At 41.2% G+C, this 47,072-nt stretch carries 44 protein-coding genes and 2 pseudogenes; 28 read left to right on the top strand and 18 right to left on the bottom strand.

Features of this window, described 5'->3' with window-relative positions:
* Positions 1 to 90 precede the first annotated feature (90 nt).
* From V7L07_RS33500 to V7L07_RS16970, 3 genes and pseudogenes are all read left to right on the top strand, one after another.
* A pseudogene (locus V7L07_RS33500) lies at positions 91 to 1,037 on the top strand (J domain-containing protein); the annotation flags it as partial.
* A 54-nt stretch (positions 1,038 to 1,091) separates the two neighbouring features.
* The gene (locus V7L07_RS16965; protein WP_335059704.1) at positions 1,092 to 3,308 is read left to right on the top strand and encodes an AAA family ATPase; all 2,217 of its coding nucleotides are present in this window, start codon (positions 1,092 to 1,094) and stop codon (positions 3,306 to 3,308) included.
* Between the two features lie 342 nt (positions 3,309 to 3,650).
* Entirely contained in the window at positions 3,651 to 4,082 is a 432-nt protein-coding gene (locus V7L07_RS16970; protein WP_335059706.1) for a hypothetical protein, read from the top strand.
* Positions 4,083 to 4,281: 199 nt separating this feature from the next.
* On the opposite strand, the gene V7L07_RS16975 is transcribed toward V7L07_RS16970, so the two are convergent.
* Complete coding sequence (locus V7L07_RS16975; protein WP_335059708.1) at positions 4,282 to 4,461, bottom strand: hypothetical protein; 180 nt, start codon at positions 4,459 to 4,461, stop codon at positions 4,282 to 4,284.
* 119 nt (positions 4,462 to 4,580) lie between these two features.
* On the opposite strand from V7L07_RS16975, the gene V7L07_RS16980 reads away from it, so the two are divergent.
* The 9 genes and pseudogenes from V7L07_RS16980 to V7L07_RS17020 all read left to right on the top strand — a co-directional run bounded on the left by V7L07_RS16980 (position 4,581) and on the right by V7L07_RS17020 (position 12,806).
* The gene (locus V7L07_RS16980) at positions 4,581 to 4,907 is read left to right on the top strand and encodes a hypothetical protein (protein ID WP_179069656.1); all 327 of its coding nucleotides are present in this window, start codon (positions 4,581 to 4,583) and stop codon (positions 4,905 to 4,907) included.
* Positions 4,908 to 5,387: 480 nt separating this feature from the next.
* Complete coding sequence (locus V7L07_RS16985; protein WP_335059710.1) at positions 5,388 to 6,011, top strand: (2Fe-2S)-binding protein; 624 nt, start codon at positions 5,388 to 5,390, stop codon at positions 6,009 to 6,011.
* On the top strand, positions 5,998 to 6,981 hold the full coding sequence (locus tag V7L07_RS16990; protein WP_335059712.1) for an FAD binding domain-containing protein: 984 nt from the start codon (positions 5,998 to 6,000) through the stop codon (positions 6,979 to 6,981). Before V7L07_RS16985 ends, V7L07_RS16990 begins: the two co-directional genes overlap by 14 nt.
* Positions 6,978 to 9,191: a xanthine dehydrogenase family protein molybdopterin-binding subunit gene (locus tag V7L07_RS16995; RefSeq protein ID WP_335059713.1), complete on the top strand. Its 2,214-nt coding sequence runs from the start codon at positions 6,978 to 6,980 to the stop codon at positions 9,189 to 9,191. The genes V7L07_RS16990 and V7L07_RS16995 overlap by 4 nt, the downstream gene beginning before the upstream one ends.
* Before the next feature lie 12 nt (positions 9,192 to 9,203).
* A complete protein-coding gene (locus V7L07_RS17000; protein WP_335059715.1) occupies positions 9,204 to 9,449 on the top strand; it encodes an MFS transporter in 246 nt (81 codons plus the stop codon).
* An 89-nt stretch (positions 9,450 to 9,538) separates the two neighbouring features.
* Entirely contained in the window at positions 9,539 to 10,696 is a 1,158-nt protein-coding gene (locus V7L07_RS17005) for an XdhC family protein (protein WP_335059717.1), read from the top strand.
* 5 nt (positions 10,697 to 10,701) lie between these two features.
* Positions 10,702 to 11,397: a nucleotidyltransferase family protein gene (locus V7L07_RS17010; RefSeq protein WP_179069662.1), complete on the top strand. Its 696-nt coding sequence runs from the start codon at positions 10,702 to 10,704 to the stop codon at positions 11,395 to 11,397.
* A 330-nt stretch (positions 11,398 to 11,727) separates the two neighbouring features.
* A pseudogene (locus V7L07_RS17015) lies at positions 11,728 to 12,507 on the top strand (transketolase family protein); the annotation flags it as partial.
* A gap of 74 nt (positions 12,508 to 12,581) precedes the next feature.
* Positions 12,582 to 12,806 (top strand): hypothetical protein, encoded by a 225-nt coding sequence (locus V7L07_RS17020; RefSeq protein WP_335059719.1) that lies wholly within the window; start codon positions 12,582 to 12,584, stop codon positions 12,804 to 12,806.
* 5 nt (positions 12,807 to 12,811) lie between these two features.
* Here V7L07_RS17020 and V7L07_RS17025 read toward each other — a convergent pair whose 3' ends face one another.
* On the bottom strand, positions 12,812 to 13,489 hold the full coding sequence (locus V7L07_RS17025; protein ID WP_335059721.1) for a PRC-barrel domain-containing protein: 678 nt from the start codon (positions 13,487 to 13,489) through the stop codon (positions 12,812 to 12,814).
* Positions 13,490 to 13,836: 347 nt separating this feature from the next.
* Here V7L07_RS17025 and V7L07_RS17030 point away from each other — a divergent pair, with 347 nt between their 5' ends.
* Positions 13,837 to 14,037, top strand: coding sequence for a hypothetical protein (locus V7L07_RS17030; protein WP_335059723.1), 201 nt, complete (start codon positions 13,837 to 13,839; stop codon positions 14,035 to 14,037).
* A 202-nt stretch (positions 14,038 to 14,239) separates the two neighbouring features.
* On the opposite strand, the gene V7L07_RS17035 is transcribed toward V7L07_RS17030, so the two are convergent.
* A complete protein-coding gene (locus tag V7L07_RS17035; RefSeq protein ID WP_335059725.1) occupies positions 14,240 to 14,632 on the bottom strand; it encodes a nuclear transport factor 2 family protein in 393 nt (130 codons plus the stop codon).
* Between the two features lie 87 nt (positions 14,633 to 14,719).
* Here V7L07_RS17035 and V7L07_RS17040 point away from each other — a divergent pair, with 87 nt between their 5' ends.
* Entirely contained in the window at positions 14,720 to 15,226 is a 507-nt protein-coding gene (locus V7L07_RS17040; protein ID WP_335059727.1) for a DUF1993 domain-containing protein, read from the top strand.
* Between the two features lie 181 nt (positions 15,227 to 15,407).
* On the top strand, positions 15,408 to 15,674 hold the full coding sequence (locus V7L07_RS17045) for a hypothetical protein (RefSeq protein ID WP_335059729.1): 267 nt from the start codon (positions 15,408 to 15,410) through the stop codon (positions 15,672 to 15,674).
* A 32-nt stretch (positions 15,675 to 15,706) separates the two neighbouring features.
* Here V7L07_RS17045 and V7L07_RS17050 read toward each other — a convergent pair whose 3' ends face one another.
* From V7L07_RS17050 to V7L07_RS17070, 5 genes are all read right to left on the bottom strand, one after another.
* Positions 15,707 to 16,189: a cupin domain-containing protein gene (locus V7L07_RS17050; protein WP_335059731.1), complete on the bottom strand. Its 483-nt coding sequence runs from the start codon at positions 16,187 to 16,189 to the stop codon at positions 15,707 to 15,709.
* Between the two features lie 188 nt (positions 16,190 to 16,377).
* A complete protein-coding gene (locus V7L07_RS17055) occupies positions 16,378 to 16,806 on the bottom strand; it encodes an AI-2E family transporter (protein WP_335059733.1) in 429 nt (142 codons plus the stop codon).
* Positions 16,807 to 16,874: 68 nt separating this feature from the next.
* Positions 16,875 to 17,711 carry an LssY C-terminal domain-containing protein gene (locus V7L07_RS17060; protein ID WP_335059735.1) on the bottom strand — a complete coding sequence of 279 codons (837 nt, stop codon included), beginning with the start codon at positions 17,709 to 17,711 and terminating at the stop codon, positions 16,875 to 16,877.
* A 36-nt stretch (positions 17,712 to 17,747) separates the two neighbouring features.
* Positions 17,748 to 19,130 carry a glucose-6-phosphate dehydrogenase gene (zwf, locus tag V7L07_RS17065; protein WP_335059737.1) on the bottom strand — a complete coding sequence of 461 codons (1,383 nt, stop codon included), beginning with the start codon at positions 19,128 to 19,130 and terminating at the stop codon, positions 17,748 to 17,750.
* A gap of 11 nt (positions 19,131 to 19,141) precedes the next feature.
* Positions 19,142 to 19,417, bottom strand: coding sequence for a hypothetical protein (locus tag V7L07_RS17070; protein WP_335059739.1), 276 nt, complete (start codon positions 19,415 to 19,417; stop codon positions 19,142 to 19,144).
* 504 nt (positions 19,418 to 19,921) lie between these two features.
* Here V7L07_RS17070 and V7L07_RS17075 point away from each other — a divergent pair.
* Positions 19,922 to 20,968: a J domain-containing protein gene (locus tag V7L07_RS17075; protein WP_335059741.1), complete on the top strand. Its 1,047-nt coding sequence runs from the start codon at positions 19,922 to 19,924 to the stop codon at positions 20,966 to 20,968.
* 101 nt (positions 20,969 to 21,069) lie between these two features.
* Here the strand turns inward: V7L07_RS17075 and V7L07_RS17080 are convergent, their stop codons facing one another.
* Positions 21,070 to 21,396, bottom strand: coding sequence for a hypothetical protein (locus V7L07_RS17080; RefSeq protein ID WP_335059743.1), 327 nt, complete (start codon positions 21,394 to 21,396; stop codon positions 21,070 to 21,072).
* A 167-nt stretch (positions 21,397 to 21,563) separates the two neighbouring features.
* Here V7L07_RS17080 and V7L07_RS17085 point away from each other — a divergent pair, with 167 nt between their 5' ends.
* Positions 21,564 to 22,415 (top strand): Rpn family recombination-promoting nuclease/putative transposase, encoded by an 852-nt coding sequence (locus V7L07_RS17085; RefSeq protein WP_335059745.1) that lies wholly within the window; start codon positions 21,564 to 21,566, stop codon positions 22,413 to 22,415.
* 25 nt (positions 22,416 to 22,440) lie between these two features.
* Entirely contained in the window at positions 22,441 to 23,043 is a 603-nt protein-coding gene (locus V7L07_RS17090; RefSeq protein ID WP_335059747.1) for a hypothetical protein, read from the top strand.
* A 10-nt stretch (positions 23,044 to 23,053) separates the two neighbouring features.
* On the opposite strand, the gene V7L07_RS17095 is transcribed toward V7L07_RS17090, so the two are convergent.
* Positions 23,054 to 23,695 (bottom strand): DUF938 domain-containing protein, encoded by a 642-nt coding sequence (locus V7L07_RS17095; RefSeq protein ID WP_335059749.1) that lies wholly within the window; start codon positions 23,693 to 23,695, stop codon positions 23,054 to 23,056.
* A 216-nt stretch (positions 23,696 to 23,911) separates the two neighbouring features.
* On the opposite strand from V7L07_RS17095, the gene V7L07_RS17100 reads away from it, so the two are divergent.
* From V7L07_RS17100 to V7L07_RS17120, 5 genes are all read left to right on the top strand, one after another.
* Complete coding sequence (locus V7L07_RS17100; RefSeq protein ID WP_335059751.1) at positions 23,912 to 24,970, top strand: BMP family protein; 1,059 nt, start codon at positions 23,912 to 23,914, stop codon at positions 24,968 to 24,970.
* A 219-nt stretch (positions 24,971 to 25,189) separates the two neighbouring features.
* Complete coding sequence (locus V7L07_RS17105; RefSeq protein WP_335059753.1) at positions 25,190 to 26,659, top strand: ABC transporter ATP-binding protein; 1,470 nt, start codon at positions 25,190 to 25,192, stop codon at positions 26,657 to 26,659.
* Complete coding sequence (locus V7L07_RS17110) at positions 26,656 to 27,714, top strand: ABC transporter permease (RefSeq protein WP_335059755.1); 1,059 nt, start codon at positions 26,656 to 26,658, stop codon at positions 27,712 to 27,714. Before V7L07_RS17105 ends, V7L07_RS17110 begins: the two co-directional genes overlap by 4 nt.
* A gap of 65 nt (positions 27,715 to 27,779) precedes the next feature.
* A complete protein-coding gene (locus V7L07_RS17115; RefSeq protein ID WP_335059757.1) occupies positions 27,780 to 28,718 on the top strand; it encodes an ABC transporter permease in 939 nt (312 codons plus the stop codon).
* Between the two features lie 867 nt (positions 28,719 to 29,585).
* Positions 29,586 to 29,969 (top strand): GFA family protein, encoded by a 384-nt coding sequence (locus V7L07_RS17120; RefSeq protein WP_335065266.1) that lies wholly within the window; start codon positions 29,586 to 29,588, stop codon positions 29,967 to 29,969.
* 235 nt (positions 29,970 to 30,204) lie between these two features.
* Here V7L07_RS17120 and V7L07_RS17125 read toward each other — a convergent pair whose 3' ends face one another.
* Positions 30,205 to 30,693 (bottom strand): transposase, encoded by a 489-nt coding sequence (locus tag V7L07_RS17125; protein WP_335059781.1) that lies wholly within the window; start codon positions 30,691 to 30,693, stop codon positions 30,205 to 30,207.
* A gap of 240 nt (positions 30,694 to 30,933) precedes the next feature.
* The gene (locus tag V7L07_RS17130) at positions 30,934 to 31,443 is read right to left on the bottom strand and encodes a helix-turn-helix domain-containing protein (RefSeq protein WP_335059761.1); all 510 of its coding nucleotides are present in this window, start codon (positions 31,441 to 31,443) and stop codon (positions 30,934 to 30,936) included.
* A 563-nt stretch (positions 31,444 to 32,006) separates the two neighbouring features.
* Here V7L07_RS17130 and V7L07_RS17135 point away from each other — a divergent pair.
* The 3 genes from V7L07_RS17135 to V7L07_RS17145 all read left to right on the top strand — a co-directional run bounded on the left by V7L07_RS17135 (position 32,007) and on the right by V7L07_RS17145 (position 32,684).
* Positions 32,007 to 32,204, top strand: a complete 198-nt coding sequence (locus tag V7L07_RS17135) for a DUF2811 domain-containing protein (protein WP_069074080.1) — start codon at positions 32,007 to 32,009, stop codon at positions 32,202 to 32,204.
* Between the two features lie 96 nt (positions 32,205 to 32,300).
* A complete protein-coding gene (locus V7L07_RS17140; protein ID WP_335059763.1) occupies positions 32,301 to 32,432 on the top strand; it encodes a hypothetical protein in 132 nt (43 codons plus the stop codon).
* Between the two features lie 69 nt (positions 32,433 to 32,501).
* Positions 32,502 to 32,684, top strand: a complete 183-nt coding sequence (locus V7L07_RS17145) for a hypothetical protein (RefSeq protein WP_335059765.1) — start codon at positions 32,502 to 32,504, stop codon at positions 32,682 to 32,684.
* 890 nt (positions 32,685 to 33,574) lie between these two features.
* Here the strand turns inward: V7L07_RS17145 and V7L07_RS17150 are convergent.
* Positions 33,575 to 38,374, bottom strand: coding sequence for a hypothetical protein (locus tag V7L07_RS17150; RefSeq protein WP_335059768.1), 4,800 nt, complete (start codon positions 38,372 to 38,374; stop codon positions 33,575 to 33,577).
* Positions 38,375 to 38,448: 74 nt separating this feature from the next.
* Between V7L07_RS17150 and V7L07_RS17155 the strand changes: the two genes are divergently transcribed.
* Positions 38,449 to 38,952: a hypothetical protein gene (locus tag V7L07_RS17155; RefSeq protein ID WP_335059770.1), complete on the top strand. Its 504-nt coding sequence runs from the start codon at positions 38,449 to 38,451 to the stop codon at positions 38,950 to 38,952.
* Positions 38,953 to 39,172: 220 nt separating this feature from the next.
* On the opposite strand, the gene V7L07_RS17160 is transcribed toward V7L07_RS17155, so the two are convergent.
* The 5 genes from V7L07_RS17160 to V7L07_RS17180 all read right to left on the bottom strand — a co-directional run bounded on the left by V7L07_RS17160 (position 39,173) and on the right by V7L07_RS17180 (position 42,835).
* Complete coding sequence (locus tag V7L07_RS17160; RefSeq protein ID WP_335059772.1) at positions 39,173 to 39,577, bottom strand: hypothetical protein; 405 nt, start codon at positions 39,575 to 39,577, stop codon at positions 39,173 to 39,175.
* 263 nt (positions 39,578 to 39,840) lie between these two features.
* Complete coding sequence (locus V7L07_RS17165) at positions 39,841 to 40,359, bottom strand: hypothetical protein (protein ID WP_335059774.1); 519 nt, start codon at positions 40,357 to 40,359, stop codon at positions 39,841 to 39,843.
* The gene (locus V7L07_RS17170; RefSeq protein ID WP_335059776.1) at positions 40,275 to 41,126 is read right to left on the bottom strand and encodes a hypothetical protein; all 852 of its coding nucleotides are present in this window, start codon (positions 41,124 to 41,126) and stop codon (positions 40,275 to 40,277) included. The genes V7L07_RS17165 and V7L07_RS17170 overlap by 85 nt, the downstream gene beginning before the upstream one ends.
* 106 nt (positions 41,127 to 41,232) lie before the next feature.
* Positions 41,233 to 41,667 carry a hypothetical protein gene (locus tag V7L07_RS17175; protein WP_335059778.1) on the bottom strand — a complete coding sequence of 145 codons (435 nt, stop codon included), beginning with the start codon at positions 41,665 to 41,667 and terminating at the stop codon, positions 41,233 to 41,235.
* Between the two features lie 76 nt (positions 41,668 to 41,743).
* Positions 41,744 to 42,835: a ParM/StbA family protein gene (locus V7L07_RS17180; protein WP_335059783.1), complete on the bottom strand. Its 1,092-nt coding sequence runs from the start codon at positions 42,833 to 42,835 to the stop codon at positions 41,744 to 41,746.
* A 749-nt stretch (positions 42,836 to 43,584) separates the two neighbouring features.
* On the opposite strand from V7L07_RS17180, the gene mobF reads away from it, so the two are divergent.
* Positions 43,585 to 47,072, top strand: a 3,488-nt coding sequence (gene mobF, locus V7L07_RS17185) for a MobF family relaxase (protein ID WP_335059780.1), incomplete at its 3' end; no start/stop codon positions are given.

Consider the following 47,072-nt stretch of genomic DNA (forward strand, 5'->3'; position numbering starts at 1 on the left):
TGGGAAGTTCCTCAAACCAATGGAGCGGTTGATAGCGAATAGCCTCTCCATTTTTCCATAAACTCACAGATTTAGTTTTGACAGACCACTAGTCCCAGTTTTCAGAAAATGGCTGAGTTAGACCAGGATATTCATGCTCTATTTGATGAAATATTTACTACTAGAAAGTTTGGTAAACAAACTCTAAAAAACATAGAAGCAGTTTATCTTAACCTCCAGTTGACAGGAATCATTAGTCTCAAACCAAATGGCAAACAATTTTCAACCGAGCTAGACGAATCGTTTGACAACCCCGAACCCGAATCAGATTTTTCCAGGGAAACTACTGAAGGTCGCCATCAACATTGGCAAACACAAGAGTAAGCTGTTACACATATAACTTGCATCATTAGGGCGGGCAAGATGCCTACCCCACAAGAGTTATATAAATTTTAGATATGCAAACTAGATGTGGTTTAGCTTATCATGGTGAAGCTAGAACAGGGGATAAGAGAAAAATTCGTGAAACATTTCTGAGGTTAGCTGAAATCTTTCACCCCGACAAGGTAAAAGACAGCCAGACACAAACAGATCATACAGAAATCATGAAATCAATCAATCAAGCCTACCAAGAAGGCGATTTGGCAAGACTTCTAGAAATTGAGCGGCTTCACCAAGTTGGAGAAATTATTGATTTTAATAGCGAAGATGATTTAACTCGTAAATGTCAAACTATAGAACAACAAAATCAAATTCTTCTCACTCAATATGAAAACTTGAAACGGGAACTGCGTTTAGCAAAAAATACTCCAGAAGGAACAATGGTTTCTGATTCTCGCAAAGCTGCTAAAAAAGGCATTGACTCGATGGCTATTATGGTAGAAACGATAGAAAATCAAATTAACGTTGTTTCTCAGATTCGGAATTTTGTCAAGGACTTTAGAGAACAGAAGATCACTATCAAAGAATTTCTTGGTGGCCCACCAACTTTGCACTCCTTAGACGAGGAAATTATGTCAGATATTCTTGAGCAGATGTTGTCAGAATTAATGAGATAGTAGTTGATTTTTCTTAAAAATCACAGTTGGCAGTGAATGAAGACGTATTTAATAATGGATTTATTTGACCAGCATCTTGCAAAAATAACTGAAGAATCAGCACCCCTAGCGGCTCGGATGCGTCCACGGACACTTGATGAATTTATTGGTCAAGAGCATATTATCGGGCAAGGAAGGCTACTGCGGCGTGCTATTAGTTTGGATCAACTGTCTTCCTTAATCTTTTCTGGGCCACCAGGGACTGGCAAGACTACTTTAGCGCGGGTTATTGCCAACACCACCCGCGCTCAATTCATCGCTATCAATGCTGTACTCTCAGGAGTTAAAGAAATTCGAGCGGCAATTGAAATAGCCCAACAAAAGCGCAAGTTTCATAATCAACGAACTATTCTTTTTGTCGATGAAGTCCATCGTTTTAACAAGTCTCAGCAAGATGCTCTATTGCCTTGGGTAGAGAATGGTACAATCATTCTTATTGGTGCTACCACCGAAAATCCTTTTTTTGAAGTCAATAAGGCACTCGTAAGCCGTTCGCGGATTTTTCAACTTCAGCAATTAACTGACAAAGATTTATACAAAATTATTGAGCAAACACTCTTCGATTCGGAACGCGGTTATGGCAAGTTAACAGTGCAAATTGACACAGATGCTTTAGCTCATCTAGTTAATGTTGCCAATGGTGATGCTCGTTCATTATTGAATGCTTTGCAACTAGCTGTAGAGACTACACCCCCCGATACTACAAGTGTTATTCATATTCCCCTAGCAGTGGCAGAAGAATCAATTCAACAACGTGCTGTTTTATACGACAAAGAAGGGGATGCTCATTTTGATACCATCAGTGCTTTTATTAAGAGCTTACGAGGTTCTGACCCAGATGCAGCACTCTATTGGCTGGCCAAAATGGTTTATGCCGGTGAAGACCCGCGCTTCATCTTTCGTCGGATGTTAATTCTTGCCAGTGAAGATATCGGATTGGCTGACCCACAAGCAGTTGTCGTTACAAATGCTTGTGCTGAAGCCTTTGATCGCGTGGGAATGCCGGAAGGACGTTATCATTTGGCGCAGGCAGTACTTTATTTAGCAACTGCACCAAAATCCAATAGCATTATGGGCTTTTTCGATGCTTTAGCCGCAGTTGAAATTGAAAATGTTGCAGAAGTCCCCACTCATCTTAAAGATGCCAATCGGGATAAAAAAGGTTTTGGACATGGGGCGGGTTATCTCTATCCTCACGCTTACCGAGATCATTGGGTAGAACAGCAATATTTGCCCAAGACCTTGCAAGGTCAATTGTTTTATCAACCATCAACCCAAGGTTATGAACACCAAATCGCAACCCAAGTAGCACGTCGTCGGGAAGCCCAACTTGCCGCAATAGTAGAAGGTATTGGTGTTGCACCAATAGAAGTCATGACTTATGGAACTGTTGACAGAGCAGATGAGCGCTGGTTGCAACGCACACTTTCTCAGGTAAGCACACAATTAGCATCTGTGCGCGAGCGCATTTTCACTTTCGCCCAATTACAACGTCATCACTTAGTATTGGATCTAAATGCCGCCACTGGTTTACTTACTTGGGAAGCAATCCGGCAAGTTCCTGAAGGCGGGGTTTATGCCTGTGTTCGCAATCGCTCTGATGCCGATGCTTTAGTAGAACTTGCTGCCGCACTTCCTGAAACAATGCAACCAATAATTTTTACTGCATCTGTTGCACAGATACCTGCTATGCTGGCATCTCTTGCACCAAATGTACAGTTTGACTCTATTATCGGGCGCAATGTACTAGCTTCGGAATCGGATAAGGGACTTGCTGCTCAATTTTTAGGTCAATTGCTCCCGCGCTCAGTCAAGCTTATTTTAAGTGAAACAGTACCTTGTCATACCCAAAGATTTTACCGCTTACTGCCCAGCCAAAATCTCGATACTCAATTGTATGAGCAATTAGTTTTAGCGGAAGAAGCTATTTATACAGATGCCTCTGACCCCATGTTTAACTGGGATGCTGATGATTTGCGTCACGCTTTTGCCTCAAATGGACACTGCGTACAAGTAGTTCTTGAGCAGTATTTGACACCTATGCACATCTCTGATAATTTTATCAAGCGTTTATTTACTGCTAATCCTAATCGACCAAGTTATGCAGATCGTCTAGCTGCAAATTTGACCAGTGAGGAAATAAATATTATTAAAAATTTATTTGTTCGTTACTTACTCAACCAATCCGTTAATTGGTCAAGCACTGTGGCATTTTTAAATATTAGTGCATGAACATAATAGGCTATCAAATCACAGTCATTTATAATTATGATTTTCACTCCTGCAATTACTCGGAAGTACGTCTTGATCAAAACGGAGAACTGAAGCTGAGGTAGTATTTTTCCTTGCCTTCGCTTTATTTGTAGATGAGTATGAACTGTTCAAAAGGATTTTAGAGAATTATGCCAATTAAAAAAACACATTAATCTGAATGTTGGAAGTTTTCTTAATACCGCAGATAAAAAGATAGTTGTCAATTTAGCTAGTGAAGATATTTTAACTTTAATCACGCAGGAGTTAAAAACTCGTTACTCCCCAGAAACTCAAAAACAATTACTTAAGGAGAGTTCCCAGTTGTTGCCTGATTTCGTGCTACAAGAATTATTAAATCGCCAAGAACAGGTAGTTAACGTTAACCCCGATACCTTAATAGTGCTTAACTGTCAAATAGCAGAGACAGAAGCCGATGATTTGGGATTTGATTTAAATGTTGAAGTATATTTTGTCATTGCAGATACAACAGGTCAAAATCATTTTCGGGCTAATAAGATAGTCCTTTGGTCAAATATATGGGTTGATGAAGAAAAACTTTTTGATTTAGAAGATGAACTAGGCGACCAATTCTGGACTAATTATCAAATCCAGTTGCTCTTTGATGAAAAAAATCAGCAAACAATTGAATTATCAGTATCACAAACAGATGACTATGAAGCAAGATTACAATTTTACCCATCTTTTCAAAGGTTTTTACCATCCATAGTTCCCTTTACGGATAATGACTTTTAAAATCCCCGATTAAACCAAAATTTGCCCAGCATTTATGGCGGTATCGTCTCGATGGTGGTGAAGAACAGCTTTTCTATTTCTGCTTGAACATTCCCTGCTTTAACAATTTGATGGAGAATTGAGTTTATTCCTCCTCCTCGTCTCTCATAATTAAATTCGCCTTAGTTCAATTTCACCAGAAGTCTACTGCTTACGCATCTCAAGAATTATTTCTAATCAACTGCAACAATATAGACTCAAGGCTTTGTAGTGCAGCGTTAGTAGTGCGCTGATGTTCCTTGAATGCTTGTAAATGTTCTTCTGCTTGCTGCTGGTGTTCCTCAAAGTTACGTTGATGTTGTTCATGGCTATCACGTAACTCAAGTAACACATCATCCAAAATTGCACTACGACCCAGAACACGGTCAACGTTTAATATTGTCAGCGATGTTTTAAATTTACCACAATTGGAGAAATCAACTTATTGAAAGAGGAGAGCCTTTTTACTTAAAAATTTGGTTGTTTCATCCACGATTTTCTCATTCACAAGTAGTTGTCGGAATACGTGAACGAATTGATTGGTATGAAAATGTTTTTCCGATCCCAGAAAATCAATACAAACTATTTCCCTATGAAGAGTATGGTTCAAATCACTACAATCTACATGATGTAACATGGGAATTACGTATAGATGATTTTGTGCATTATGAAAAAATTGATGAATTAACACCTCTGGAGGTAGAAGTTCTTCAAAAAACAGCTTACCACATTACTCAAGCATCTAACGGTGATACTTTGTACGCAGTCTGGCTTGGCTCAGTCTGGCTTGGTTCATATCAAGGGTAAAGTTCACCCATAGGTTAATTAGTACAGCGAGTGAGTGTTTATCACTGGTGATTAGACTTAGTGTTTTGAAGCTATAGCAAATAGTGCGATCACTCAATACTTATGGCATAAATCTTCTGATAGAGACACCATAACAAGATGAAATTGTATTCTATTAACAATGTCATTTTGAGGAAAATGCCTGTAAAAAAAGTGGTTTTCTATAAAAAATTGAAATGGGGATTGGGCATTGGGGAATAGAGATTGGTGACTGGGAAGATTTGGATGCGGATTCAGACCCGAACCAAAACAATCAAGAAATTTATTGCTCAGTACGCAGGGACTAATCCCTAGTCCGAGATCGTCTAGTATTCCCCAATTTCTCTACGAGACGCATTTAAACAGGGCAGCAAGTTGGGCAATCGTGGGCGCGACCTGTTGAATTCCAGAGAATTACTCAATATTAATTATGACTCAACAAAAACAGAATGGAGTAAACAGATGAGGTTTGTCCTAAGACGCCGCAAGTTAGGTCAATTGATGATTATCAGCACAGTAGCAGCGACGATCAGTAATTTTGTAGATAAAGCTGTAGCACAAACTCAAGTAAAAAAAACTACTCCAATGCTGGCAACTTCGACACCTGAAACTGTGAAGGTGACGCTACAAGTGAATAGAACACCACATAGTTTGCAAATTGAACCGCGTGTTACCTTACTTGATGCACTTCGGGAATATCTAGGATTAATTGGTACTAAAAAAGGTTGCGATCATGGTCAGTGTGGTGCCTGCACGGTGCTGGTTGATGGGCAACGCATTAATTCGTGCCTGACATTTGCGATTATGCACACCGACGCAAAAATCACAACTATTGAAGGGTTGGAACAAGGAAACAATCTGCACCCAATGCAAGCTGCGTTTCTATCCCGCGATGCGTTTCAGTGTGGCTACTGCACGCCAGGACAGATTTGTTCGGCAGTGGGTCTGGTGAACGAGGGACACGTTAAGTCGGATACCGATATTCGCGAACTGATGAGCGGCAATATCTGCCGTTGCGGTGCTTATCCAAATATCGTGGCTGCTGTCCGCGATGTCTTAGAGGGAAAAAAAGATGCAGCCGTTTAGCTATAAAAAAGCAGGACAAGCAGAAAATGCTGTGGCTTTGGTAGCTCCAGATGCCCAAGCTTCGTATATCGCTGGTGGTACTAGCCTCATCGATTTGATGAAGCTGAATGTTCAGACCCCAAGAGAGTTGGTTGACATTAACCCACTCCCACTGAGCAAGATAGAAGTACAGGGTAACGGTGTGCGAATTGGAGCAACCACAAGCAATAGCGATGTTGCTTATAATCCGATCATTCAAGAGCGTTATCCTGTGTTATCAGAGGCCTTGCTGTCTGGGGCATCACCCCAACTGCGAAATATGGCGACGGTGGGCGGAAATTTGCTGCAACGTACCCGGTGTTACTACTTCCGCGATACTTCGATGCCCTGTAACAAGCGCGTTCCCGGTTCAGGTTGTGCGGCAATTGAGGGTTACAACCGCATTCACGCGATTCTTGGCGGTAGCGATCGCTGTATTGCCACCCATGCTTCTGATATGGCGGTGGCAATGGTGGCACTTGATGCCGTTGTGCAAACACGCGGGCCGAAAGGAGAGCGCAGCATTCCCCTTGTAGATTTTCATCTCGTACCGGGTAATACACCAGAAAGAGAGACGGTTTTAGAACACGGAGAGTTAATTGTTGCCGTTGACTTACCTGCTTCAACCTTTGGGAAGCGATCGCACTATTTAAAAGTCCGCGATCGCGCCTCCTATGCCTTTGCAATGGCATCAGTTGCAGCTGCATTAGATATTCAAAATGGGATCATTCGCTCGGCACGCATTGCCCTTGGTGGCGTAGGAACAAAGCCCTGGCGTGCCTTTGAAGCGGAAAAAGTGCTTCTGAACAAGCCCACAAACCAAGCAACATTTCAAGCAGCAGCATTGGCGGCGATCGCCGGAGCTAAACCTCAAAAATACAACGGCTTTAAAGTCGAACTGACTAAACGCACAATTGTGAAAGCGCTCTTCACGGTAGGAGGGATGGTATGAATACAGGGGACACAAATACAGTTGTCGGCAAACCGCTCAATCGGGTTGATGGATACCTGAAGGTGACTGGAGCAGCACGTTACGCGGCTGAGTTTCCGGTAGCAAAAATGACTTATGGCGTGACAATTCAAAGTGCGATCGCCAAAGGTAAAATAGCCAAAATCGATACAAAGGCGGCGGAGCGAGTACCAGGTGTATTAGCAGTTATTACCCACCTCAATGCACCGAAGGCATCTGGAGAAAAGGGCGGTGGTCGCAAACTACAAGTCCTACAAGATAACGTTGTCTTGTATAGCGGTCAACACATAGGTGTTGTAGTTGCTGATACATTTGAACGAGCTATGTATGCTGCCTCACTCGTACAAGTTCGTTATGACGAAGAGAAACCAACCATCAATATGCGGGAAAACCTCGCTAAGGCATACTTGCCTAAAGGAAAAATCCCCAAAGAGGAGCCGCCCGATTCAACTCATGGCAATGTCAACCAGGGACTAGCGGCGGCGGCTGTCCGCGTCGAGCAAACCTATACGACACCAATCGAAAATCACAATCCGATGGAGCCTCATGCCACAACAGCAGTTTGGCAAGGCAATCAACTACTGCTGTATGACGCAACTCAGGGAATCTTTCAGGTTCAACAAAAAGTTGCGGGGGCATTGGGAATCGATCCAAAGAATGTCCGTATTATGTCTTACTTTGTGGGCGGTGGCTTCGGTTGTAAAGGATCGGCTTGGTCGCACGTGCCACTAGCGGCGATCGCAGCACGGCAAGTTAATCGCCCAGTAAAATTAGTTCTGGGACGGATACAGATGTATGGGCCTGTCGGCTTTCGACCGGAGACAATTCAACAAGTTTCTCTCGGTGCAACCCACGAAGGAAAATTGACTGCACTCCGACACGCCGGGACTTCACAGACTTCAACTTTCGATGAATTTATCGAGCCTGTTGGTAAAAGCGCCCGCATGATTTACACTTGCCCACATATCGAAACCAGTCACCGTCTGGTTCAGCTCGATCAAGGAACACCAACCTTTATGCGGGCCCCAGGCGAAGCTTCTGGGTCATTTGCCCTAGAATCGGCAATGGATGAACTAGCTTATGCGCTCAATATCGATCCCATCGAGCTGCGTTTGCGTAACTATGCTGAAGTTGATCCTACTAAAAAACTCCCTTGGTCGAGCAAATCATTGAGAGAGTGTTACAAATTAGGGGCAGACAAGTTTGGCTGGCAAAAGCGCAATCCCAAGCCCCGGTCAATGCGAGACGGTAATTATTTGATTGGTTGGGGTATGGCGACAGCAACTTATCCTACCAACCGTTCTCCGGCATCCGCGATCGCTCAGATTATGGCAGACGGTACAGCCGTTGTACTGAGCGGTTCGCAAGATATTGGCACAGGGACTTATACTGTAATGACTCAAGTTGCAGCTGAGGCACTCGGTCTACCAATTAGCAAAGTCCGCTTTGAATTAGGCGATACGAAGATGCCAGAAACCCCCGTTTCTGGTGGTTCGCAAACTGCCGCCAGTGTCAGTTCGGCGGTGCATTTAGCGGGGAATCAAGCCCGGAGTCAGCTTTTGCAACTAGCACTCGCCGATCAAAAATCACCGCTTTATAGTTCCAATGCTGAGGATGTGATTGCCCAAGATGGCAGCTTTTTCTTAAAAAATAAATCCTCTGCAACCGAAACATATCAGGCAATCTTGGCACGGCATGGAATGAAAATGATCGAAGCGCGTGCAGATGCCAAGCCTGGAGAAGAACAAAAAAAGTTCTCAATGCACGCATTTGGAGCGCAGTTTGCCGAAGTCCGCGTTGAACCTGATTTGGGTGAAGTGCGAGTATCGCGTTGGGTGGGAACTTTTGGGGTTGGACGCATCCTTAATGCTAAAACAGCCAACAGTCAACTGATTGGTGGGATTATTTATGGTATTGGTATGGCGTTAATGGAACATACGATAATAGACCCGAATCTAGGACGCGTTGTCAACCATGATTTAGCTGAATATCACGTACCAGTAAATGCAGACGTTCCCGATATTCAGGTGTTGTTTGTCGATGAACACGATCCACATATCAACCCGCTTGGTGTCAAGGGAGTTGGTGAAATTGGCATTACTGGCACTGCGGCAGCAATCGCTAATGCTGTATATCATGCCACAGGTAAGCGCGTCCGTGATTTGCCAATTACATTAGACAAGCTGCTGTAGTCATAGTCATTTGTGAAGTACTGTGTTCTGCCAGTGGTGCGGTTAGGAGATGGTGCGATTCGCTGGGGCATCTTTCATGATACATCTGAGCCGAATCGCTACTTAGAGAGATTTATCGTCGAGTCTTGGGTGGATCATTTACGTCAGTGTGAACGCTTTACAGTGGCAGATCGAGAGATTCGCGAAAAGGTTTTTGCCTTTCATCAAGGCGATGAACCTCCAGTTATTTCTCACATGATTTATGCTTACCAATCTTAAGAAGCGCGAACTGAGAAAAAACCATTGTTTTCATTGGGACTACTTGCTCAAACTGACAAACTGCTAGCAACAGAAAAATAAGCAATCAAATGAATGAATTACAAGCAATCTTAGAAGGCTTCGAGTCAAGTCAAAAAAATGGTGAAATCACTTTCCTGGCGACTGTAGTTAAAACTCAAGGTTCAACCTATCGCCGACCGGGTGCTAAAATGTTGATGACAAATACAGGTCGGATGATCGGAACAATCAGCGCTGGTTGCTTAGAAAACGACGTATTTGAGCATACTCAACAACGAATGTCAGACGGCGAACCAATTGTTGTTACTTACGATAACACCGCCTCGGAAGATATTCTGTGGGGCTTTGGTTTGGGGTGCAATGGGGTAGTGCAAGTTCTGATCGAACGTCTTGAGAGAGAAAGCACACCGAATGCGATCGCTTTTATACAGGAGTGTTTTCATCAAAAACATTTAGGTATTATTGCTACAGTCTTTGCCTTTGAAGGCGCAGTAAAGGTCAAACTTGGGTCGCGCTTACTGCTCTATCCTGATGGTAAATTTATCACTGACATCAAAGATGCCAATTTAATTCAATCTCTGATTGCAGATAGTCAAGCAGCCTTTGCTAATCAAAAGTCAAGGGTAAGCAACTATCAGTTACCTTTAGGCAATGTAGAAGTTTTCACCGAAGTTATTCAACCACCCACACATGCAGTAATATTTGGTGCAGGTTATGACGCTGTACCAGTAGCCCAGTTTGCTCAAGCATTAGGTTGGCAGGTTACTGTAGTCGATTGTCGAGCGAATGAGGCAACTAGAACGCGATTTCCTCTGCCTTGTGATGTCATTCTTAGTCGGCGAGAAATTGTCCAAAAACAGGTATTTATAAATGCCCACACAAATGCTGTGGTCATGACGCATAATTACCTTGACGACAGGGAAATTTTGAAAATGTTGCTACCATCTCCTGCACGTTACATAGGGATTTTAGGGCCAAAGGTGCGTACTGAGAGATTGCTTGAAGATTTGCGTTCGCAAGGAATAGTTTATAATACTGAACAATTAAGAAGATTGCATAGCCCGATTGGGATTGATATCGGAGCAGATACTCCTGAAGGAATAGCGATCGCCATTATTGCGGAAATTCAAGCAGTGCTAACAAACCGCAGTGGTAATTTTTTAAGAAATCGCAATCAACCAATTCACCAATGTAATGAAAGCAACTCAAACTTGCTACTTACCACATAGTTTTTATGACTGAGGAAATAAACAACGACAAATCAACTATAGCCATTATGATTCTTGCTGCTGGTGCATCGACTCGGATGGGTACACCGAAGCAACTATTGCTTTACCAAGGACTTAGCTTTTTGCAATACATTACAGAAATGGCAATCGCTTCAGTTTGTCAACCTGTGGTAGTAGTACTTGGAGCCAATGCAGAACAGATTCATCCCCAAATTAAACAACTTCCCGTTAAAGTAGTTAAAAACTCGGATTGGGCTTGTGGAATGAGTGCTTCAATCAAGAGCGGTATGGAATTGTTAAATAATCTTCCACAAAAATTAGAAGCAGTAGTTATTACACTTTGCGACCAGCCATTTGTTTCTCAACAAATTATTAATCAACTTGTTGATACATATTATTCCACAAAAAAACAGATCATTGCTTGTGAATATGCGGATACATTAGGTGTACCTGCTCTATTTAGTCAGAGATTTTTTTCAGAACTTGCCGCTTTGAAAAATGCTTCAGGAGCCAAAATAGTTATTAATAATAACCTGAATGAAGTGTTTTCCATTCCGTTTCCTCTAGGGGATATCGATATTGACACACCAAAAGATTATGAACAATTGCTGTCAATTACCAGAGCTACTGATTCTGCTCGTAGCGTAGCCACCGATTATTGTGCTTTTACCCAAAACTTGGACAAAAAGGACACGATATAGTTCACGTCCTGTGATTTAAAGGTACATATTGCCGAAAATTAAAGGATAAGCTTGCCGAACCCAGAACCTAACTAGCTTCTGTCTTTGTCATGGCGCGATAGCCGAAGGCTTAAGCTTCGCTTATCGCAAAGCCCAAAACTCTTATTCTGTCATGGACTCACGGCAAGTTTAAGTAGGTCGGTGTGAATATTTATCATCAGGATAAAGCAGGAGGCAGAAGGGAGGAGGGTTTGAGCCTACTTTACTTTTATTAACATAGTTTGGTTTTTCCCAGTCGTTCTACTTATTATTTAATGGAACTCGACAACTAATTCAGAAAGATCCGAAAGAATCGAGTTACAAGTGCGGCACTATAAGCCCTTTGCTTCCAGTTTTGCGGCATTCTTAAGTCGCGCTTACGATTTTGTGCGGATGGCTGCCATTTCTCGCGCCAATATTAAACTTGTTGGTTCTCATGCGGGGATTTCAATTGGTCAGGATGGGCCTTCACAAATGGCACTGGAAGACTTAGCTTGTTTGCAAGCCGTGTGCGGTAGCACTGTGCTTTACCCTAGTGATGCCAATCAAACCGCTAAACTTGTCGCACTAATGGTTGATTGTGATGGCATTGTCTATCTCCGCACTACCCGTGAAAGCACACCTATTCTCTATGAAGCTGAAGAAGATTTTTCAGTTGGTGGCAGCAAGGTTATATGTAGTTCCGATCACGATCAAGTAGCAGTGATTGCAGCAGGTATTACGGTACATGAAGCACTTAAGGCCTATCAACGCCTCAAGGACGAAGGGATTACGGTACGCGTTATCGATGCTTACTCAGTCAAACCAATTGATGCTATAACCCTGCATCAGGCTGCCAGTGATACCCAGGGCAAACTTGTTGTTGTAGAAGACCATTGGGCCGAGGGTGGACTGGGTGCCTCTGTCCTCGATGCTTTTGCCTCTGGTGGATTGCCACTAAATCTAATCAAACTGGCTGTGCGGGATCTGCCCGGTTCTGGTACTCCAGAAGAACTACTTCATGTAGCAAAAATTGACGCTTCTTCTATTGTCGAGGCTGTGCGTTCGCTCCTTAGACAACCTGCTTGGCTATCAACCAAAGGCGTTGCATAAATGCGGCATGAATCAGTTCATCACTGATATTTTTCTATACTTTAGATTCTCAAGCTTTCGATGACGAAGAAGCTTTGTCATCGAAAGCTTGGACTACAAAGCTTTTCTATTTAGAAGATGAACTAGGTGAGCAATTCTGGACAGATTATCAAATCCAGTCACTCTTTGATGATAAAAATCAGCAAACAATTGAATTAGAAGTATCACTTAAAGATAATTATGCAGCAACGTTAGAATTTTACCCATCGCTAAAAAGGTTTTCACCATCCATATTTACAAGAACGGATAATGACTTTTAAAATTTTCAAATCATATCAGAATTAACAGACTCCTTATGCTGTTTTCTGTTTGCCACTAGCCGTTTTTCATACAGTTTCAGCCGTTGATGATTTTGATCGTTCATATAATATAATCCAGGATCTTGCTGATATGTGTAGGAACCACAGTGGTCAACAGCAGCGCTGTGATCAGTATCAGGTGAGAGTGCCCTATCCGAAGCAAGCAAGGCATTTTCATATCCTTCATACCCAACCCCATAAGAGGTAGGAACATAGGGGGGGACAGGAGGGTCAGTTCCATATCCGGCATATCCAACCCCAGAAGAGGTAGGAGTATCAGTAGCGGCTGGAGGTTCAGTTCCATATCCGGCGTATCCAACCCCAGAAGAGGTAGGAGTATCAGTAGCGGCTGGAGGTTCAGTTCCATATCCGGCGTATCCAACCTCAGAAGAGTCAAAGACACTAAATGAAGATGAAGGACGGTAGACTTGTCTAACTCGATGTTCATAATCAAAATCAACAGTCACACCATCCGTAAACTCAGGTAGTGCTTCTACCTGGGCTTTAGTCCGGTTGACTGCATAGACCCGGTGGGTATCATAGTCTACCTGGGAACATCCAATTGGCAGCAGAACTTTTTTGCCAAAAATCCAAATGCCTGTGTTTATAACCAGATAAGCTGTTACACATATAACTTGCATCATTAGGGCGGGCAAGATGCCTACCCCACAAGAGTTATATAAATTTTAGATATGCAAACTAGATGTGGTTTAGCTTAACGTTGATCAGAAAAAGTTCTAAGGCTAAATTCTTGTTCTAAAGATAATTCAATGGGTTGGTTCATTGCTTTTATTGCCTACTCTTTTATTTGAGTTTGCTTATGTAAGCAAACATTGCTTTATATAAATAAATGTTACGATAACTTTACACAAATCGAAGGGGTGTAAACCGTACCGACGTAGGCTAGAAATGCCGTATTTGCTGCTGGAAACCTTAATATCACTCCATTGTGGCAACCCAAGTAAAAACCTAAGTTCTAAAGTTTCTTACTTTGAGCTTTTTAAAAGCATTTTTAGCCTCTGCTTGCGGCTGGCGATCGCAAACCGTAGGCAAAACAGCGCCATCGCTGTTGGAGAAGATGGACAATACTTTGGGCAAGAGTGGTGAGTGTCGCGGCGTGATGCTGGAGTTTGAGGATTGCTTACCCCAAAAAGTTTGCTCAACTGCTTGTCGATGCCCCGCAGTGGACTGAATAGATGGCGTGAGAAAGTTGGGTACAGAAAGCGATCGCTAAAAGGTCAGTTCCTCCCAAGTAAAAAGAACTAACTCTTATCCAGCATCCAGGGATTATTAACTATGGGGGCTATCTTTGAGCCTCACCAAAATTCTAGTCGCACACCAACGTCAGATAGGATATCCAGAACTCGTATCGGTACACAGTGTAAACATTCTATTCAGGCATTTTCTACCACGGTTCCTTGGTGATACACAATCTTCCAACCCTGCGGTGTCTGTCGCCAGATCGTTGAGCGTCGGGTAATGCGAGTACCCTGATTCAGGGTATAGGTTACAAGATAGTTTTCGGCGGCAATCTCAAGGCAATGAAAGTCGCAAGTCTGCCATGTGTCTTCCTCTGGGCTGGCATAACGCTTCTCCATCTCATCCAACACATACTGCCGACTATAACGCCGACCCGACGCACCCACTTCCCAAAATGTACTTTCCGTCATCTGCTCAAAGTCGGCACGTGTCGTCCTCAAGTCTGGACGATGAAAAATCGGTTCCCGTTGTATAAGTTCGTTCAAAACATTTAGTATCTTTGGATCTGTGACTAAATTTGGTTCCATATTCTTTGACACAACATCATAGTCAATACCCCCTAATATTAGATGGGGCGGCTCAAAGTCCTTTGAACTTTTTCTGGAGAAATCTCAATGACCATTTCAATGTACCAAGCTTTAATACCCGTGTCTATTCGCACACTGAATAACCTTACAAACATTATTGAAAAAGGTTCTGCCTATGCTGAAACTAAAAAAATAGATCCGAATGTCTTGATTAATAGTCGTCTATCCCCAGATATGTTTCCATTATCAAAACAAGTGCAAATTGCATCTGACATAGTAAATAGAGGTGCCGCACGGTTAGCAGGAATAGAACCACCTAAATTCGAGGACAATGAAACTACATTTGGTCAACTTATTGATCGCATTCAAAAAACTATCTCTCATTTAAATACTTTTAAACCTGAGCAAATTGACGGTTCAGAAGAGAGAGAAATTACCCTACAGATGCGTGACAATACTCTCTCTTTTCAAGGAATGCCATTTCTCCTATATTTTGTTTTACCAAATCTTTATTTCCATGTCACAACAGCGTATGACATTCTTAGGCACTGCGGTGTAGAACTTGGTAAAGGAGACTTTCTTGGTCAGCCTTAATCAGAGCAATATCTAAATATCTAACGCAATGAGCAAAAGTTTGTTGCGCCATCTGCTGTTGTGGAAGTTCCACCCGATGATGAGCGTGATTCGATTTTCGGGTAGTGGTTAAATCGGGATGAAGTATTTCAAAGTGAGTCTGTGTCAGTCACGAACAATATAGAATTACAAACACCAGGTATTGACACAGAATCTCTTGACAATTCCCCAAACATTTACCCAGGAATATCCTGAAGTCCTTGAATGGAAGGGGTTACGCCTGAAGCTGTGCCTTGGACTCGACAGTGTTGGACAGTTCTACCAACAGATGGTTTCCCAGCTTGGTGAGGCTGTTGGGATTATTGATGGTGAGCCTTATTGGAACGGATACCTGGGGCAGTGGCAGGTTTGGGTTAACTTTGCTTGGGGGTGTACGTCTGTGGTATGTGATTGGTTAGTAGTAGTGTAAACTCTGACAAAAGTCGAAATTTATCATCACATTCATCTGTTTTCAGGAGTGGTTAAAATAGCTTTTGGTTGATTAGCATTAAATAGAGAAGCGGACAATAAAATAATCGGTTTGTTTGTTTGGTTTTCTGCATAATGAAGCATTCCGGCAGATTCAACTAAAGAATCTCCCACTGTAAGCTGTATAGTTTTCCCTTTTTTAATAATCAATTCTGTACCGTTAGCTTTCGTTACTTTAGCTTCTCCTTCCACAACAGTATAAGTTAAAGTTCCCACCTCTACTCGTTCAATCTGCATCCCCGGATGAGTATGAGTAGGGAGTTTGGTTCTTGGTGCGATGGTATAGCGTACAAGCTCAAGAATCTGCAAATGATCTTTAGTCGGATAACCACTCGCTAAAACTTCACGGGTAACAGATTTAGTATAAGCATTGTGTGAAGAGGTTTCTTGGCTGTTAACAACTACACTGCCAAAAGCTAGCATAGCTAAGGGGAGAATTAAAGACAGTTTTCTCATCTTAAAAGTTTTTTGTTTAGACTAGTTAAATAAATATTACATCCAGGGCGACTACATCAGATCAATAAGACTATTTCATTCTCAATAAAACCTACATTATTATCATTATTTATTGCGAAAATATTAAGCGCTCATTTTTAGTCTTGGAAAGTAAATCAAACAGCAAATGCTGATTTTTTCTTCGATTTTCAACTTTGGTTGTGATCTTGAGTAATATCGTTCGATTGAACATCTATTCCAGTTTCAACTCCGACTGACTCTATCAGCTTTTCTGACGGCGTAAACTCATCAATAAGCGTAATTATCACTGCTGCCGCAGGCACTGCAAGCAGCACACCAATAAATCCAAATAGCTTACCCATTACCAAAAATGTTACAATCACCATCACTGGATGGATATTTACTTGCTGACCCATCACCAAAGGCTGAACAACATGGGCATCTATTTGATTCATTACAAAGAAAAGTATCAACACAAATACTAACTTTAGCGGTGAAATACTCAATGCTACTAATGCTGGTAAAAAAGCACCAATCACCGAACCAAAGTAAGGAATTATTTCAAATAAACCTGCAATAATCCCAAATGGTAGTGCTGACGGAATCCCCAAAATCAAAATTTCTTGAAAAATAAGTTTAGCATTTTGTGCATTTGCATAAAATTATCCTGTTTTCTTGAGTTGAGCTATTTAAAATAGTGTCGCAGCCATGACCACAGTTGATTTTTAAACTTAACAGGCTCTGGTGATGGTGAATAAGTTGATGGTTTTGTTTGAGCAATATTATTCATTGAAAGTACACAAATAGTTAGTTCGCCATCTGTATAATATCTGTCACCTCCTCCGTTACGACCAACCCATGTGGCCCCTATACCTGTGACTTGATATAATTGGGCAATCTGGTGTGTCAAATCAATACTTTTAATTACGTTATCTCTTTCTTCATCAATGTCTGCGTCAATATGGTGAGTAATCTGTCCTGTGCGGTGGCTAAGTTCCACGCTTTGGTCAAATGTTGCTGAACCTAGCCATAGGGGTCTACTATCAGCATTCAGGTTATTTGATTGCCACAAGCGAACGTGATGTCTAGTTTTGGCATTGTTTCCTATAGGTAGTTCAAAAGCTAAATCCTGTTTACGTCCCCACAGATATAAATTACTTACAGGTGCAGTTGGGTAAGAATCCTTGAGGAGAACACTTTTAGCAATTCCAACACTTGAGCGTAAGGTGATCGGGTCTGCCGGATACCAGCCTGCTGCCAGTAGCGCCTGCACCACTTCTGCTGTTGTACCGACAAATCCAATATTCAAAGGATCTCCAGAGATCCCTTCTGCCGTTTGCGTTGTTTTCGGAGAATGTTCCAGCTTGGGGTTATGTTCGTAATGACGCCACAGTGCTGGTAAAACGACATAACTCACCAGTCCATATAAGCCGAGTAAACCAACTGACGTTCCAAAAATATACCAAAACCAATGTCGATGTTTTGGGTGTCCATCACTATTTGAGTTAGAGGCTTGTTGCATTTGAATTCGCTGACCAAGCTATATTGACTTTTTTAATTAATCATCTCTAGCTAATGGGTTGTACCACTGATCCCTTGGCAAGAGCAGTTGATCTGACTCAGGTGGGCCCCATATATTTGGCTCATACTCATAAATGGGTGTGACGTTATCGAGAATTGGCTGGACAATCCGCCATTCCTCTTCTACGGCATCTTCTCGTACAAACAAGGTGGGATCGCCCCGCATAGCATCACCCAATAGACGTTCATAGGGTTCCATCTCGTCGCCACCTCCGTAAAAGGCTAGGAGTTCAACGGTAGAGCCGATCATATCTTCTCCGGGGATTTTAGTGCGAGCGCCCAATCCCACAATTACCTCTGGATCTAGTAAAAAACGAACATAATTACCGTTTTCTTGTCTTCCCTCCTGGAACACATTTAAAGGTGGACACTTGAACTTGACCATCACCTCAGTAGTTTTGACAGGCAATTTCTTCCCAGCCCGAATGTAGATGGGAACTCCTGACCACCGCCACGTATTAATAAATAACCGCACGGCAACAAAAGTTTCTACTTGGGAGTCAGGCGAAACACCTTCTTCGTTGCGGTAATCAGAAAATTGACCGCGAATAATATCATCGGGTTGCACTTCCCCTATAGCTTTGAGAATACGCTCTTTTTCATCCCGGATGGAATCAGCAGCCGTACTGGCGGGAGCATCCATACACACTGAAGCCAATATTTGCAGCATGTGGTTTTCCACCACATCCCGAATTGCGCCAGTTTCCTCATAGAAGCGCCCCCTTCCTTGAATGCCAAAGTCCTCTGCCATCACAATCTGGATGCTTTCAACATAGTTGCGATTCCAGATGGGTTCGAGAAAAGAGTTGGCAAACCGAAAATAGAGTAAATTCAGCAGTGGTTCTTTGCCCAGGTAATGGTCGATGCGATAGATGGATGATTCGGGAAAAACTGATGCCAGAATTTGATTTAACTCGCGTGCTGATTTCAAATCCCGTCCAAATGGTTTTTCAATTACCACCCGCGCATTTTTAGCACAGCCTGATTCGCCCAATCCTGACACTACTTGTGCAAACAAGCTCGGTGGAATTGCCAAATAGTAGAGGGGATGAGTAGCATCACCAAGGGCAAGACGTAATTTTTCGTAAGTTTCTGGTTTGTTGTAGTCACCAGCAACGTACTGGAGTAGACCAGAAAGTTTCTCAAATGCGTCTTGATCTATACCACCATTATGTTCTAAGCTATCACGTGCCCTTTCCCTAAGTTGATCCGTTGTCCAAGATCGTCCGGCAACCCCAATCACTGGGGCATTGAGATTCCCCCGTCGTACCATTGCCTGAAGGCTGGGGAAGATTTTCTTGTAGGCCAAGTCACCTGTTGCCCCAAAAAATACCAGTGCGTCTGAATCAGGAGTTCCCATGACTAACCTCTTTAAGAATTAGCTTTTTCATCATACCCGCCAAACTGATAGCGCATGGCTGACAAAAGTTTCTCGGCAAAGTTTGCTTCTCCACGCCAGCTAAAACGAGCAAAGAGCGCGTAACTTTTCACCGGAGTCGCTACAGATTCAATTGCTGCGTTCGCATTCTGGCGCCCTTTGCCAGAATCTGATACACGACCACCAAACTCTTCTAAATTGCGGCTTGTCAATAAGGCGATCGCTGTCAACCAAGTTGCATAGATTTTTCGCCTTCTGGTTTTGACCAATAATCTTTACCATAATTTATTGTGTCAATAAGCTTTAACTCCTATTTTTAAATGATTCTGGAAGTCCCTTAAGGGTTTGCAGTGGTGATTGCTTCTAACTATTGGAGTAATAATCTCTTGGGTATGGACACACATGTAGGTCTATTATTTGCCGAAAAATGTACATACAAATACCAAGCTTTGTATATTCTTTACATTCTTCTCCTTTCTAAGCAATATTTTTTATAAATCAGTAGTTGAACACAAAAAAAGTGATAAAGAATACATAATTTCCTTTTTGAATGTTGCGATCGCCTCGCCATTCTCACGCTTCTAGAGTAATCATCAAATGAGAAAATTACCACTGGGTAAATCGGTAAATCGTACTTTAGGCACGGGGAATTCTGCCGAATTTGTTAAAAACTTCATTTAAGTTCGTGGTGTATAATCCAAGATGTGTCTTTTTTCGCATCTCTAGGTAATGCGATAGTTATATTTTAAACTTTCAACTTACATACGTATTTCATGCCTCGAAAAACTAGAGTCCCATCGCAATCAATTAAAGTAACTCCGCTGGCTCTGTCTCAATTACATATCCGCTTAGAATTTTTAGAAAAAGAACATCAATCACTACTCAAACAGATTAAGAGAAAGCGCACAGAACTGAAGAACTTTGTTGAACAGATGCGTTCTTTTGGCACAGAATTTCTCAATAAAGCTACTCCCGGTTTCCGAAAAATGGCTGAGTTAGACCAGGAAATCCATGCTCTGTTTGAGGAGATTCTTACTACTAGAAAGTTCGGTAAACAAACCCTCAAAAATATACAAGCAGTTTACCGTAACCTACAGATAACTGGAGCCATCAGTCTAAAACCCAACAGCCAACAGTTAGATACATTAGACGAATCGTTTGACAATGAAGATTCCCAATCAGATTTTTCAAAGGAAACTAGTGAACAACAGCATCAATATTGGCAAGGACAACAGTCTGTAGACTCTGCCTCTTTTGTCAGAACAGATGACCAAAGAAAAATTCGTCAAACATTTCTGAAATTAGCTGAAATCTTTCACCCTGATAAAGCCAGAGACACTGAAACACAGAAGTCTCACACAGAAATCATGAAAGAAATTAATAAAGCCTACCAAGAGGGGGATTTAGCAAGACTTCTTGAAATTGAACAAAGTCAACAACCCTTAGAAATTATTGACAATAATAACGAGGATGATTTAACCCGTAGATGCCGAACTCTAGAACAGCACAATCAAATCCTCCTGGCTCAATATGAAAAACTGAAACAGGAACTGCGTTTGACAAAAAATACTCCAGAAGGAACAATGGTTTGCGATTCTCGAAAAGCTGCTAAAAAAGGCATTGATCCTATGGCTGCTATTGTAGAAACAATGGAATCTCAAATTAACGTCGTTTCTGAGATTCGGAATTTTGTTAAAGGCTTTAAAGAAAAGAAAATCACTATTCAAGAATTTCTTGATGGCCCAGTTTCTTTGCGCTCCACGGAGGAGTCAATTATGGAAGATATTCTTGAGCAAATGTTGTCAGAGTTAATGAGATAGTAATTTAATTATTATTGAATAATATTTGAAAATACTCACGTAACAGGATTATTCAAAAACTCCTGCTCTTTCAATAATAAACCATTCATGATATAAAACTGCTAAAAAAATTCCTCTCCCTTCAAGCGATCGCATACCGCCATAAATCCAGAGAAAAAAGGATCATCTTCATAGGTAGTATCAGACAGAAAAACAGTTACAGAGTTGTTATCCATACTCCAGATACACCGGATTATGGTGATATTAGGATGATGTGATTTATCTACAGGTAATAATATCGGGCATCCTTGAACTGACAAAAATTCTAGCTGTTCATATCTGAGAACTGATTCCCAATCCTCTGGCCCTTCATGTTTCTCAATAATCCTATCCCATCTAACTGCCTTAATTTTTTCTAGGCTTTCTGCTGATAAGTCTGATAATTTCATCGCTTGTATCTCATGAAGTCTGTTTTAATCGCTAATATACATAAATCAGATTATCATCTCTTTATTCTAGTGGATTGCAGAGATATTTAGTATATGCAATACTGAGCTTTAGTAAAAATCTTAACCTGAAAATAGAATGATTGTTATGAAAGTTAAAGATAAATATTATGATTGACCACGACCGCCTTTTCAAAGAATTATTATCTACGTTTTTTATTGATTTCCTTGATTTGTTTCTGCCTCAAGTAGCCAGCCAAATAGATCGTAATTCCATCCAGCTTTTACCGCAGGAAGTATTTAATGATGTCACTTCTGGCGAAAAGAAGGAAATTGATTTACTGGCGCAGGTGCGTTATAAACAACAAGATACTTGTTTTCTAATTCACGTTGAAAATCAATCTTATACTGAGACAGCATTTGCAAAGCGGATGTTTAAATATTTTGCGCGCCTACATGAAAAATACGATTTACCTATTTACCCAGTTGTGATTTTTTCTTTTGATGAACCCAAACGCGCCGAACCTCAAAATTATAGTGTCATCTTTGGGGATTTAAAAGTGCTGGAGTTTCAGTTTGTAGCAATCCAGTTGAATCGTTTAAGTTGGCGCGATTTTCTCACGCAGCCAAATCCGGTGGCGGCAGCATTAATGTCAAAGATGAATATTTCTAAGCAAGAACGTCCACAGGTGAAGGCGGAATGTTTGCGGCTGCTGGCGACCTTAAAATTAGACCCAGCAAGGATGCAACTAATTTCTGGGTTCGTTGATACGTATTTGAGGCTCGACGATACTGAGAAACAGGTCTTTCAAGCAGCAATCAGTACAATGGGATTAGATGAGCAGGAGGAAATTATGGAGATTGTAACTAGTTGGCAACAAGAAGGCGCTCAAAAAGCAAAAGAAGAGATTGCACTGAACTTACTGCGCGAAGGTCTAGCTATTGAAGTAATTACACGGGTAACAGGTTTAACAGTGGAGCAAGTGCAGCAGTTACAGGCAACACTGTCAAGAGAAAATTAATCATTAAAATAATTTTACAGAACCTATGCCAATTAAAAAACACATTAATCTTAATCTGGGAAGTTTTCTTAATCCCGTAGATAAAAAGATAGTTGTCAATTTAGCTACTGAAGATATTTTAACTTTAATCACGCAAGAATTAAAAACTCGTTACTCACCAGAAACTCAAAAACAATTACTTGAGGAGAGTTCCCAGTTGTTGCCTGATTTCGTGCTACAAGAATTATTAAAGCGCCAAGAGCAGGTAGTAAACGTTAACCCCGATACCTTAATAGTGGTTAACTGTCAAATAGCAGAGACAGAAGCCGATGATTTGGGATTTGATTTAAATGTCGAAGCATATTTTGTAATTGGAGATGCAACAGGTCAAAACCATTTTCGGGCTAATAAGATAGTCCTTTGGTCAAATATATGGGGTGATGAAGAAAAACTTTTTGATTTAGAAGATAAACTAGGTGAGCAATTTTGGACTAATTATCAAATTCAGTTGCTTTTTGATGAAAAAGAGCAGCAAACAATAGAACTGTCAGTGTCACAAACAGATGATTATGCCGCGAGGTTAGGATTTTACCCATCGCTGAAAAGGTTTTCACCATCTATAGTTCCCTTTACGGATAATGATTTTTAAAATTTATTCACTATACAGAACGTTGAAACACTACTGAAAGATTATTTGCTGGCATCAGGTAAATCTGTTTCAAAGTGAGATTTTCTGCGCTAGCTACTGCTACAACATCATCCAAGTTACGCACACCCCACTGTTGGTTTTCGGCGCGTAAATATTCGTCAAAAGCTGCATTAGTTGCTGCTGTATGTTCCCCACCTTGTTTGAAGGGGCCATACAAATACAGGATACCTCCTGGTTTTAGGATACGACCTGCTCCTGCCATTAACCCCACACAGGCAGACCAAGGTGAAATGTGAATCATATTGATGTTGACGATGGCGATAATTGGCTCTCTAAGGAACCAATCAAATGCACCATTTTCCACTGCCCAAACTGGTTCTCTGACATCAAGATATTGCGGTGCATAAACGTTATCACATTCATTGTGTTCAGTCCATGCAATAATACTCGCTCGTAATTGTGGATTGACATCTGTTGGTAGCCACACACAATCCCTGAGCCTGGACGCAAAAAAGACTGCGTGTTCACCAGTACCACTTGCTATTTCTAAAATAGTGCCTCTCTCGGGCAACACTTGTAAAAGTACTTCTAGAATTGGTTCACGGTTACGCTCGGTTGCTGGTGCATATTGTCGTGCGTCTTGTGCTGTCATCTGTATCCTTCTACTTTACGCTACCAAAAAATTACATCTCCACGGACAGAATCAGTAGCTAAGTCAGCCTTAGATAACTTAGTCAATAATATATAATTTCTTTTTTCATTATGTGTAGAGATCACGTGCTAAAGTATTGTTTATTTTAAGTTATTTCAGAGTATGTCAACCTACGACTTTAGAGTTTTGAAATAACTATCTATCTGAAGGCGAGGTATGACAACAAGCTTTAGTCGGCGTGAATTTATCTTGTTTGGTTCAGCAGCGTTTGCTACTAGCTTAGTGGTGCAAGCTTGCAGTAATAAGCCGACGACACCAACAGCGACAACAACGGGTGGTACTGAAGAGTTTAAAATAGCGATCGCTCTCCCTGGAATGATTACTGACAAAGGCTGGAATCAATCTGGTTATGAAGGAATTAATCTAGCAAAACAAAAGCTAGGTGCAGAAACCGCCTATGTAGAAAAATTAGCACAAGCAGATCAAACAGAAGTATTAACAGATTTTGCTCGTAAAGGCTACAATCTCATCTTCGCACATGGCGGACAATTTGATGCCGCAATTGAACAAGTTGCCTCACAGTTCCCCAACACATTTTTTGTGGGTGTGAATGGTAATCTTAAGGCTGAGAATATTGCTTCTTTACGAATAGATCACCTACAAGCTAGTTATTTATGTGGCATTATCGGTGCTTCTGTCACTAAATCTAATAAATTATCTTATATTGCTGGAGAGAAGTTCCCCGCTACCGAGGGAGAACTCCGGGGATTTGAATTAGGAGCAAAGTCTGTTAAACCAAATATCCAAATTACCTCTACTTTTACAGGTGATTGGAATGATGTTGCCAAAGCCAAGGAAGCGACGCTTGCATTAATTTCTTCTGGGGCTGATGTCATCTATGAATGGTTAGATAACGCCTCAGCAGCAGTCTTACAAACAGCAGGTGAAAAAGGAGTATATGCTTTTGGCAACACTAAGGATCAATTAGATGTTGCACCAAAAGCTGTTTTAACCAGCGCTGTAAAACGCTTAGATTTAGCGATAGTTTACATAGCGGAATTAGCTAAACAAAAACAACTCAAAGGACAAATATATACAATTGGTTTAGAAAGACCAGATATATTATTTTTAGGTAAGTTTGGGGCAATTGTGCCGGAAGTGGTTAAGCAAAAGGTATTGAATGCAAAGCAAGAGATTGTTAATAAAAAAATTGTTTTTGAAGATTGTAAAGAGGCTGGTAAGGATACGCGCTGCGTGAAGCAAGCAACAACATAGGTTTGGTAAACTAGATTAAAAAACAAGAATAATTGTCTTTGTAGAGACGGCGATTTATCGCGTCTGTCTAATGTGCAACGAGTTACCGCGTCTGTCTAATGGTTTTGTATTTTAGACGCGATGAATCGTGTCTCTACAATGGGGGCAAGGCGAGGGGTGTTAGGGATTTTTGCAAGAGGTTTACTAAAGTCCTCACTACGAGCTATCAGTTTTGTGAATATGAACTATTTACGCTTAAACAATATTACCAAACGCTTTGGGTCTTTTATTGCTAATGACAATATCAATCTCTCTGTTGCATCTGGAACTATTCACGCAATACTAGGCGAAAATGGCGCAGGTAAGAGTACTTTAATGAATATTATTAGTGGACTCTATCAACCTGATGCTGGGGAGATTTATCTTCAAGAAAAACCAATAAAAATTACTTCACCAAATGAGGCAATTAAATTAGGTATTGGTATGATTTACCAACACTTCATGCTTATACCTCAATTGACTGTCACAGAAAATATCATCTTAGGGATGGAGAAAACTTGGCGGCTAAATTTACAAGATAAACAGCAACAAATTGCCGCATTATCCCAAGTTTATGGATTAGAAATTGACCCCACTGCCAAAGTTGAAAATTTATCTGTTGGGGCACGACAACGGGTAGAAATTCTCAAAGTTCTCTACCGGAGAGCAAAGTTGTTGATTCTTGATGAACCTACAGCAGTTTTGACACGGCCAGAAGTAGAATCATTAATTGCTATCTTGCGACAATTGGCAGCCGCAGGTAACACAATCATTTTTATCAGTCATAAATTAGAAGAGGTAATGAATCTCTGTGATTCAGTAACAGTTTTGCGCCAGGGAAAGGTAGTAGCAACAATATTAACTTCAGCAGCAACACCTCAGCAGTTAGCAACATTAATGGTAGGACGTGAGGTAAGTTTACACTTAAATAAAAGTCCTACATTACCAGGAAAAATCATTCTATCGGTGCAAAATTTGCAAGTTGCTGATGAAAGAAATATTCCTGCTGTAAATAATGTATCTTTTGAACTGCGGGCGGGAGAAATTTTAGGAATTGCTGGTGTCGCTGGGAATGGACAGCGAGAATTAGCTGATGCCATTGCTTTTGTGCGGACTATTAAGCAGGGTAAAATTGAGTTTACGCCCAAGCATTCCTCAGTGGGCTACATTCCAGAAGATAGGCAGACAATGGGATTGGTGTTACAATTTAGCATCGCCCAAAATTTGATTTTAAAAGCTTTTAAATATCTGCCATTTTGTCGCCGTTTTCTGTTACAACCAGAAGCGATCGCTAATCGTGCCCAAGCTGCAATGCAAGAGTTTGACATTCGGGCGAATGGGAAAGATATCTTGGTAAGTCAGCTTTCGGGAGGAAATCAACAAAAAGTGGTGTTAGCGCGAGAACTGGCGCAAACACCAGCTTTAATTATCGCCATGCAACCCAGCAGGGGGTTAGATGTGGGGGCGACAATAGCTGTCCAGTCTCGAATCTTAACAGAACGCGATCGCGGTGCGGCAATTTTGTATATTTCTACTGAGTTAGAAGAAGTGATGGCAATGAGCGATCGCATTGCCGTAATCTACAGAGGTGAGTTTGTGGCTATTTTGGATGCAGCTACGGCGAAGGTGGAAGAAATTGGTTTGTTGATGGCTGGTGGGGTTAATCAATGATCCCAACTAATCGTATGAAATTACTGTCACCAATCCTATCACCCCTAATTGCGATCACCTCCGCCCTTATCGTCGGTGCTATCCTCATGCTAATTACTGGGGCAAATCCCATCACTGCATACAGCATTTTATTTCAAGAATCTATCTCTACCTACTTTGGATTTGGTAACACCCTCACCAAAATGACACCGCTATTGTTCGCTAGTTTGGGCGTGTTAGTAGCATTGCGGGCTGGGCAATTTAATATCGGTGGAGAAGGACAAATTTATCTGGGTGCGTTGGGAAGTACTTTAATTGGGCTATACGTGCAAGGATTACCTGCGGTGATTCATATCCCCCTAGCACTTTTGGCAGGATTTTTCTTTGGTGCAGTTTGGGGTTGGATTCCTGGTTATCTCAAAGCAATGCGCGGAGTAAATGAGGTAATTACTACATTGTTGCTCAACTATATTGCGGTGAATTTAGTTAGCTACCTCGTCCAAAATCCATTAATGGCAACAGGTGCGCCTAGTCCTTATTCGCCATTAATTGCTAAAACATCGCGTTTGCCGATTCTCTTACCCCAAAGCCTTGCCCATGCTGGGATTTTATTCGGTTTAATTGCCGCAGGTATTTTATGGGTATTGTTAGTGCGATCGCCGCTAGGTTATCAAATTACAGCAGTGGGATTTAACCCGATTGCTGCCCGTTATGCCCACATATCTGTTGAACGTACCATTATGCTGGTGATGGCTTTTTCAGGTGGTTTAGCTGGGTTGGCTGGGAGTTGTGAGGTGATGGGGTTGAAATATCGGCTATTTGAACAAGTTTCACCAGGTTACGGATTTGATGCCATTGCGATCGCTTTTTTAAGTCGTGGTAGTGTTGTCGGTGTAGTCTTAACTTCTTTGTTTTTTGCAGCGCTTCGCAGTGGTGCAAATGTGATGCAGCGTAGTGCAGGTGTGCCGGTAACAGTAGTTTACGCGATTCAGGGGTTTATGGTGTTATTTATTGCTATCAGTCTCGCAGTCGAAAGAGAAATAAGAGTAAAAACGCAGAGGGACGCGGAGGTTTAACGCAGAGGAACACAAAGAAAACTCTGTGATACTTTGCGCTTCCCTCTGCGTTTAAAAATAACTCCATGAATAATTTCAACTTCTTCTCCGATTACTTAATCGCTTCCTTACGCCTAGCCATCCCCCTAGCATTTGCAGCCCTTGGAGGATTGTACTCGGAACGAGCGGGCGTCTTAAATATCGCCTTAGAAGGAATGTTGCTTATAAGTGCTTTTACTGCTGCTGCTGCCACTTTCTACACAGGTAATCCCTGGCTTGGTATCCTCGCTTCCTTAATTGCAGGTGGATTAGTCGGACTACTCCATGCTGTTTTGTGTGTAACTTTGCGTGTCGATCAATTGGTATCTGGGCTAGCAATTAATCTCGTTGTAGCTGGATTAACATCGTTTTTAGCCCGGTTAGTGTTTAGTGGCAGTAGTACGCAGCAGTTACCTGGAATTGGGGCAATTACTATTCCTGGTTTAGCCAATATTCCCCTAATCGGGCCGCTACTATTTCAGTCAGATTTTTTAGTATATTTATTATTTCTCTTAGTCATTTTAACTACATACATTTTATTTAAAACTAGCTTTGGATTGACATTGCGGGCAGTGGGAGAATCTCCGAAAGCTGCTGACACAGCAGGTATTTCTGTAGCATTTGTTCGTTATATCGCTGTGGTGATTAGTGGCTGTCTTGCGAGTTTAGGAGGTGCTTATTTAACTCTCGTACAAGTAAGATTTTTTGCAGAGGGGATGAGTGCTGGTAAAGGATTTATTGCGATCGCAGCATTAATTTTTGGCAGATGGCATCCTATAGGTAGTGCTTTAGCTTGTTTGCTATTTGGCGCTACAGAAGCTTTACAACTGCGAATTCAGGCATTAGGGGCAAATATCCCTTACCAATTTTTAGTCATGCTACCTTATACGATCGCTTTATTGGCATTAGTGGGATTAGCGGGAAAATCTACACCTCCTAAAGCTTTAGGTACTCCCTACTTTGGAGAAAATCGCCAGTCAGACTAAAAAAACGTTCCTTCGACGAACTCAAAAACAGCACTAAATAAGATTGAATCCTTATTTGCCCAAACCTTTGATGCCATAAGGCGTTAATCACTGCGATCGCTGCTATACCTGGCATAATTTCCTCTGCTCCCACTAGCGAACCTGCACAAGCGCCGACATCCACAAGCGCAATTTTGGGGAAAGCGAACTACTAGTAAGAGAAACTCAAGCTTTCGTCAAAAACTCATCTAGGCAGTCAAAAGTCGAGTTCCACCCTTCGATCACGGCACTAATAAAAGCGTAAATCCCTAGTATTCCTTGATGAAAGGTGTAGAGAATTAAGAAGATGCTGTAGTATGTAATATATTCGCATTTTAGTGTCTTAAATACTACATTTAATACCCTACCTCCAACATCCTGCCCTCACTGTCTTTTACAAAACGATTTTGGTACGCACAATGCCAAAGTTATTGTTATTGTTGCCATAAATAAAGACATTGATAGCCATAGTAAATGACTACTATGGAAATACATTGCTGTAATTGCTGATGGAATAAAACCAATTACAGTGGCTTTCAGCATAGCTTGACGAAGTGTATGACCACCAAAAAATCGCCCCCCGGTTTGCTGGAAAATACTCCCCAATTTTGGGTACGATTTGCGATAACACTATTCAATTCCATATTGCTTTCTCTTCCCTTTTTTGTATTTGCAAATAATTCTTGAAGAAGAATTCAAAAGTCAGAAAGAAAATATTATTCTTAGTTAAGAATGAAGATGAATAGAGAACGGAGGCGGCAGATCATGAACGATTGGAATTTGCCCTGGTCAGGCGGATGTCGTTGTGGACAGATACGGCTTCAGGTGAGTGCCCCGCCTCTGCTGACGATGGCTTGCCACTGCACAGGTTGCCAGCGAATGACTGCCAGCGCTTTTTCTTTAAGCGTTGCGATTCCAAGCGTTGGGTTCTCAATACTGAAGGGTCAGCCGACCATCGGCGGTTTGCATGGCGCGACTCGCCATTACTTCTGCCCACACTGCATGAGTTGGATATTTACTCGCCCGGAAGGAATGGACGAGTTCGTTAACCTTCGTGCGACGATGCTGGACAATGCCTCATGGTTCACGCCTTTCATCGAAACTTGGACGAGGGAAAAGCTGCTATGGGCGACGACCTCTGCAGTTCATAGCTTCGAGACCCTACCCAAAGAAGAAGACTATGCTTCCCTGATAGAAGAATACGCCAAGCAAACCTCGAAACCTACACTATGACGAACTGTTTTGGAACGAATTTATACCAATTTGCACTCTTGCTAACGCCCCCCCTTTGTTAACGCAATGACGCTCTCTACGAGACGCTAAAAGCGTAGCTTGCAACTCTTACAGAGTAAGCGGACTCGCACTCCGCGTCGCTATCGTGGAGATCAAGAAAAATTTTCCTTGCTTGAAACCCCTGACTTGACTGCTGGGATATTTTGACTCCTGTTAGCGGATAGCTAATACCAATTTAATATGAAGCTGCATAGAAAAGAGCTTCTAGGATAAAGTTATAAGAAGAGACAGAAATTACTTGCTCAAATGTAAGTTGGTCAAATATTTCTTGGATGCGTTCGCGTAAAGCTTGTAAAGAAGAGAAAAGTTGATTTTTGAGAGGTTTCTTGAGAGCTTGCCAAAGCCTTTCAATGGGATTGAGTTCAGGGGCTGAAGCTGGTTGAAACAGAGGAATAATATTTTCTGGCCAACGAATTGCAGAACTTGTATGAGCAGGTGCTTGGTCAACCTGTAAAATAGCGTAATCACTACCTAATTGCACAGATAGCCAGTCCAAAAACTGTTGAAAACACTCACCATCCAGTTTTGGATATTCATAAAGAAAATGATCGCAAGTCTTTGGTTCAATTGCACCATAAATCCAAAAATTATCTCTTGGCCATATCACCTTAACAGTAGGCTTGACTCCCGAAGCTGTAATCACTTTTCCTGTAAGAGTTTTCAGTCCAACCCTAGCCCTGTTTTGTCACTCTCGGAAAACAATAATCTCAGCCCAACTCTGAGACTTTGATTTCATCAAGGTTTGAGGCTTTATTTTCTAATAGAAACTAAAATTTATAGACAAAACGTGGAAATTAAAGCCCTGTAAGCATTTGGGCGATTGGATTCTCCCACTCTGACAAAAGAGGGCTAGTTTCATCCTGACACAGGTAGCGAACATACTTGCCGGGTGCTAGATGTTCTTCTAGACAATTGAGTATGATACCAAGTTTTTTTTAAACTCAGATACCAACTTTTCATCCTGCTTATGGCTTTGAGGGCGAGGTACTTTCAATTTTGCACCCAATCGATATCGAACCAACGCATAAACAGTTGCATATTCAATATCTTGCCCATGTTCTTCTTTCAACCATTCAACTATTGCACCATAACTGGCAAACCCTTTCCCTGTTTTTAACTCCTCTTCGAGTGCTGCGATCGCAGCATCATCGATTTTCCGTTTTGCTCCTGGAGCTTTTTTCATTTCCAGTAATTCATATAGCCCACCTGCTTTATACTTTTGCAACCACCTTGTCACAGTTGAGGTATCTTTCGCCAAACGTTTTCCAATTTCTTGCTGCTCCTTAACCTGTCCGCTTTTTATCCACCACAGCATAATAAGTTTTTCTTTCTGGTTTCCCAAGTTAGCTGTTTGTAGACGTTTTTTAAGTTCTTCTTCACTCTCTGCGATTTCAATCTTAAAAGGGCGGCTCATGGCTATTTAAATTTAGGAGTTGGCTTCTCCCTATTATATGCAGCTTCATATTAAATTGGTATAAGGTTTAACCCATTCTGACTTTTGACTCCTTCTCATGTTGTCACTTTTTGCAATTCTTATCATTAGCTCTACTTTTTCTAACTGATTCCACAGACTTTCCACAGCTACCTCTACTGTTTTCCACAGTTGTTTGACAAGATAATCGGCTTCTATTCATCCACTGGGGATTTTGTCATGACTGTAGCTATCAGTCTATCTTACGGAGTTATTGTTAAGTTGCGTAAAGAAAATCTATCTCTAACCCTAGCTTTCACGTAATTATTTATTTTTTCTATATTTATGTTTAATATTTTGCAACATTGACAAACCGAGCCAGTCAGCACACAATAAATCGACTAGCCTTTGCCGTCTATTCCATCTTGAACATCAACTGTATAAAACTATTCAGTTGCTAGCACAGGTGGTTTGACAACTAAAGAATGGGGTGAAACAGGACAACTACTGCATCACCTCTGGCTTGTTGTCCCTATTAGATTTGCTTTTTCGGAAGCTTTGCTCCCATGAACTCAACCCAAAACATCTTGACTAATCTTCCTGAAACACTACATCAGTCTTTAAACAGCTATCTAGAACAGCATCCTGATTGGGATGAACATCGCCTTATTACCGCAGCTATCTCACTGTTTCTGTTGCAAAATGCTGATGGAGATCGCCGTGTTTCCCAGGTTTATCTAGAAGCTCTGTTTCGCCGCGGCTAATTTACAACATACCTGAATCTGCTACTCTCTAAAAGTCATACTAAACAGAAGCTCAATTAAACAATACACTCAGAAAGATTTCTTGAGTCAGGATTAATGGCAAGCGAATTCGAGATAAAACCTAAAACATCTACTACTGAATTACTGACACTTCCAGATGAGACACAAACTCAAGGGATCGCTGAGTCAGTGGAAAATGCCCTGGATAGTGACGAAATCTTAAATTAACTCAAAACCTTACTTAGCACTTTAGAAAAGCTACAAAAAGTCCGCCTTGAGGCTGGTGATATTAAACTTGTGATTGAGCAGATGCTTGATGGCGAAATCGTCAGAGGTGAAGAAATTGAAAAAGCCAAAACTGGTGCCAGCACGCTTAATCGCCTAGTTCGTGCTTATAGTGACCACCAAGCTGCACTATTTAAATCACAACCTGTTCGTACTTTACTTGATCTTGTACTCAGCTCTAATCCAGCTAATTAAAACTCGCTTTCATTTGTTTGTAAAAGATACAATCAAACCATCATTCGCTTTTTTAAACTCGAAAACTGAGTTTTCAATTTAAAAAGCCCTGTAAAAATCCAGGGATCTGTTTTATATTGCAGTTTATTAAATGCCAGCTTAAAATCTTTGCCAGCGCTTTTTATACACATAATTATCGCTCAATCGCTTGGGTAAAAATAGCGCAGAACTACCCCATTTCTACCCATCTTACCTGGGTATTCCCTTAATAATTTATTTAGACTTGCACACACCTTTACCGAGAAATCACTTATCAACAGATTTTGCAGCTGCCTTACAGCTTCAGCCGAACAAGCCCTTATAACCTGCTTTGAATATACCGTAACGCTCGCAGGCGTTTGTTTCCAAGCTTTTTGTCAAGAATTTACCGCGGTCGCACCCTGTAACATCTGCATAACATTCACATTTCATCCTTACCTGATTGGATTTGCCCACAGACCGCATCATTAAGCCCCTATTCTTCCGTCACACAGAACGAGAGAGTAGGGGTTTGTTATGCCCTAATGACGTAAACTAGATATTTCTACGACTTTTTATTAATAATTTTTCCAGTTCCACCACAAAAGCTACAAGTTTTATATTGTGGTACGGGAGATAAATTTATTGATTCGGGTTGTTCTATTTTACCTTTGCCAAAACAGTATGTACATTTAATCTCTTGTTTATCCGCCATTGGAAATAACCTCAACTACATAAATTGAGTATTCCCACTTTGAACGTGCGATCGCCCTTTTCTTCATTCCCCATTCCCTGAATACCTTCTTTTTTGTTTTGGCAGCTGCTCTAAATTAGTCGTCTCCATAGCGTTGTTCTCCTTTTCTACTGCTTAAAAAAGCTATTTTAAGATAAATCTATCTTTGTAAGTCTATTTGTTGTATTTGAGGTTTAGCTAATATTTTATCAATTTGAGTATTAGCATCCTCAAAAGTTTGCAATATCTGTGGAGTTAGTTTATTCGTCTGCACTCTCCCTGATTGCAAGTTTAAAATTACCTCTCCATTTTTCTGCGAAATAATTAAATCTCTCTGCTGGGTATTGAAAGCCAAGTCATAAATTTTCCCTTGGACTTGAGTACCGTTTTCATCCGACTTACCCCAGACCATGCCAATCCTTTGAGCAATTTGAGTCAACCGACTGATGGCTTCAAGCTCAAATGTATCTTGATTCATTACTGTCAACGCTTCGGCTGATAATTGCTCACCAGCTTTAAACCCATTAGCCACTTCTACAATGCGTTTTTTGTAATTTTCCGGCTTCCCTAACTTATCTGCGGCATTGTACCAATTTCTCAAGTCATCAATAGTAACTGTCGGGTATTTCTCTACACCTAAAGGTTCGGTTTTCACATGATTACTAATGTCTGGTGTAGAAGGAGTAGTGGGGAGTAATGGAGTTATAGATTGGTTAGGTGGGGATTGTGCTGTTTGTTCTGATGGTTTCAAAAACTGCGGTCGTGTAGCAAGGGAATTAACTCTTTGTTGATAGTCACTATCCGTTTCAATAATTGCCCCGAATTTCTTGGTCATGTTCTCCAAAGTTTTGGCAGGGATGGAACTATCAACCAAGTTAAATACCGCTAGACCTTTTTTAGTTTCCCTGATAACATCTTCTGTTGGTACTTGCTGCCATTCAACTTTTTGAGCAGTTAACCATTTAGTCACAGTCTCAGCTTTCTGGTTATCAACAGCCAGACCCATGACTCCAAGTTTTTTGTTTGATTCTGTAGAAAATAAGAAAGTAGGACGCTCTTTAATATAATGGAGAATTTTCGCACTACTCTCAATCATCTCTTGTTGTTCAGAATTAACTGATTGAGTCCCAAAAGCCTGAAATTCCTTCGTCCACTTCTGGGGATATTCAACGGTATTAGGGTCAATTTGAACGCAAATAACAGAAAAATTACTTTCAATGATTGCAGGCGCGAGTGTAAGCTGTCCGGTTTTGAGTAGCCCAAGTTGTCTGAGCGCGTCTTTGTCTTTTTTGAAGTGCAATACTCCCAGAGGTTCACTATTCAAAAATACAGCATCCCTAGTTTTAGAAGCTGAGGTTTCGATAGTCAGTTTTCGGTAATCTTGATCATTGAATGTCTGACCAGAAAAATCATAAAAGTTAATTTTATTAATTTTGAGGAGGTTTCCATTGGGAGACTCACCCAGGACAAAAGCTTGATCTCCAGTTTCGGAGATAGAAGTAAGTTTTAACTTTAGAGGATTACCATTTTTCAGGTAATCAATTTGTTTTAACTGTTGGACAGAATCACTGTCTAACTCCCCCAGAGTCAAAGCATCAATTTTTATTTTTACTGTTTTGTCAGTCACCGGCACAGTGCCAAATTCTAAGTTGACCGATTCGGCATTAAAAACAAGTCCTGCATAAGAGAAGTTCTTGAGTTCACGGATAGTAATTTCAACCGGCTCGTTTCCTGGTAGTCCAATAGTTGCTGATGCTGTGGCAGGTTCTACCCCAACCATACAAGAGAGCGCTTTCGTACCAATGGGAAGCTGTGCGGTTCTGGTTTCGAGCATGGCGAATTCCTTGTATTCGCTGTCAGTATCCTGGACAAACATTAGTCTGGAAACGTGGCGTTCATGTCCAACTGGGTGGTGAGAAGCTCTGATTTCTATAGAATGTTTTTCATGAGCGTTCCATTTTTTACCCAAAAAATGATTCGCTTCATTATTTAATGTGACTAACTTCGGTTCAGTAAATTGCAATTTATCTAAGCGAGAGATAATCTCATTGGGGAAAGCAGCGAAGGCAAAATTAGAAACTTTTTTAGCGATCGCTTGGGGATTTGCGTTTTCTTTTCTTGCAACTTCAAGTTCATCTTGGCGGGATGCACAGATGTTCCAAGCGGCGGCGGCGGATGCAAGTTTTTCTGACTCTGGTATTGAAGCGCAAAATGCTTCTGCTGCATCATTTGCCAAGGCAAAGAGCAGTTTAGTTTGGCTTCTAGTAAGTTCTGGTTTTAGTTCTAATAGTTTAGCTCCCTGCATGGCCATCCCCGCCTTGAGGTTGTGGTCAGTCACAGATTGTTGGCTAACTGTTCCAAGATGACGGTATGCGGGTTTCTTATCTTCCCCAATCTCACCATCTATCTGTGCAACTGCTAATAATCGGTGAGGGCGTTCAAAACTTCTGAATTGCTCTTTTATTTCATCTAAGCGAATGTTCAACGTCTGGGCTTTCCAGATTAGGGGATGTCCGTAGCGGGTGAGGTTGGTAATTTCGAGTTGGCAAGACTGTGGTGTTTGGATGATTGCTGATGGCCCCTTCTCGGTTTCCCGCCGCCGCTCCATACGTACCGCAGCGTTGAATTTCCGATCAAACTCGTACTTGGCGGCGATCGCTGCAAATTTTTGCTGTGGTGTAAATTCTACTCCTTTGAATAAGTCTTTAAACTGGACGATGGGACGCGATTCTAACTGTGATTCTTGGAAATATTTATTGGTTTGGCTAATTAATAATTCTACTGGTGAGTAACCTTTTGGTGTTATCCCTGTGCTTAAATAAACTGTTTTTAACTTCTTATCTTTAATATAATTAACATCACGATACAAGTAGCGGCTGTTTTCCCGGATTTTATCCATTTCAGGTTTTTTAGCACTTTTGAATAAATCAACCGCTATTTGGTTTTGATAACACCCCTCACCTATCATTTCTCGGTACATCAGGCGGTTAACATCCATTGCCTGCTGAATAATCTCTGGAGTTCTTTGACCCAAAGCAAGTTCAACAAACCCTTGCATATAAGATTTATATTCTTCTCGGATTAACTTTGGCTCTTTCTGGTGTTCTTGCTCAAATAGGACTTTATAATGACTAGAAACTTGGTCTAAATAAGTTGATTGTTGTTCTAAGGTACCGTAAGTTTTAAGTATTTCAATTTCCGATTCTAATGCCTCCAGTGCCGTCACTTGATTGTTGATTATGCCCACGCTGATGCTATCACTCATGTGAATAGCAATTTTTTCAAAAGGGGGCTGGGTTCCATCGCTGGGATCATAAAATGACTGTTTTTTGAGCTTAACCGTGGGCGAATAGGCGTTTTGGGGAAGATTTCTTCGCTCTGCCTCTGCTGTTAAATTAGGATATAAGCTAGCTCTTGCCACACCAATGCAGTCACCATCGTAGTCTCGTGCTTGGCGTTCTGATTCGGTTTCTGCTGGGTCGATAAAATCAACACTAATCCCTCGTATTTCTAACTCTGTAATTCTGGCTTGTATACGCTTGTGGTCTTCGTCATTGACTACAATTATGCCTTGCAAAGATTTACCATCTGGAGCAACACGGTCTTCAACGTGTTTATTAGTAGAGACACACAGACCATTAGAGTTGAGGAAAGGAGAGCGAAAGTTAAGAACCTTTTCCTCTTGCTTCAGCCAAGGGACACAAATTTCACCATTTTTGAGTTCCTTGGAGGGAATAATCATTCCTCGGTCAAAAGTAAGCGTTTTCCCAATAGCAATATCTCGCCACTCACTTTGTACAAACCGACTTAATTCCTGTTTTACCTTCTCAGTTTCTAAAAGCTGCTGATGCCCAAGTAAATCGGCTTTAATGAGTTTGTACATGAACAAATCATCTTTGGTACTCTCGTCATCAAATTCCTGATCTGCATCTAAGTCATCATTTGTCCTTAAGTTTTTAACATCTGCTTCTTGATTGTTGACTTCTCCTATTTTTAATTTATTTTGGCTCAATGATTCTTTACGTTTTTCGTATCTTTCACAATAGTAAGCAGCAACAATTCTTGGGTCATTTTGAATAGAGGCTAATCTTTGAGCTTGTACCTCTAGTTCCTCGGCAAAATCTTTCATTCCTTGGGGGAAAGATGCCAGCAGTTGGGAGATAGACATCTGACCTTGTTGAGATTGCCCTTTTTCAGCTAACCAAATATTTTGCTGATATAATCCTGGCTTAATCTGCGGTTTAGTAGATCCTTTGGGTCTATCCTTGTCTGTTCCCTTAAAACTGCTTACGGGGAGAATTATCTCTATTTTTGGTTTGTTATTTGGATCTGCATATTTTATTCTATCTAGTCTGTATGGTCGGAGCGTTCCTTTGCCAAAACGATATTTAGTAGTATCTTCTCCAACTCCATCCACCCAACCGAATCGATGCTGAATTACACGATAGCTTTTATCTACTTGGGATTCTCTTAAGGTTAGCTTGTCATAAAGCTGTGTTGAAATCTGCCCATAACAATCGCCAACTAATTTATATGCTAAATCATTTGATAATATTCCTCCATTTTCACCCCTATTATCAGTAGAATCATCTACTACCAGAATGTTTAGCTTTTCGTGGATCGCATTTTTACAAGCCCCAAGGAAGATGGAACCATAAGCGCCCCGGTCTTTACTATCTGGACAAATTTTTTGAATCGTTTCTAAACATTCCTTTTCTCCATAAAGTAAACGAGTTTTTGAAGATAATAGTAAAATCTGTCCATCTGGATGATTTTTAAAATCTTCGTCTGTACTGTATTCATCTGAATGTCCAAATGAGAATTTTTTGTCAGGAAAGTAAAATTCTAGTAAAGTATTACTGAGATTTTCAGTTAAAATTGATTGAGAGTTCGTTTTGTTATCGTCTATATAGATCCATTGATTTAAACGAGGGTCAAAATGCTTCAATTCCAGAGTCATAAAATTTGAAACTTGATAAACATTAATTAAATTTTTAAGAGGTTTTTATGTCAAGGATTAAGCGCTGGATAAATATGAATAAAAAAGAATTCAACCCAGATGGAAGTTTGAAAGATGAAGCCCGACAACAAATGTTGTCTACAGGAATGAGTAACGAAGCAATTACTGACTATGCTCTTTCGTTGAAAGAAGAATACGACGAGTGGAAGCACTTGGACGAGACTGATCCAGAGCCGTGGCCAATCTACACAGCTTACGATTTCTTCACTGAACAGGAAAAAAAGGAATTCAACCCAGATGGTTCTCTCAGACCTGAATATGTAGAATATGCTCGTCAAATTGGCATCAATGAAAGTGCGCTGGAACAGCTTGAGTGGCGTAAGAAAATAGAGGTTGATGATTATAATGAAATGTCTGCGGATCACGTAGAACAAGGCATCAACTTTGGTGAATGGTTGATGCAAGGGAGGATTGGAAACAGCAGAACATACGTCCAACGTCGTCAGCAGATGGAGCAAGACCTGCGTAACTTTGAGCCGGAAGACAGTTTGCCTTTCGACAAGGACACCTCTTATTAAAGTAGGTGAGTTACGCTGTCAAGAAAGTATTTATCCATCAAATACAGTGATTTTACCTGAATATGTGAAAGAAAGCGATCGCCTCACCTTGGGCATGAAAGTAAATATTCATAAACTGCCTTTTTACTCCGTTGACTTGAAAGATTTTAGAAATTACTGATGGAGTATCATAGTCAGTAATCGCAGTGCAGTAAATAAATATACTGCACTGTCACTGTGTTTATCTGTGATGTTTTTTACTGTGTGGTGGGGTGCTTTTTGATAATTGTTTGCTAAGAGATAATTCCGACGAAGAATTGCTAGATATTAATGATGAAGTAGCTATTTTATACATGACAAAACAGCAAGAAATAGCGACTAGGGAGATTAAAGTAGCCTGACCAATTATTTTCCACGAGTTGAAAGTCACTTGAGACTGAACTCGCCTAAAGAAAACAGACTCTAACTTTTGCTGAGTCGTGCGATTTTTCAAGTACTCTAAAACTTGCAGACATTCAGATATGTCCTCGCCTTTGTGGACTTTTTGGCACAGCAGAATTTCTAAGCGTTCAATGCGACGTTCTGGAGTAGATAAATTAATATCGTCCCAATCATCCCAAAGTTTAATTTCTTTTAGTTCGTTCATAACTTCATCCCTCTATCAAACTATTGATGCTGTTCCGAATGGCACGCTTGTTAAGCGTTTGTTAACCCTTGGTATTACTGGTTTTGGGGTGTAGGGAATTAGGAACAACTTGGTTTTGTCTAGCGCACTAAAATTCAATTTTTATTAACACTACACCCAACACCCTGCCCTGACGATATTTCACATGAGTCTTCATGCCATTCGATGCTGTTCCAAAGATAGGGAAAACCAAAACAGACAGTTTCTCTTTCCCCAAAACTTAATTACTTGCGCCGTTTAGATTTACTCTTATTGCGCTCATACTCAGCAATAATATCCTTGGTCTGTTGTGGAAGAATCACACTTTTATTGTTAAATCGCATTTGGTATACCAGATAACAGGGACTTTTGCGATCAGGACAGGAAAGATTTGTTGGCAGATTAATGATTGTTACTCCTGCAAAAATCGCAGAAGCTAACATGGCAGAGCCAAAAAAGAAAATCCCAGAGCGACCTGAGCCGAGCCAACCACCGAGCCAAAAAACAAGTCCTTTGAACTGTTCAAAGCGTTTTTGACGAAGTTTTTGACGTTCTAGTTGTGCTTCGTTCCATGCCTGTATTTTTTCCAGCTTGTGGGCAGCTAATTTATTGGCTTTAGCATCGGAGGCTTTTTCGACTTGAATATCAATAGTGCGTTCTTTGGCTGCAATTTCTTGTTTTAATCGGTATTCATTCCATTCTTGGATACGTTGGGCGACAGCATCGGCATTGGCGAAGAAGGCAATGAGGGTGTCGTCTCCCAATTCATTCCAGATAACTGTGCCCTCTGTTGCTTTTTTTGGGCAATTCGAGCCATGATTCTTTCTTCTAATTGAGCAAACAGATTGTTTTCCGAATCGCTCTGTTGCAATTTCAATGCGACATTTTTCAGGTAAAGTGATTGAACTAAGCCAGTTATTTCTTCAGCTTCGGCAGCAGTAATCCTATCAATAAGATTAGATAAATCATCTCTGGCAGCTACAGCTTTTTCACTAACATTCTCAATCACTGCATCTAATTTTAGTTGCTCAGAAATCCCAGACTCATTTAGAGCAGCTAACTCAGATGCAACTTCTTCAAAGGATTTGTTTTGCTCTTTTATTGATTTGTAGGTTTCAAGAAAGCATTCGCACTCATCTGGGCTATACTCATCTTGCTCAGATAGTCCGCAGACTTGGAGAATTAATAAAGCCTGAGAAAGTGCGATTTTATAGCCTCTTTCACGAGCAATTACTAGTAATTCAGTGATATCTAATGGTAATTGGCCTTTCTTCCCTTGTTTTTTCCCCCCATTCTTCGTTGACGACGAGGAATTGCCCTGAGTTTCTGACAGTGCATTGTCAACAACTGGAGATAATAGAGCCATTACTTCTTCATCATTTCCACCCTGCTCAATTAAGGTGCGACATTCACGAAACCTGTCTGCATCATTCTCGGTATATGACTCTTTTTCAGGTATCCCACTCAAGCGTAAAGTCCGGCTAATTTCTGATGGTGAAAGGTCGTTAAAAAGTTCTTGTGGTTGATACATAATCATGCACTCCTAGTTAAAAAGCTTGAAACGACATATTTGCGTTCACTGAAAAAGATGCTCAGAAAGGAGCAATGCGTCAAATCAATTCAAAAAATGGTCAGTCCTAAAAAGGATTTAACCAGTCAGTTCCCGACTCCGATTCTTCTGGTACGGGAGTTCTGGCTATTTGTAATGGTTCTTTGACTGAAGTCCTGGATATTGGTAATGGTGATGATTGTATTAGTTGTAGTGGCTGTGATTGATTAGAGGCTACTGCAATCATCGGCGTTCCTTGAGAGGGGATTTCTCCCAGCAGTCCCATCAGATATGAAGAGTGGAGTTGAAGGCGGTAAAGACAAGCACGAATGTGTTGCTCTAAATCCACAGATTGATCCATAGCTTGATAAGCTAAAGGAAGCCAATAGCTGCTGATAGCAATCATCGCCATATCTTTAGCAGGATAAAGAGTATTTCTGGAGTTTAGATACTTAATTACCACGGCTTCGGAACTATCAGCCTTAACTCTACTTCGTAAGCGAAACTCAACATCTGAAAACATTCTAATATTCCTCTCTTCACAAGCAAATTACTATTACGAATTACGTTAGCGTAGCGGTAGCGACGCAGGAGCGTCATTACGAATTACGAAATGTAGCGTGTTGGTAACGAAACAATCCATATACATCAGTGAAACGCAAGCACAAGGCATCTTTTTTAATGGGCAGGTTAAAAGCTAAACGCACATCCTCAGATAATTCTGCTGCCCATGAAATGTCGGTATGAGTAAACAAATTTTTCAACTCCGAACCTAAATATTCCGACGTTCCACCACCAATAATGACTTGCTCAATATGGGCAGGAATATTAATTTTGAGCCAAGTGGATACCTTTTCCCAGTATTCTTTACGAGATAAGTCAGCCACTTCAATAATTTGTGCTATCTCCTCAACCTGAAAATCAGACTTCTTGCTCCGAGCCAAAGGTTTGCAGTATCTCGGTTTCAATGTTGAACCTGATAGATGAACAGCCTTTAACAGATCGTGTAAGTTTTGCCCTGATGTTCGGCTTTTGATTCTCTCCAGCATCCACGCCAAGCCCAATCCTTCCGTTTTTCCAGTTGAGATACCACGCTCAAAGATTACGGCTGATATATCCCGAAAACCCAGCATCACCACAGCAATGTTCATTTTATTGAAATCTGTGCCAAGTTTTTTACTTCGCGTCAATATCAGTCCCCCACCTTCGGGCAAGCACTGAAAGTTAATCAGATTTATACAAAATTGTTTCCCTCGAAAGCTAAAGCTAGACAGTGCCTTAGTTAAACCCCTCTCTAATCTCTCTCTATCTTCCCACTCCCCATAAGGCAACAGCAGCCCCAATGATAAATCAAAGTTTGCCTTCAAAGAATCTCTAATCGCTATTGCCCCCACTGCTGCCAAAGTTTTTGGAATCGCGTTCTCATACTTGAGTTCCAAAAAATTGATTCGCGCTTCAAAATACTTTTGTGCCAAAAACCCAACCGCATAGTATTCTTCGTTGTACTCTATCCACGCTTCATTCTCTGGATTGGGCCGATTCATTTGCCCAGACTCATATAAATCCAGTGAGTCTTTGGAAATCTTAATTAACTCTGGTTCCATACACAGCAATTCTGACTTGTACGAAATCTCCGAGAGAACACGATAAACCATCTTCGTCATTGAAGTTCCCGGATCAAGACTCAACATTAAATCCACAAGAAAAATTCTCCCTGTTTTTGACCCTTTTTTTGTCTATCTAATTAATAATTACTCTCAACTTGAACCGCCCAAACCGTGATTTTTTCCACATTTACGAAGAAATCTTACAGTTTTAGCAATACTCTTTGGCTTTTCATAAATTCGTGCATCTGATAGAAAATCTCCACAAAATCTCTCAATTCCCAATTTTCACCAATTACATTCAACATCTCCCAATATCTAAACAATATCTCCCAAATCTCTAATTCATTTCTTACCTTTTCAACTATTCAACATCATCTAGTCACCAAATTCTCATTAGCTTAATATTTTCCAACAATTCCTAAGACTTCCCAAGACTTCCTAGCACTTCCTGATACTTCCCAATTTCCTCAAGGATTCTCCCAATTATCTAGTAATTAGCTTCAAGAACCACAACCCCTGTAATCCATCTTTTTCTGACGCACAGTACGCCATATTTGGCGGAAAGAATGCTCGATTTTTTGCTATATTAAATGACAGGAGAGTTTGGGAAATAAAATTTTGTTTTGGTCAAAGTCTCACGAAAAATTTTTCATTCGTCATCAAGCACTACGAAGTTTAATGACGGGGATTGATTTTGACTTCAATACTTATTGCCAGGGTGATTATCTTGCCAACAGAGAAAATAATCAGAATTTCTTGACGAGAGTTTGTTGCACCAACAGATGGAATAGAACAAAGATTAACTTTTGTAACCCCATTTTTCGAGGTGAGCCATGCTAACAGCGGCTAACGTGTCCTCAGAGATGGCGGTGAACTACTTCATCAAGAATTACTATCACCAAGGAAAGTCGCTTTGGAGTGGTCAAGGTGCTGAAAAATTGGGGTTGTCAGGGGCAGTCGATGATGAAGAAGCTTTTAAAAATATCATTGAGGGGCAAAAGCCTGATGGTCGTGAGGTATTGAATGCCAGAGTAGTCAAAGAAAAGGGGAAAGGAGAACGCAGAGCCGCATTAGACTGTACATTTTCAGCGCCCAAAAGTGTGAGCTTGATGGCATTGGTGGGTGGGGATACACGGTTAATCGATGCCCATCATCAGGCGCTAAAAGAAACCCTGGAGCTAATAGAGCAGCGTTACGCCTATACCAGAGTGACAGATGATAACAAGAGACATAGGGTTAAGACTGGTAACTTGGTCGTCGCGCAGTTCGATCACATCGAAAGTCGGGATTTAGACCCACATCTGCACACCCATTGTTTGCTGATGAACATGACCCAAACTCCAGATGGTAGGTGGTTGAGTTTGGGCAATAATGAAATATTCGCCAATAAGAAATTCTTGGGGATGGCATACCAAAGCTCTCTGGCGCGTGAGGTGCAGAAGCTTGGCTACGAGATCGAACTCCGCAAACATGGGCAATTTGATATAAAAGGGTTCAAGGAAGAGGATTTAGAGGCATTTTCTCAACGCCGACAGCAAATACTCGCTCTTGCTGGAGCTAACTCCACCTGGGCAGAACGTGAAAAAATTTGGGATAATACTCGCCAGCGTAAGGAAAAGTTACCAGAGTCAGAGTTAAAAGCTTACTGGGTTGAAGAAGCAGCGGCGCTAGGAATTACCTTTGTCAAACCTGGGGAAGCTTGGGAGAATGTACCAGCCAATGATTTGAATTTGAGTCACGTTTTGAATTTAGCGATCGCTCACTGCTCAGAAAGGAATGTAGCATTTACCCAGGAAGACTTAGAAAAATTCGTCCTAGAAGAACGTTTAGCCACTGATGTAACAGCCATTGAGCCATTGATAAAATCCCACCAGGAGTTAATCGGCTTGCCGGGTTTAACTCATCAATTTACAACGATGACAGCAGTCCGGCGGGAGTTGGCGACAATAGAGTTAATGCAGCAGACACAAGGCAACGTTAACCCAATTTCGCACCCGGAAGTAGTTGAAAGCCTTTTGGAGAATACGTTACTGAACAAAGGGCAACGGGAAGCGGTAGAATTAGCTGCAACAACATCTGACCAGTTCATTGCGTGGCAGGGGGTAGCTGGTGCTGGGAAAACTTTTGCTCTTAAAGAACTCAAAGCGATCGCAAGGGATGCCGGATACACTATTATTGGCTTTGCTCCTAGTTCCTCTGCTGCTAAGGTTTTGAGCGAAGAGTTAAAAATTCAGTCTGAGACTGTTGCTCGATTACTGGTTTCGGAACCACCATCAAAGATTGAACCAAATCAAATCTGGATTGTGGACGAAGCGGGTTTACTCAGTGCTAAAGATGCCCATGCACTCCTACAAAGAGCAACCTTACTTCAAGCTAGGGTGATTTTAGTAGGTGACACTCGGCAGTTATCAGCAGTGTCGGCAGGTAATCCCTTCAAATCCTTGCAGCAAGCAGGAATCAAAACCGCACACCTCAATGAATCGTTGCGCCAAAAAGACCCTCAATTAAAATTAGCAGTAGATTTAATCGCCGATGGCAGAATAGAAGCAGGATTTAAACGACTAGAAGCCAACGGTTCCATACTTTCTATAGAGAGTGAATCTAAAATAGAGCAGATCGCTAGTGATTATATAGTAGGAACACCAGAGCAGCGCCTCAAAACTCTTGTGTTAGCTGGAACAAATACAGAAAGACTTGCCCTTACCCAAGCAATTCGCTCTCAGTTAAAAGATGAGGGAACTTTAGGAGAAACTGCAACCATTACCCAATTGCAAACCAAAAATCTTTCAATTGTACAGATGCGGTTTGCCCATAACTTTGAAATTGGTGATGTGGTCATGCCGACACGGGACTATAAACGTCGGGGGCTGGAAAAAGGCAAACTGTATGAAGTGGTTGGTCGAACTACTGACAAGTTGACCCTAATTGGTGATAATGGTCAGTTAATGGATGTAGACACGGCTTTTGAGAAAGCGGTTTACCAGAGTCACCAGATTGAAATTGCCGTGGGCGATCGCTTGCAATGGAAGAAAAACGATCGGCAATTGGGACGACGCAACGGGCAAGAATTTACTGTGACAGGAATCGACCTGAACATAGTCCACATTAAATATGCTGATGAGCGTACTGAACGCATTAGTTTGGCACAGGCGCAAAACTTAGACTATGCCCTTGTGAGTACAACATATACTAGTCAGGGGAAAACTGCGGATCGGGTGTTAATTTCGGCAGATTTCACTATTGGACAGGAAAGTTTTTATGTTGCTGCCAGCCGTGCAAGGCATGAATTAAAAATTTACACCGAAGATCCAACGCGATTGGTAGAGTTAGCGCAACAGTCGAAAGCCAAAGATAATGCTTTGGAATTGCTACGAAAACAAATTCAGAAATCGACGATTGAGCAGCACCAAGCAATAACTATAAATATAAGTGCCCCTTTTGAGAAGCCAGTACTAAAACAAGAGACGACAGTATCTACTCCAAATGTCGGGCCAATTGTGAAATCAGTCGCATCTAGCCGGACAACAAGCCATGATTCATCAATAAAAGTACCGAAAGTCTTGCCCGTCTTAAAAGAGACACCAAACTATAATACTGTTGAATCGGTTTTCTCCAAGCCAGTACTGAAATCTGCTGCCCCAACAGAAGCATTTTGGACACCACATCAAAGTAAAGACATTCCCAATTTTCTTGAACCAAAGCACTGGCAAGAGTTTGAAGATAGCGCTATCCATCCTGATATTGCGGCAAAAAATTTTGAAAGTCTTCAATTCAACTATGCAGGTGGTGAGCATGAGTCTTGGGAAAGACTCATGGTTAGTGAAAAACTTAATCGTACAAATACCGGGAGGTTAACGGAGGGATTAATCAGAACATATTCTCATCTTGATGCTGGAGGATGGTGGTGTGATGCTGGAGTTGATGCGCGAACATTTGCTGATTTAACCCCAGGTGATAAACCAACTCTTAAACGATGGGGATGCTACAAGCCAAATCAACCAAGACCCAAAAAAGATGAGTCTGGGCAAATAATTGAAGGGAAATTCATCAAATATGAGCATCCTCCCAAGGTTGAATTAAGCATCTTCCTGCTTAATGTCCCTGACGATATTGCCGAACGCATTTACTCCAAACACAAGGTGAACCCCAGTGATAGCGATCGCCAGTCAGGATTTTGGTACTGTGTCTGGAAACATAATATCCCGTGTGCGATCGCAGAAGGAGCTAAAAAAGCAGCCAGTCTGTTGAGTCAGGGTCATGCTGCCATTGGGCTACCTGGGATTTCGGCGGGATACCGAACTCCCAAAGATGAGTTTGGCAA

This window comes from Nostoc sp. (assembly GCF_036916985.1).
Classification (GTDB): domain Bacteria; phylum Cyanobacteriota; class Cyanobacteriia; order Cyanobacteriales; family Nostocaceae; genus Nostoc.

Coding starts and splice junctions, on each gene's coding strand:
- V7L07_RS16965 (WP_335059704.1), top strand. CDS start 1,092: ATGGATTTATTTGACCAGCATCTTGCAAAAATAACTGAAGAATCAGCA.
- V7L07_RS16985 (WP_335059710.1), top strand. CDS start 5,388: ATGAGGTTTGTCCTAAGACGCCGCAAGTTAGGTCAATTGATGATTATC.
- V7L07_RS16990 (WP_335059712.1), top strand. CDS start 5,998: ATGCAGCCGTTTAGCTATAAAAAAGCAGGACAAGCAGAAAATGCTGTG.
- V7L07_RS16995 (WP_335059713.1), top strand. CDS start 6,978: ATGAATACAGGGGACACAAATACAGTTGTCGGCAAACCGCTCAATCGG.
- V7L07_RS17005 (WP_335059717.1), top strand. CDS start 9,539: ATGAATGAATTACAAGCAATCTTAGAAGGCTTCGAGTCAAGTCAAAAA.
- V7L07_RS17010 (WP_179069662.1), top strand. CDS start 10,702: ATGACTGAGGAAATAAACAACGACAAATCAACTATAGCCATTATGATT.
- V7L07_RS17025 (WP_335059721.1), bottom strand. CDS start 13,489: ATGATGCAAGTTATATGTGTAACAGCTTATCTGGTTATAAACACAGGC.
- V7L07_RS17035 (WP_335059725.1), bottom strand. CDS start 14,632: ATGGAACCAAATTTAGTCACAGATCCAAAGATACTAAATGTTTTGAAC.
- V7L07_RS17040 (WP_335059727.1), top strand. CDS start 14,720: ATGACCATTTCAATGTACCAAGCTTTAATACCCGTGTCTATTCGCACA.
- V7L07_RS17050 (WP_335059731.1), bottom strand. CDS start 16,189: ATGAGAAAACTGTCTTTAATTCTCCCCTTAGCTATGCTAGCTTTTGGC.
- V7L07_RS17060 (WP_335059735.1), bottom strand. CDS start 17,711: ATGCAACAAGCCTCTAACTCAAATAGTGATGGACACCCAAAACATCGA.
- zwf (WP_335059737.1), bottom strand. CDS start 19,130: ATGGGAACTCCTGATTCAGACGCACTGGTATTTTTTGGGGCAACAGGT.
- V7L07_RS17075 (WP_335059741.1), top strand. CDS start 19,922: ATGCCTCGAAAAACTAGAGTCCCATCGCAATCAATTAAAGTAACTCCG.
- V7L07_RS17080 (WP_335059743.1), bottom strand. CDS start 21,396: ATGAAATTATCAGACTTATCAGCAGAAAGCCTAGAAAAAATTAAGGCA.
- V7L07_RS17085 (WP_335059745.1), top strand. CDS start 21,564: ATGATTGACCACGACCGCCTTTTCAAAGAATTATTATCTACGTTTTTT.
- V7L07_RS17090 (WP_335059747.1), top strand. CDS start 22,441: ATGCCAATTAAAAAACACATTAATCTTAATCTGGGAAGTTTTCTTAAT.
- V7L07_RS17095 (WP_335059749.1), bottom strand. CDS start 23,695: ATGACAGCACAAGACGCACGACAATATGCACCAGCAACCGAGCGTAAC.
- V7L07_RS17100 (WP_335059751.1), top strand. CDS start 23,912: ATGACAACAAGCTTTAGTCGGCGTGAATTTATCTTGTTTGGTTCAGCA.
- V7L07_RS17105 (WP_335059753.1), top strand. CDS start 25,190: ATGAACTATTTACGCTTAAACAATATTACCAAACGCTTTGGGTCTTTT.
- V7L07_RS17110 (WP_335059755.1), top strand. CDS start 26,656: ATGATCCCAACTAATCGTATGAAATTACTGTCACCAATCCTATCACCC.
- V7L07_RS17115 (WP_335059757.1), top strand. CDS start 27,780: ATGAATAATTTCAACTTCTTCTCCGATTACTTAATCGCTTCCTTACGC.
- V7L07_RS17120 (WP_335065266.1), top strand. CDS start 29,586: ATGGCTTGCCACTGCACAGGTTGCCAGCGAATGACTGCCAGCGCTTTT.
- V7L07_RS17130 (WP_335059761.1), bottom strand. CDS start 31,443: ATGAGCCGCCCTTTTAAGATTGAAATCGCAGAGAGTGAAGAAGAACTT.
- V7L07_RS17135 (WP_069074080.1), top strand. CDS start 32,007: ATGAACTCAACCCAAAACATCTTGACTAATCTTCCTGAAACACTACAT.
- V7L07_RS17140 (WP_335059763.1), top strand. CDS start 32,301: ATGGCAAGCGAATTCGAGATAAAACCTAAAACATCTACTACTGAATTA.
- V7L07_RS17150 (WP_335059768.1), bottom strand. CDS start 38,374: ATGACTCTGGAATTGAAGCATTTTGACCCTCGTTTAAATCAATGGATC.
- V7L07_RS17155 (WP_335059770.1), top strand. CDS start 38,449: ATGAATAAAAAAGAATTCAACCCAGATGGAAGTTTGAAAGATGAAGCC.
- V7L07_RS17160 (WP_335059772.1), bottom strand. CDS start 39,577: ATGAACGAACTAAAAGAAATTAAACTTTGGGATGATTGGGACGATATT.
- V7L07_RS17170 (WP_335059776.1), bottom strand. CDS start 41,126: ATGTATCAACCACAAGAACTTTTTAACGACCTTTCACCATCAGAAATT.
- V7L07_RS17175 (WP_335059778.1), bottom strand. CDS start 41,667: ATGTTTTCAGATGTTGAGTTTCGCTTACGAAGTAGAGTTAAGGCTGAT.
- V7L07_RS17180 (WP_335059783.1), bottom strand. CDS start 42,835: ATGTTGAGTCTTGATCCGGGAACTTCAATGACGAAGATGGTTTATCGT.